57 protein-coding genes and 1 pseudogene (1 of these 58 cut by a window edge) are annotated in these 57,671 nt (G+C 42.3%); 35 read left to right on the forward strand and 23 right to left on the reverse strand.

What is annotated here, in order from left to right:
• Positions 1 to 156: 156 nt before the first annotated feature.
• Positions 157 to 1,230, forward strand: coding sequence for a PD-(D/E)XK nuclease family transposase (locus OCV82_RS01220; RefSeq protein ID WP_154042718.1), 1,074 nt, complete (start codon positions 157 to 159; stop codon positions 1,228 to 1,230).
• Positions 1,231 to 1,251: 21 nt separating this feature from the next.
• On the opposite strand, the gene OCV82_RS01225 is transcribed toward OCV82_RS01220, so the two are convergent.
• Entirely contained in the window at positions 1,252 to 1,635 is a 384-nt protein-coding gene (locus tag OCV82_RS01225) for a 2-amino-4-hydroxy-6-hydroxymethyldihydropteridine diphosphokinase (RefSeq protein WP_154042719.1), read from the reverse strand.
• Between the two features lie 126 nt (positions 1,636 to 1,761).
• Between OCV82_RS01225 and OCV82_RS01230 the strand changes: the two genes are divergently transcribed.
• From OCV82_RS01230 to proS, 5 genes are all read left to right on the forward strand, one after another.
• Positions 1,762 to 3,027 (forward strand): M16 family metallopeptidase, encoded by a 1,266-nt coding sequence (locus OCV82_RS01230; protein ID WP_154043067.1) that lies wholly within the window; start codon positions 1,762 to 1,764, stop codon positions 3,025 to 3,027.
• Between the two features lie 22 nt (positions 3,028 to 3,049).
• Positions 3,050 to 4,174 (forward strand): MORN repeat-containing protein, encoded by a 1,125-nt coding sequence (locus OCV82_RS01235; protein ID WP_154042720.1) that lies wholly within the window; start codon positions 3,050 to 3,052, stop codon positions 4,172 to 4,174.
• Positions 4,175 to 4,317: 143 nt separating this feature from the next.
• On the forward strand, positions 4,318 to 6,342 hold the full coding sequence (locus OCV82_RS01240) for an alpha amylase C-terminal domain-containing protein (protein ID WP_154042721.1): 2,025 nt from the start codon (positions 4,318 to 4,320) through the stop codon (positions 6,340 to 6,342).
• Positions 6,343 to 6,344: 2 nt separating this feature from the next.
• On the forward strand, positions 6,345 to 7,517 hold the full coding sequence (locus OCV82_RS01245; RefSeq protein WP_154042722.1) for a DUF6057 family protein: 1,173 nt from the start codon (positions 6,345 to 6,347) through the stop codon (positions 7,515 to 7,517).
• A 79-nt stretch (positions 7,518 to 7,596) separates the two neighbouring features.
• Positions 7,597 to 9,087: a proline--tRNA ligase gene (gene proS, locus OCV82_RS01250; protein WP_154042723.1), complete on the forward strand. Its 1,491-nt coding sequence runs from the start codon at positions 7,597 to 7,599 to the stop codon at positions 9,085 to 9,087.
• 64 nt (positions 9,088 to 9,151) lie between these two features.
• Here proS and OCV82_RS01255 read toward each other — a convergent pair whose 3' ends face one another.
• Entirely contained in the window at positions 9,152 to 10,471 is a 1,320-nt protein-coding gene (locus OCV82_RS01255) for an ATP-binding protein (RefSeq protein ID WP_154042724.1), read from the reverse strand.
• A gap of 183 nt (positions 10,472 to 10,654) precedes the next feature.
• On the opposite strand from OCV82_RS01255, the gene OCV82_RS01260 reads away from it, so the two are divergent.
• Together OCV82_RS01260 and OCV82_RS01265 are read left to right on the forward strand one after the other, a co-directional pair.
• The gene (locus OCV82_RS01260; protein ID WP_154042725.1) at positions 10,655 to 11,491 is read left to right on the forward strand and encodes a Nif3-like dinuclear metal center hexameric protein; all 837 of its coding nucleotides are present in this window, start codon (positions 10,655 to 10,657) and stop codon (positions 11,489 to 11,491) included.
• 4 nt (positions 11,492 to 11,495) lie between these two features.
• Positions 11,496 to 12,326, forward strand: a complete 831-nt coding sequence (locus tag OCV82_RS01265; RefSeq protein ID WP_154042726.1) for a zinc ribbon domain-containing protein — start codon at positions 11,496 to 11,498, stop codon at positions 12,324 to 12,326.
• Positions 12,327 to 12,411: 85 nt separating this feature from the next.
• Here the strand turns inward: OCV82_RS01265 and OCV82_RS01270 are convergent, their stop codons facing one another.
• Complete coding sequence (locus tag OCV82_RS01270) at positions 12,412 to 12,861, reverse strand: type I restriction enzyme HsdR N-terminal domain-containing protein (protein WP_154042727.1); 450 nt, start codon at positions 12,859 to 12,861, stop codon at positions 12,412 to 12,414.
• A 120-nt stretch (positions 12,862 to 12,981) separates the two neighbouring features.
• Here OCV82_RS01270 and holA point away from each other — a divergent pair, with 120 nt between their 5' ends.
• The 4 genes from holA (at position 12,982) to OCV82_RS01290 (ending at position 17,051) form a co-directional block, all read left to right on the forward strand.
• Positions 12,982 to 13,986 carry a DNA polymerase III subunit delta gene (gene holA, locus OCV82_RS01275; RefSeq protein ID WP_154042728.1) on the forward strand — a complete coding sequence of 335 codons (1,005 nt, stop codon included), beginning with the start codon at positions 12,982 to 12,984 and terminating at the stop codon, positions 13,984 to 13,986.
• A gap of 726 nt (positions 13,987 to 14,712) precedes the next feature.
• On the forward strand, positions 14,713 to 15,216 hold the full coding sequence (locus OCV82_RS01280) for a helix-turn-helix domain-containing protein (protein WP_154042729.1): 504 nt from the start codon (positions 14,713 to 14,715) through the stop codon (positions 15,214 to 15,216).
• Between the two features lie 159 nt (positions 15,217 to 15,375).
• A complete protein-coding gene (locus OCV82_RS01285) occupies positions 15,376 to 16,152 on the forward strand; it encodes a dihydroorotate dehydrogenase electron transfer subunit (RefSeq protein WP_154042730.1) in 777 nt (258 codons plus the stop codon).
• Positions 16,140 to 17,051, forward strand: coding sequence for a dihydroorotate dehydrogenase (locus OCV82_RS01290; protein WP_154042731.1), 912 nt, complete (start codon positions 16,140 to 16,142; stop codon positions 17,049 to 17,051). The genes OCV82_RS01285 and OCV82_RS01290 overlap by 13 nt, the downstream gene beginning before the upstream one ends.
• Before the next feature lie 107 nt (positions 17,052 to 17,158).
• Here the strand turns inward: OCV82_RS01290 and trmD are convergent, their stop codons facing one another.
• Positions 17,159 to 17,836 carry a tRNA (guanosine(37)-N1)-methyltransferase TrmD gene (trmD, locus tag OCV82_RS01295; protein ID WP_154042732.1) on the reverse strand — a complete coding sequence of 226 codons (678 nt, stop codon included), beginning with the start codon at positions 17,834 to 17,836 and terminating at the stop codon, positions 17,159 to 17,161.
• Positions 17,837 to 17,951: 115 nt separating this feature from the next.
• On the opposite strand from trmD, the gene ligA reads away from it, so the two are divergent.
• Both ligA and dapA read left to right on the forward strand, forming a co-directional pair.
• Complete coding sequence (gene ligA / locus OCV82_RS01300; protein WP_154042733.1) at positions 17,952 to 20,066, forward strand: NAD-dependent DNA ligase LigA; 2,115 nt, start codon at positions 17,952 to 17,954, stop codon at positions 20,064 to 20,066.
• A 101-nt stretch (positions 20,067 to 20,167) separates the two neighbouring features.
• Positions 20,168 to 21,061, forward strand: a complete 894-nt coding sequence (gene dapA, locus OCV82_RS01305; RefSeq protein ID WP_154042734.1) for a 4-hydroxy-tetrahydrodipicolinate synthase — start codon at positions 20,168 to 20,170, stop codon at positions 21,059 to 21,061.
• Between the two features lie 444 nt (positions 21,062 to 21,505).
• Here the strand turns inward: dapA and OCV82_RS01310 are convergent, their stop codons facing one another.
• Positions 21,506 to 22,180, reverse strand: coding sequence for an MgtC/SapB family protein (locus tag OCV82_RS01310; RefSeq protein ID WP_154042735.1), 675 nt, complete (start codon positions 22,178 to 22,180; stop codon positions 21,506 to 21,508).
• A 70-nt stretch (positions 22,181 to 22,250) separates the two neighbouring features.
• A complete protein-coding gene (locus OCV82_RS01315; protein WP_154042736.1) occupies positions 22,251 to 24,242 on the reverse strand; it encodes a DUF4954 family protein in 1,992 nt (663 codons plus the stop codon).
• A gap of 175 nt (positions 24,243 to 24,417) precedes the next feature.
• On the opposite strand from OCV82_RS01315, the gene OCV82_RS01320 reads away from it, so the two are divergent.
• Both OCV82_RS01320 and OCV82_RS01325 read left to right on the forward strand, forming a co-directional pair.
• A complete protein-coding gene (locus tag OCV82_RS01320; RefSeq protein WP_262542738.1) occupies positions 24,418 to 25,119 on the forward strand; it encodes an immunoglobulin-like domain-containing protein in 702 nt (233 codons plus the stop codon).
• Between the two features lie 17 nt (positions 25,120 to 25,136).
• Positions 25,137 to 25,631: an immunoglobulin-like domain-containing protein gene (locus tag OCV82_RS01325; RefSeq protein ID WP_154042737.1), complete on the forward strand. Its 495-nt coding sequence runs from the start codon at positions 25,137 to 25,139 to the stop codon at positions 25,629 to 25,631.
• Between the two features lie 79 nt (positions 25,632 to 25,710).
• Here OCV82_RS01325 and OCV82_RS01330 read toward each other — a convergent pair whose 3' ends face one another.
• From OCV82_RS01330 to OCV82_RS01375, 10 genes are all read right to left on the reverse strand, one after another.
• Positions 25,711 to 26,154, reverse strand: coding sequence for an arsenate reductase ArsC (locus OCV82_RS01330; RefSeq protein WP_154042738.1), 444 nt, complete (start codon positions 26,152 to 26,154; stop codon positions 25,711 to 25,713).
• Between the two features lie 8 nt (positions 26,155 to 26,162).
• Positions 26,163 to 27,131, reverse strand: coding sequence for a permease (locus OCV82_RS01335; RefSeq protein WP_154042739.1), 969 nt, complete (start codon positions 27,129 to 27,131; stop codon positions 26,163 to 26,165).
• A 99-nt stretch (positions 27,132 to 27,230) separates the two neighbouring features.
• On the reverse strand, positions 27,231 to 27,464 hold the full coding sequence (locus OCV82_RS01340) for a thioredoxin family protein (RefSeq protein ID WP_154042740.1): 234 nt from the start codon (positions 27,462 to 27,464) through the stop codon (positions 27,231 to 27,233).
• A gap of 12 nt (positions 27,465 to 27,476) precedes the next feature.
• Positions 27,477 to 28,190: an aromatic aminobenezylarsenical efflux permease ArsG family transporter gene (locus tag OCV82_RS01345; protein WP_154042741.1), complete on the reverse strand. Its 714-nt coding sequence runs from the start codon at positions 28,188 to 28,190 to the stop codon at positions 27,477 to 27,479.
• A 9-nt stretch (positions 28,191 to 28,199) separates the two neighbouring features.
• The gene (locus OCV82_RS01350; RefSeq protein ID WP_154042742.1) at positions 28,200 to 28,643 is read right to left on the reverse strand and encodes a nitrophenyl compound nitroreductase subunit ArsF family protein; all 444 of its coding nucleotides are present in this window, start codon (positions 28,641 to 28,643) and stop codon (positions 28,200 to 28,202) included.
• Positions 28,644 to 28,715: 72 nt separating this feature from the next.
• Positions 28,716 to 29,042 (reverse strand): ArsR/SmtB family transcription factor, encoded by a 327-nt coding sequence (locus tag OCV82_RS01355; RefSeq protein ID WP_154042743.1) that lies wholly within the window; start codon positions 29,040 to 29,042, stop codon positions 28,716 to 28,718.
• Positions 29,043 to 29,151: 109 nt separating this feature from the next.
• A complete protein-coding gene (locus OCV82_RS01360) occupies positions 29,152 to 30,618 on the reverse strand; it encodes a PepSY-associated TM helix domain-containing protein (protein ID WP_154042744.1) in 1,467 nt (488 codons plus the stop codon).
• A 138-nt stretch (positions 30,619 to 30,756) separates the two neighbouring features.
• Positions 30,757 to 32,313 (reverse strand): sulfatase-like hydrolase/transferase, encoded by a 1,557-nt coding sequence (locus OCV82_RS01365; protein ID WP_154042745.1) that lies wholly within the window; start codon positions 32,311 to 32,313, stop codon positions 30,757 to 30,759.
• Positions 32,314 to 32,472: 159 nt separating this feature from the next.
• Positions 32,473 to 33,252: a Cof-type HAD-IIB family hydrolase gene (locus OCV82_RS01370; protein ID WP_154042746.1), complete on the reverse strand. Its 780-nt coding sequence runs from the start codon at positions 33,250 to 33,252 to the stop codon at positions 32,473 to 32,475.
• A 14-nt stretch (positions 33,253 to 33,266) separates the two neighbouring features.
• A complete protein-coding gene (locus OCV82_RS01375; protein WP_394802636.1) occupies positions 33,267 to 35,201 on the reverse strand; it encodes a heavy metal translocating P-type ATPase in 1,935 nt (644 codons plus the stop codon).
• 174 nt (positions 35,202 to 35,375) lie between these two features.
• On the opposite strand from OCV82_RS01375, the gene OCV82_RS01380 reads away from it, so the two are divergent.
• The 5 genes from OCV82_RS01380 to OCV82_RS01400 all read left to right on the forward strand — a co-directional run bounded on the left by OCV82_RS01380 (position 35,376) and on the right by OCV82_RS01400 (position 38,544).
• A complete protein-coding gene (locus tag OCV82_RS01380; RefSeq protein WP_154042747.1) occupies positions 35,376 to 35,807 on the forward strand; it encodes a Fur family transcriptional regulator in 432 nt (143 codons plus the stop codon).
• Position 35,808: 1 nt separating this feature from the next.
• Positions 35,809 to 36,645 (forward strand): AraC family transcriptional regulator, encoded by an 837-nt coding sequence (locus OCV82_RS01385; protein ID WP_154042748.1) that lies wholly within the window; start codon positions 35,809 to 35,811, stop codon positions 36,643 to 36,645.
• A 68-nt stretch (positions 36,646 to 36,713) separates the two neighbouring features.
• Positions 36,714 to 37,382 (forward strand): cation diffusion facilitator family transporter, encoded by a 669-nt coding sequence (locus tag OCV82_RS01390; RefSeq protein WP_154042749.1) that lies wholly within the window; start codon positions 36,714 to 36,716, stop codon positions 37,380 to 37,382.
• Positions 37,379 to 37,606, forward strand: a complete 228-nt coding sequence (locus OCV82_RS01395; RefSeq protein WP_154042750.1) for a FeoA family protein — start codon at positions 37,379 to 37,381, stop codon at positions 37,604 to 37,606. Before OCV82_RS01390 ends, OCV82_RS01395 begins: the two co-directional genes overlap by 4 nt.
• A gap of 23 nt (positions 37,607 to 37,629) precedes the next feature.
• Positions 37,630 to 38,544, forward strand: a complete 915-nt coding sequence (locus OCV82_RS01400) for a helix-turn-helix domain-containing protein (RefSeq protein ID WP_154042751.1) — start codon at positions 37,630 to 37,632, stop codon at positions 38,542 to 38,544.
• 6 nt (positions 38,545 to 38,550) lie between these two features.
• Here the strand turns inward: OCV82_RS01400 and OCV82_RS01405 are convergent, their stop codons facing one another.
• Together OCV82_RS01405 and OCV82_RS01410 are read right to left on the reverse strand one after the other, a co-directional pair.
• On the reverse strand, positions 38,551 to 39,426 hold the full coding sequence (locus tag OCV82_RS01405; protein ID WP_154042752.1) for a radical SAM mobile pair protein B: 876 nt from the start codon (positions 39,424 to 39,426) through the stop codon (positions 38,551 to 38,553).
• On the reverse strand, positions 39,399 to 40,088 hold the full coding sequence (locus OCV82_RS01410; protein WP_154042753.1) for a radical SAM mobile pair protein A: 690 nt from the start codon (positions 40,086 to 40,088) through the stop codon (positions 39,399 to 39,401). The genes OCV82_RS01405 and OCV82_RS01410 overlap by 28 nt, the downstream gene beginning before the upstream one ends.
• A gap of 62 nt (positions 40,089 to 40,150) precedes the next feature.
• Here OCV82_RS01410 and OCV82_RS01415 point away from each other — a divergent pair, with 62 nt between their 5' ends.
• Positions 40,151 to 40,321, forward strand: coding sequence for a hypothetical protein (locus OCV82_RS01415; RefSeq protein ID WP_258323334.1), 171 nt, complete (start codon positions 40,151 to 40,153; stop codon positions 40,319 to 40,321).
• Here OCV82_RS01415 and OCV82_RS01420 read toward each other — a convergent pair.
• The gene (locus OCV82_RS01420; RefSeq protein ID WP_154042754.1) at positions 40,308 to 40,751 is read right to left on the reverse strand and encodes a YhcH/YjgK/YiaL family protein; all 444 of its coding nucleotides are present in this window, start codon (positions 40,749 to 40,751) and stop codon (positions 40,308 to 40,310) included. The genes OCV82_RS01415 and OCV82_RS01420 overlap by 14 nt on opposite strands.
• Before the next feature lie 428 nt (positions 40,752 to 41,179).
• Here OCV82_RS01420 and OCV82_RS01425 point away from each other — a divergent pair, with 428 nt between their 5' ends.
• From OCV82_RS01425 to OCV82_RS01480, 12 genes and pseudogenes are all read left to right on the forward strand, one after another.
• Positions 41,180 to 41,344, forward strand: a complete 165-nt coding sequence (locus OCV82_RS01425) for a hypothetical protein (protein WP_204393751.1) — start codon at positions 41,180 to 41,182, stop codon at positions 41,342 to 41,344.
• A gap of 4 nt (positions 41,345 to 41,348) precedes the next feature.
• A complete protein-coding gene (locus tag OCV82_RS01430) occupies positions 41,349 to 42,089 on the forward strand; it encodes an HNH endonuclease (RefSeq protein ID WP_154042755.1) in 741 nt (246 codons plus the stop codon).
• A gap of 200 nt (positions 42,090 to 42,289) precedes the next feature.
• The gene (locus OCV82_RS01435) at positions 42,290 to 43,276 is read left to right on the forward strand and encodes a PGN_0703 family putative restriction endonuclease (protein ID WP_154042756.1); all 987 of its coding nucleotides are present in this window, start codon (positions 42,290 to 42,292) and stop codon (positions 43,274 to 43,276) included.
• A gap of 95 nt (positions 43,277 to 43,371) precedes the next feature.
• Complete coding sequence (locus tag OCV82_RS01440; protein ID WP_154042757.1) at positions 43,372 to 43,584, forward strand: DUF3791 domain-containing protein; 213 nt, start codon at positions 43,372 to 43,374, stop codon at positions 43,582 to 43,584.
• 2 nt (positions 43,585 to 43,586) lie between these two features.
• Positions 43,587 to 44,057 carry a DUF3990 domain-containing protein gene (locus OCV82_RS01445; RefSeq protein WP_154042758.1) on the forward strand — a complete coding sequence of 157 codons (471 nt, stop codon included), beginning with the start codon at positions 43,587 to 43,589 and terminating at the stop codon, positions 44,055 to 44,057.
• Positions 44,054 to 44,278, forward strand: coding sequence for a DUF3791 domain-containing protein (locus tag OCV82_RS01450; RefSeq protein WP_154042759.1), 225 nt, complete (start codon positions 44,054 to 44,056; stop codon positions 44,276 to 44,278). The genes OCV82_RS01445 and OCV82_RS01450 overlap by 4 nt, the downstream gene beginning before the upstream one ends.
• A gap of 79 nt (positions 44,279 to 44,357) precedes the next feature.
• Complete coding sequence (locus tag OCV82_RS01455) at positions 44,358 to 44,792, forward strand: NfeD family protein (RefSeq protein WP_154042760.1); 435 nt, start codon at positions 44,358 to 44,360, stop codon at positions 44,790 to 44,792.
• A gap of 35 nt (positions 44,793 to 44,827) precedes the next feature.
• The gene (locus OCV82_RS01460; protein ID WP_154042761.1) at positions 44,828 to 45,805 is read left to right on the forward strand and encodes an SPFH domain-containing protein; all 978 of its coding nucleotides are present in this window, start codon (positions 44,828 to 44,830) and stop codon (positions 45,803 to 45,805) included.
• A 224-nt stretch (positions 45,806 to 46,029) separates the two neighbouring features.
• Positions 46,030 to 50,367 (forward strand): annotated as a pseudogene (locus OCV82_RS01465) (CusA/CzcA family heavy metal efflux RND transporter).
• 9 nt (positions 50,368 to 50,376) lie between these two features.
• The gene (locus OCV82_RS01470) at positions 50,377 to 51,288 is read left to right on the forward strand and encodes an efflux RND transporter periplasmic adaptor subunit (protein WP_154042762.1); all 912 of its coding nucleotides are present in this window, start codon (positions 50,377 to 50,379) and stop codon (positions 51,286 to 51,288) included.
• Between the two features lie 9 nt (positions 51,289 to 51,297).
• Complete coding sequence (locus OCV82_RS01475; RefSeq protein WP_154042763.1) at positions 51,298 to 52,341, forward strand: sensor histidine kinase; 1,044 nt, start codon at positions 51,298 to 51,300, stop codon at positions 52,339 to 52,341.
• Between the two features lie 12 nt (positions 52,342 to 52,353).
• Positions 52,354 to 53,136 (forward strand): LytR/AlgR family response regulator transcription factor, encoded by a 783-nt coding sequence (locus OCV82_RS01480; protein WP_154042764.1) that lies wholly within the window; start codon positions 52,354 to 52,356, stop codon positions 53,134 to 53,136.
• 9 nt (positions 53,137 to 53,145) lie between these two features.
• Here OCV82_RS01480 and OCV82_RS01485 read toward each other — a convergent pair whose 3' ends face one another.
• The gene (locus OCV82_RS01485; RefSeq protein ID WP_154042765.1) at positions 53,146 to 54,486 is read right to left on the reverse strand and encodes a cobyrinate a,c-diamide synthase; all 1,341 of its coding nucleotides are present in this window, start codon (positions 54,484 to 54,486) and stop codon (positions 53,146 to 53,148) included.
• Between the two features lie 184 nt (positions 54,487 to 54,670).
• Here OCV82_RS01485 and OCV82_RS01490 point away from each other — a divergent pair, with 184 nt between their 5' ends.
• Positions 54,671 to 55,474 carry an MBL fold metallo-hydrolase gene (locus OCV82_RS01490; RefSeq protein WP_154042766.1) on the forward strand — a complete coding sequence of 268 codons (804 nt, stop codon included), beginning with the start codon at positions 54,671 to 54,673 and terminating at the stop codon, positions 55,472 to 55,474.
• A 5-nt stretch (positions 55,475 to 55,479) separates the two neighbouring features.
• Here OCV82_RS01490 and OCV82_RS01495 read toward each other — a convergent pair whose 3' ends face one another.
• The 3 genes in view from OCV82_RS01495 to OCV82_RS01505 are tightly spaced (at most 20 nt apart) and all read right to left on the reverse strand, a layout consistent with a single transcriptional unit that may run on beyond the window.
• Complete coding sequence (locus OCV82_RS01495; RefSeq protein WP_154043070.1) at positions 55,480 to 55,893, reverse strand: DUF1893 domain-containing protein; 414 nt, start codon at positions 55,891 to 55,893, stop codon at positions 55,480 to 55,482.
• Between the two features lie 20 nt (positions 55,894 to 55,913).
• A complete protein-coding gene (locus tag OCV82_RS01500; RefSeq protein WP_154042767.1) occupies positions 55,914 to 57,290 on the reverse strand; it encodes an aldo/keto reductase in 1,377 nt (458 codons plus the stop codon).
• Between the two features lie 16 nt (positions 57,291 to 57,306).
• A protein-coding gene (locus OCV82_RS01505) for a 4Fe-4S binding protein (RefSeq protein WP_154042768.1) crosses the window boundary here: on the reverse strand, positions 57,307 to 57,671 show its 3' end. 1,135 nt of this gene lie beyond the right edge of the window; the window shows 365 of its 1,500 coding nt (coding positions 1,136–1,500); the start codon falls outside the window, past its right edge; its stop codon occupies positions 57,307 to 57,309.

Here is a 57,671-nt window from a genome sequence, read left to right on the forward strand (position 1 = left end):
GTGGATTGTTAAATAAGAGTTGTCAGTTTTTAGTTGTTTGGACAGGGTGACCAGTTACAATTTGACTAATTTTCCTTCATTGTGCGACGAATTTGGTTAGATTGCAAAATAACATTATATTTGCGGGTACAGCATCAAATAGAAATGTATTAGAATATGAGTTACAGGAACATCGGTTTGGGACATTTTGTGAATCCTTTTACGGATCTGGGATTCAAAATCATTTTTGGGCAACCGGCCAGCAAGGAACTTCTCATCACATTGCTGAACGAACTGCTAAAGGGAGAACATCATATAGAAAATCTGACTTTCCTGGACAAGGAAAACAATTCGGACAATATCGATGATGCCGGTATAATCTATGACCTATATTGCCTGACATCGACAGGAGAATATATCATAGTGGAAATGCAAAACAGATCGCACAGTAATTTCATAGACCGTACGCTGTTCTATATGTGCAGGGCTATAGGAAGGCAGGTGGAGAATGTCAGGGAAAAAAGGAAAAAGGAACGGGAACTGAAACCGGTAACAGGAGATGAAGGCATTGGAGTGAAGAATGATGACGAACTGTTCCTAGGTGAACCTAACGCAGAGAGTTATGGGGCCAGGTATAAATTATCGACTGTGTATGGCATTTTCCTGATGAATTTCAAAGAGCCGGGACTTGATGAAAAATTCCGCACGGATACAGTAATTGCTGACCGTGAAAACGGGAAGGTTATCAATACACACTTCAGACAGATTTATCTGCAGTTCCCGTATTTCACTAAGGAACTCGGAGAATGTGAAACTTTATATGACAAACTTATTTATACTCTTAAAAATATGCAACATTGGAACAGAATGCCTGACGCGCTGAAAGAACAGGTGTTTAACAGACTGAATGAACTTGCGGCAGTGGCAAATCTTTCGCTGGAAGACCGTATAGCGTATGACAAAGCTTTGGACAGATATAGAGTGAGCCGGATTGTGGAAGAAGATGCAAGGGAGGCCGGATGGAAAAAAGGAATTGAGGAAGGTAGAGCGAAAGGCATAGCCGAAGGTAGAGCTGAAGGTAGAGCTGAAGGTAGAGCGGAAGGCATAACAGAAGGCATAACAGAAGGCATAACTAGAGGTATAACAGAAGAAAGAATAAGAAATGCCCGCACTATGAAAGAAATAGGGATTCCTATGGAACAAATAGTAAAGGTGACCGGACTGACTGAAACTGAAATTGAAGAATTATAGATTTCAGTTTAACTTTATCAATCATTGGTTCGGTAATATTATATCTTCCAGCGCTTTCCTGACATACCCCATCTGCATATCACGGGGCTTGAGTATTTCTCCATCGTACTGGAGCAAATCTATATCTAAAGGTACAATGCCTGTGGACTTGGAGTCTGATCCGCGTCCGCAGGCTTTTTCTATTTCCTTGAAGCGGTGTTTCAACTCGGATATGCCCATGCTGGTGGTGAAGACGGCGGCGCGGTTGTGATAGTCGGGGACGGGGACGGAAACGCCTTCGGCTGGGGTGACAACGGTTTCGCCCCAGAGGATGTCGGGGAAAAGGGTTGACAGGGTTTCAACGGCCTTTGTGATATTGGAGGAGGGGTTGTGATTTGACCCGATACATATGATACAAGTTTTCATTTTTGACAGCGGTTTTGGAAAGGTATTGTATTCTTTTGCATTATTTTGCATACAAATTTATGAATTTCTTCGTAATTTTGCATATCAATGAATCAATTATAAATTTCGAAAGTGGACAGAAGAACTATGCCGGCTATCGACTGTATAGCCGATTTCAATATAAAAAGACCGGTAAAGAAAATCATGCCTAACGGTGTGGCTCTCAACATCATAGATACCGGAATGGAGAACGTGATAAGACTGGATCTGGTGATTGGCAGCGGACAGCTGGACCAGAGTTTCCCGCTACAGGCCATGATGACAAACAGGATGCTCAGGGAGGGTACAAGGAAGATGACTTCGGCTGAAATAGCCGAGAAACTGGACTTCTACGGGGCATGGCTGGACTTGTCGTCGTCGGTGAACAGCGGATTCATCACTCTTTACTCGCTGGGGAAATTCTTTGAGAAGACTATCGGGGTGCTGGCACAGATGGTGAAGGAGCCTGTGTTTCCTGAAAGGGAACTGAGGATTGTGACGGAAGCCAACAAGCAGATGTATCTGGTGAACGCACAAAGAGTGGAGGTGATGGCGAGAAAAAGGCTTAACAAGGAGCTGTTCGGACCGGAACATCCGCTGGGTAGATTTGCAGAGACGGAGGACTACGAGAGGCTGTCGGCGGAGATGCTGAAGGATTTCTACAGGGAGAACTACTACTCGGACAACTGTACGATGTTCGTGGCCGGAAGGGTTACGGACAGGGTGCTGAAGTGCATTGAGGAGCATTTCGGGGATACTCCATGGGGCGAGAACAGAAAGAAGACCAATCCTGTGATGCCGGAACCGAGGGGGGCTGTGCAGAAGAGGGTGACTGTGGAGAAAAAGGACGGAATGCAGAGCTCGGTGAAGATTGGCTGTTTCCTGCCGGACAGGATGCATGAGGATTTCCTCGACCTGAAGGTGCTGAACACTATTATGGGCGGATACTTCGGAAGCAGGCTGATGAAGAACATCAGGGAGGACAAGGGTTATACCTACGGCATAGGTTCGGGAATAGTGTCGTATCCGGGACTGAGCATGCTGGTGATAAGCACGGAGACGGGCAACGAGTATGTGGAGAGCGTTATAAAAGAGGTAAAGGCGGAGACGGACAGGCTGAAGAGCACGCTTGCCGACAGGGATGAACTGAACATGGTGAAGAACTATATGATGGGGGACATCTGCAGGGCTTACGAGAACGCGCTGTCGATAACGGAGGCGTGGATTTATGTGCATACTGCCGGTACGGACGAGAATTTCTTCGACAGATCAGTGGAGTCGATAAAGAATATAACGGAGAAAAGGATTATGGAGCTGGCGGAAAAGTATCTGGACTGGAACGGAATGGTCGAGATAGTGGCGGGCAATGTTTAATTTTCAAAAGAAAGGAAGGATTATGAATTTGAGAATATACGGGTTGGCTGTGTGTGTGATGATGGCGTGCGGAATGGCGGAAGCACAACTGGCCGTGGGATACTATAAGTTTAAGAACGGGGCGGAATATTCCGGACAGCTGAAAAGGAGAAAACCGAACGGCATGGGAAGGACGGTGTATCCGAACGGCGACATGTACGAGGGTGAATATACCAAAGGCAAAAGGAATGGTGAGGGCACGATGATGCTGAACATCGGCGAAAGGTATATAGGAGAATGGAGCGAGGACATGAAGCAGGGACAGGGCACTTACTACTTTGCGAACAACAACATGTACAAGGGTACGTGGATGGAGGACATGCAGGAGGGTGAAGGTGTGATGGACTACTTCAACGGAGACATATATACGGGAACGTGGAGCAGAAGCAAAAGGAACGGACTGGGGAAATATGTCTGGACAGGAGGAGCCGTGTATGAGGGGGAATGGAGAAACGACCTGAAGGATGGAAAAGGAAAAATGACCTGGGAAGACGGGTCGGAATACGAAGGTGAATGGAAAGACGGTTTCAGACACGGAAAAGGGACGTTCGTCTATACCAACGGAGACAGATATACCGGAGAATGGAAGGAGGACGTACAGGACGGATACGGAGTGTATTATTTCCACAACGGTGAGAGATATGAAGGGAAATACGCCAACGGGGAAAGAACCGGAAAGGGGGTATATACGTACCCGAACGGAAATACCTACGAGGGTGAGTTCAGAAACGGGAAGCAGGACGGCAAGGGGACGTTCAAATGGGCGAACGGGGCTGTCTATACCGGAGAATGGAAGAACAACGAAAGGAACGGACACGGAAGGTACGTCTGGGCGAACGGCGACATATACGAAGGCAGCTGGAAGAACAACATGGCCGAAGGAAAAGGCAAGCTGAAGATGACTGACGGCTCGGTATATACGGGTGACTTCGTGAGAGGAAAGGAACACGGAAAGGGCGTGCTGACTGAAAAGGACGGAACGGTGTTCGAAGGTGAATTCAAGAACGGCAAAAAAGACGGGGAATTCATAGAAAAGGATGCCGGAGGAAAAGTCATCAGAAAAGGAACTTTTAAGAATGGAAGGCTCCTGGATGACAAAAAAATGTAAAATCATAACAAAAAGGAGGGGTTTAGGGCTTTTTTTTTAGTTTTTTTTCCTTTCCTTGAAAAATTAATGTATTTTTGTAGGTAGGGAGGTCAGATTTCAACGGACTGACCTAAAAACTCACGAACTTAAAAACTTAAATAATTATGGACAAAGTCTTGAACATTATTAAAAATGACCCGTGGTTGGAACCATATGCAGACGCCATTAACGGAAGACACGAAATGGTGATAAGAAAAGAAAAGGAACTGACTAAAAGATGCTCTCTGGAAGAATTCGCATCAGGACATTTATATTTCGGCTTACATAAGATCAAAGAGGGGAAAGAGACTAAATGGGTACTGAGGGAATGGGCCCCGAATGCCACTGCCATATATCTGGTGGGTGACTTCAACGGATGGAAGGAGACACCGGAGTATAAACTGAACAAAATCAAGAAAACCGAAAACTGGGAAATAGAACTGCCGGGAAAGGCCATGAAACATGGCGACCTGTTCAAACTGAAAGTGTATTGGAGCAACGGATGCGGAGAACGTATCCCTGCATGGGCCACAAGAGTGGTGCAGGATGAAAATACAAAGATTTTCAGCGCTCAGGTGTGGGATCCGGCAAAACCATATAAATTCAAGAAGAAAGTATTCATCCCTAATGTGGGACCACTGATGATTTACGAATGCCATATAGGTATGGCTCAGGATGCGGAAAAGGTGGGTACGTACAACGAATTCAGAGAAAACATATTGCCTAGAATTGCGAAGGACGGATATAACTGCATACAGATTATGGCGATACAGGAACATCCGTACTACGGCAGCTTCGGATATCATGTGTCGAGCTTCTTCGCTCCGTCGTCAAGATTCGGTACACCGGACGAACTGAAACAGCTTATCGACACTGCCCACCAGATGGGCATCGCGGTGATTATGGATATTGTGCACTCGCATGCGGTGAAGAATGAGGTGGAAGGTCTGGGCAACTTTGCAGGTGATCCGAACCAGTATTTCTATCAGGGGGACAGAAGGGAACACCCGGCGTGGGACTCGCTGTGCTTCGACTACGGAAAGAACCAGGTGATGCACTTCCTGCTTTCAAACTGCAAGTACTGGATGGAGGAATTCAAGTTCGACGGCTTCAGATTCGACGGAGTGACTTCGATGCTGTACTACAGCCACGGACTGGGAGAGGCGTTCTGCAACTATGGTGACTACTACAACGGTCATCAGGATGACAATGCAATCTGCTATCTGACTCTGGCTAACAAGCTTATACATTCCATAAATCCCAGGGCTATCACTATAGCCGAGGAGGTTTCGGGTATGCCGGGACTGGCTGCTCCGTTTGAGGACGGCGGTTACGGATTCGACTACAGAATGGCGATGAACATTCCTGACTACTGGATAAAGATTATCAAGGAGAGAAGGGATGAGGACTGGAAACCGTCGAGCATGTTCTGGGAAGTGACAAACAGAAGAAAGGACGAGAAGACTATCTCGTACTGTGAAAGCCACGACCAGGCGCTGGTGGGCGACAAGACTATCATCTTCAGACTGTGTGACGCGGATATGTACTGGCACTTCAAGAAGGGTGACGAGAACGGCGTGATACAGAGGGGTATGGCTCTGCACAAGATGATAAGACTGCTGACGGCTTCGACTATCAACGGCGGTTACCTGAACTTCATGGGTAATGAATTCGGTCATCCGGAATGGATTGACTTCCCGAGAGACGGTAACGGATGGTCGTACAAATATGCAAGAAGACAGTGGAACCTGGTGGATAACAAGGAGCTGTGCTATCACTATCTGGGTGATTTCGACCAGAAGATGGTGGAAACTATCAGAAGCGTGAAGAACATACAGAAGACTGACGTGGTGGAAATATGGCACAACGACGGCGATCAGGTGCTGGCGTACAGAAGAAAGGATCTGATTTTCGTATTCAACTTCAGCCCGACAAGATCGTTCACCGACTACGGATTCCTGGTGCCTAAGGGCTCGTACAAGGTGGTGCTGAACACTGACAGCAAGGATTTCGGAGGATTCGGTTTCAACGATGACAGCATAACTCACTTTACATGCGCCGATCCGATGTATGCAAAGGAAAAGAAGGAATGGCTGAAACTTTATCTGCCTGCAAGAACTGCAGTGGTGCTGAAAAGAGTTAAGAATTGATTATGGGATACAACAGAAATTACGGTTACAGGAAATATAACAGAACTGCCGCACGCCTGACTAATCTGGTGTGCGGCGGGCTGTTCATTATATTTGCAACTGTTTATCTGGGGTATTTCCAAAAGGACTTGCTGGAGGCTATACATTATTCGATGTCGCACGGCTACAAGGAATTCAATATAGTGCCGGCAACAATAATCATCATTACCATCCTGCTGATAATGAGGTGGGGACTGAACCTGCTAATGAGGCTCAGGGGAAGAGTGAGCGCACTGGCTTATCTGCCGTCGTTTCTGGGACTGGTGACGATGACGGGATTCGGAAGAAATCTGTATATGGAGGGGTTCTCATATGCCTGGTGGTGGGTGATGCCTGTGGCTACGGTTCTGTTCGTGGTGGCGGTGGTGATGATAAGGAAGGTGCTGAGAATACCGAAAAGCCATGGCACTGACCTGCAGCAGTCGATGATATGGAACATCACGCTGATGCTGCTGATGTCGGTGGGAACATTGTGTCTGGGAAACACGGACAGGTTTCTGCACAACGAACTGAGAATGGAGAACCTGATGGCGAAGGACATGAACGAAAAGGCGCTGAAATGTGCCGCAAAGTCGCTGAGAACCACAAGGACGCTCACGGCTCTGAGGATGCTCGCCATGACTAAAGAGGGGAAAACGGGGGAACTGCTGTTCGAATATCCGCAATATTATAAATCTGACGGGATGTTCTTCGACAACGACTCGAGCAAGACCCTGAGATATACGAACGACTCGGTGTATGCTCTGATAGGCGAAAGGCCTGCTCCGGGGGAAAGGAGAATGGAGTATCTGAAAAGGATGGCATACAAGGGGGACAGCTGCTACAATGCGAGACTGTATTATCTGGCGGGGCTTATGCTGCAGAAGGATATGGACGGATTTGCAAAGGCTGTGGCGGACTTCAGGATTAAGGGGGACTCGCTGACAAGATATTTCAAGGAGGCGGCCATAATGTATAAGGAGAAAAATCCGCAGTGGAGCTTCGAAATTGAAGACAAGGACAGCACCTGCCACAAACTGATGGAGAGATACAGGTACAGGCAGATGGATACCTACAAATCGAAGGACGAGGAAAGAAACAGGATGAGAATGGAATTCGGAAATACATTCAGATGGTATTATGACTATCAGGAATAACTTTTTTGGCGTACTGTGGGATACTGTACGCTTTTTTTATTAATTTTGCACACTCATAAAACAAATTATAAAAATAGCTATGGCTAAAGAACTGAAAGAACTGACCAAAAGAAGTGAAAACTATTCACAATGGTATAATGACCTGGTGGTCAAGGCGGACCTGGCTGAACAGTCGCCTGTGAGAGGATGTATGGTGATAAAACCTTACGGATATGCCATCTGGGAAAAAATGCAGAGACAGCTGGATGACATGTTCAAGGCAACAGGACATGTGAACGCATATTTCCCGCTGCTCATCCCTAAATCATACCTGAGCAGGGAGGCTGAACACGTAGAAGGTTTTGCTAAGGAATGTGCTGTAGTGACACATTACAGACTGAAAAATGCCGAAGACGGATCGGGAGTGATTGTTGACCCGAACGCAAAACTGGAAGAGGAACTTATCATCAGACCGACTTCGGAAACTATCATATGGAGTACTTACAAGAACTGGATCAACTCGTACAGAGACCTGCCTATCCTGTGTAACCAGTGGGCGAACGTAATGAGATGGGAAATGCGTACACGTCTGTTCCTGCGTACTGCGGAATTCCTGTGGCAGGAAGGCCACACTGCTCACGCTACTAGAGAAGAGGCTGAAGCTGAAGCTCAGAAGATGCTGCACGTGTATGGCGACTTTGCCGAGAAATTCATGGCTGTGCCTGTTATCAAGGGTGTGAAATCGGCCAACGAACGTTTTGCGGGTGCTCTTGACACTTACACTATTGAAGGTCTGATGCAGGACGGTAAGGCACTGCAGTGCGGTACTTCTCACTTCCTGGGACAGAACTTCGCGAAGGCATTCAACGTGCAGTTTGTGGATAAGAACAACAAGCTGGATTATGTTTGGGCTACTTCATGGGGTGTATCTACACGTCTGATGGGTGCGCTTATCATGACTCACTCTGATGATAACGGTCTGGTACTTCCTCCGCATCTGGCTCCTATACAGGTGGTTATCGTTCCTATCTACAAGAACGAGGAACAGCTGAACCAGATAAACGAGAAAGTTGACGGCATAGTGAACAAGCTGAGAAGCATGGGCATCTCTGTGAAATATGACAACGCTGACAACAAGCGTCCGGGATTCAAATTCGCTGACTACGAGCTGAAGGGTGTACCTGTGAGACTGGTAATGGGCGGACGCGACCTGGAAAACAATACTATGGAGGTTATGCGTCGTGATACTCTGGAGAAAGAAACCCGTTCATGCGACGGCATAGAGGAATATGTAAAGAACCTGCTTGAGGATATACAGAACAATATCTACCAGAAGGCTCTGAAATTCAGAAACGAACATATCGTGAAGGTGGATACTTACGATGAGTTCAAGGAACAGATTGAAAAGGGTGGATTCATCCTGGCTCACTGGGACGGTACTACAGAAACTGAGGAACGCATCAAGGAAGAGACTAAGGCTACTATCAGATGTCTGCCTTTCGAAGCTGACGAGGAAAGCCTGACTCCGGGTGTGGATATGGTGACAGGAAAGCCTTCGGCAAGAAGAGTGTTGTTCGCGAGAGCGTATTGATTGGAGAAAATACTACAAATAACGGCGTGTGCACAAAATGGTGTTCACGCCGTTATTTGTAGTATTACATATCATCCATTGACAGTCCCTTATAAGATATGTCATATCCTTTGAGCTCGCCAGTGGCACGCAAGAAAGCTGATGCCTTCTGTTTCAGCACTTCAATGTCAATGTTTCCAGCCTTACGTTTTACTTCGAAGAAGGTAGCTTGATTGTCCAACTCGTTCTCTGCCACAATATCTATTTCATTCTCACCTTTGCGGTCCCACCATCCGCCGATTCGCGTATAGGCTTGACGGTTGATAAGCACGCGCCTGAAATAACGTTCCAGCATCAGACCGCTGAATGTTTCGTAGTCACGATTTATAATTGTCTTCAAACTCTCGTAGTTCTCTATTTCCAACATATAGCTATATTTATATATAAAACGGAACCAGAATGTGAAGAAATTGTCTTCTATAGTATATCGGACATTCTTCGTGGAGCTTTTTTCAAACAGGGGTTGCTTCTTGGCGATAATTTCGTACTCGTTTTCCAATTTTGTCAGATAGCCACCTATTTCCCTACCAACTACACTTTCTATTTCCGAACGGGAGGTTTTACCTCTTGCTATAGCTGAAAGAATAGAAAAATAAATCCCGTAGTCTTTGCCAAACTCCTCAATAAGTATGGATTTACCTTCTCCAAGAAAAATGGAATCGGCCTTTACGATTTGTTCCAACATTCTTTCCTTGCTCGTTGCTCCGGCATCGACAAGCAACTGTACATACTTTGCTACACCTCCGGTAAAAGAATATAGAGCCAAAAGATCTTCTGACGTGTGTCCAGGATGATATTCAGACAGAATTTCCTTTAAAACAGATGGCGTAAACGGACGTACAGTCATAAAACGTGTCTGTCTGTTATATAACGGTTCTTTTTTGTCCTTGAATATCTTCGTCATCATGGAATAAATTGAACCACAAACAATCAGGTTCATATGAGCTTTCGGACTGTATATGTCCCAAATGCGCTGCATGTCGCTGTACACAGACTTGTTCACACGAAAAAAATCCTGAAATTCATCAATAAACAGCGTGACCGGACGTTCTATTGAAAGTTTCATCAGAAACTCGAACATATCGGCAAAATGTTCGGCACGTCCTATAGTAGGGATTCCCAACTTGTTTTCAATTTCAAGCCGATAGTCTTCGCACAAATCACTTTCCGCTTTGCGAGCGACAAAGAAATATAGAATGGGAGCATCATCATATGCTTTCCATATCAGTGATGTTTTGCCGATACGTCGCCGTCCGGTAACTACCGTAAACTGTGCGTTATTTTTTGCCATCTCTCGAATTTCACGAAGAGACGCAATTTCTTCTGTTCTGTCAAAAAATTTCATAGACTTATTCCTTTTTATTCTGATTTCCGAAACAGCTGTTTCGGAAACAGCCGTTTCGCTACTGCAAATATAGTGTATTTTTCTGTGAAGAGAAATATTCTGCAAAAAAATCTTAATTTTTCCCGTCCCGTAATTTATTCAACGCACTTTGTTTGTATTTTTGCAGTGAATTTATTCGCAAATATGAAAATTAAGGAAATTATTGACGCCCTTGAGATATTCGCGCCTCTGCCCCTGCAAGACGGATTTGACAATGCCGGACTGCAAGTGGGATTGACAGACGTGGAAGCTACAGGGGCTTTATTGTGTCTGGACGTTACTGAAGAGGTGGTGGAAGAAGCTATAAATCAGGGAATTAACCTGATTATATCGCATCATCCGCTGATGTTCAGAGGATATAAGTCGATCACCGGAAAGGACTATACGGAAAGGTGCATCATGACGGCTATAAAAAACGAGATAGCAATCTACTCGATGCACACAAACCTGGATAATGCGCCTAACGGGGTGAACTATAAGATAGCTGAGAAAATAGGACTGAAGAACGTTACGGTGCTGGACCCTAAAGAGTATATGCAGCAGGAAGACGGCTGCAAGAACGATACGGGCGACAGGAAGATGCCGGAATGGCTGACTGCCGGAGCGGGTGCCATTGGCGAGCTGGAGGAACCGATGACGGAAACGGAATTCCTGAAACACGTGAAGAAGACGTTTGAAACGGGATGCGTGAAGCACACGAAACTGATGGGACGGCTGATAACGAAAGTGGCAATCTGCGGAGGTGCAGGTGCGTTCCTGATGGAAAAGGCGGTGAAACAGCATGCCGACGCGTTCGTGACAGGAGAAATAAAGTATCATGACTATTTCTACTACGAAGACAAGATTCTGGCAGCGGAAATAGGACACTACGAAAGCGAACAATATACGAAGGAAATAATTCAGGACTTGCTGAACAGAAAATTCCCGTCGCTGAGAACTGAACTGACAAGAATTAATACGAACCCTATTAAATATTTATAAGACTATGGCTAAAGAAGCAAAAAAAGACCTTTCGGAAGTAAGCGTAGAACAGAAACTTAAAGCTCTGTACAAACTGCAGACTATCCTTTCTGAAATGGATAAAATCAAGACACTGAGAGGAGAATTACCACTTGAGGTAAGAGACCTGGAAGACGAAATAACAGGCTTGAACACACGTATCGAAAAAATCAAGACTGAAATAGAGGAACTGAAGCAGAATGTGGCTACAAGAAAAATTGACATCGAATCTGCAAAGGCTTCTATTGAAAAATACAAGACTCAGCAGGACAACGTGAGAAACAACCGCGAATATGACGTGCTGACTAAGGAAATTGAATTCCAGTCGCTGGAAGTGGAACTGAACGAAAAGAGAATAAAAGAGGCTAACGCTTCAATCAAGGCTAAAGAAGAAGAGATAGTGAAAAGCCAGAACACTCTTGAAGAAAGAACAAAGGATCTGGAAGACAAGAAAAACGAACTGGACGAAATCATAGCCGAAACAAAACAGGAAGAGGAAAAACTGAGAGAAAACGCAAAGGCTATCGAAGCGGGTATCGAACCTAGACTTCTGCAGGCTTTCAAACGTATCAGAGGTAACTCAAGAAACGGACTTGGTATCACTTACGTGCAGAGAGGTGCTTGCGGCGGTTGCTTCAACAAGATTCCGGCTCAGAGACAGCTTGACATCAGAATGAGAAAGAAAATCATTGTATGCGAGTACTGCGGTAGAATCATGGTTGACCAGGAACTTGCAGGTGTGGCTCCGGTGGAAACTGAAATGAAGGAAACAAAACCGACAAGAAGAACCAGAACTTCGGCAAGCCAGGACGAATAAGAAAACAGGTGAATTTCTAATATAATAAAGGACAGGACCGGAAACGTGGAGGAACAATTTCCATGTGCGGTCCTGTCCGTTTTTTTTACAAATCGGTGTAAAGGGGAACGGATGGAAGGAATGTGCAGCGGCCGCTGTTATAATCGACCTTGCAGCAGTAATGGGTGATGCCATTGGTGACAATCAGATAATCGACCTTGAGAACTATGTTGTAACGGGTAATCTGATTGAAAACTTGTTGAGAAATATTTACATCGGGGGCCTTGTACTCGACTATCATGCGGGGAGAAAGCGAAGGGGAATAAAGCACGGTGTCGCAACGGCGCGATGTGGAGTTGAGCTTTATGCTGACTTCGTTGGCAAGGAGTCCGGACGGATAGCCGCGGTGAGTGATGAGGTAGTGGACAAAATGCTGGCGTACCCATTCTTCGGGAGTAAGGGCTACGTATTTCTTCCTCAAAATATCAAACACTTGTTTCTTGCCGCTGACGTCGGCAATTTTAAGAGGCGCGAATGGCAGGTTTAATGATAACATTTCGTATATTTGCATTAATTGTTTTGTCCGATACAATTTTTGTAACGGAAATTTATCAACGACAAAGTTAATAAAACGGGATGAAACCCTAAAACCAACACGGAATAATTTAAAGAAATCATGACTTACGAAGATATAGCCAAGGACATAAAGAACGGAAAGTTCGCACCGGTCTATCTGCTGATGGGTGAAGAGGACTACTACATAGACAGAATTTCGGACTACATAGTGGAAAAAGCGCTGGACGAAAACGAGAAGGAATTCAACCTGACAATTATGTATGGTCTGGATACTGACATGGCGAGCGTGGTGAACAACGCGAAACGGTATCCGATGATGTCGGAACATCAGGTGGTGGTGGTGAAGGAAGCGCAGAACCTGAGATCGTGGGAGGAGCTGTCGTTCTACATGCAGAAACCGCTTACATCGACTATCCTCGTGTTCTGCTACAAGCACGGCACTCTGGACAGAAGGAAGAAGATTGTGGCGGAGATAGAAAAGAACGGCGTGGTGTTCGAATCGAAGAAGCTGAAGGAAAATCTGCTGCCGGGATTCATCACGACGTACATGAAAAGGCGGAAGATGGAGATTGACGACACAGCGGCACAACTGATGGCGGAATTCGTGGGAAACGACCTGAACAGACTGGCGGGGGAACTGGACAAGCTTATCATCACGATGCCTAAGGACAGGAACAGGATCACTCCGGTGGAGATAGAAAGGAATATCGGTATAAGCAAGGACTATAACAACTTCGAGCTGAAAAACGCGCTTATAACGAAGGATACGCTGAAGGCGAACAAGATTGTGAAGTACTTCAGCGATAATCCGAAGAGTAATCCGCTGCAGCCTACACTGGCGCTGCTGTTCAACTACTTCTCGAACCTGATGGTGGCGTATTACGCGCCGGAACGCACTGAAAACGGTTTGGCGGCTTACCTGGGACTGAAGTCGCCATGGCTGGCAAAAGAGTATATCGCGGGCATGAAAGCTTATACGGGTGTGAAGGTGATGAACATCATAACGCAAATAAGGCTCTGTGACGCACGATCGAAAGGAATAGGTAATGTATCACTGTCGCCGGGAGAACTGCTCAGAGAACTCGTCTATTTCATTCTACACTGATGTTTACGGTCAAGAGACGGTAGAATATTACGGAATATAGCAAAAACAGCATAACAGAAGCTCTATCCTTACAGGGATGGGGCTTTTTTTGTGCCTATACACATACAAATGGCAAATGGCACGAGATTTTAAAATTTACGGGCAAATATACATCTGTACGGAAATTTTCAATTCTCAGCGATTTTGTAAATAAACGGTAGTGAGGTTTACATCTGTAATGAGTAAAGACGCTTATTATTGTAAAATTACATATGTAAATAGGTAACATTTGTATATACAAAAGTAAATTTCATGACAATTATAAGCGGATATACAATTGTAATAGGGTAGGGAATACAACTGTAACTAATTGACTACTAAACACTTCACATGTGTAAATGTATAAGTTTACATAGGATATACACAGATATAACACACTATATTTCAGATACTTAGACGAAATATGCAAGAATTGGCTTTAAGTGATATACAGAAAAAGGCCATATATGGGCAAATACGGTCTGAATGTACATTTATACATATATGTAACTGATATATAATCAAGATATTAGCTATAATATACAAAGTTAAGATTAAAGGAATATACACTTGTAAAGTTTTACTCTTGTATATGATTTACATTTGTATTTACATTTGTAATATTTACATTTATTGTTGTAAATTTTGTTTTGTAAAATCTTATGTTTACCTTTGTAACGAAATAAAAATTTATAATTCCATTTGTAAATGAAGGACAGGATCATCCAAATCATGCGTTCGGCAGGTTTAAGCAACGCCGACTTCGCAGATAAAATAGGAATTTCGACATCGTCGCTATCGCATATATTCAGCGGAAGGAACAATCCGAGTCTGGATGTGGTGAAGCGAATCCACAAATCATTCCCTTCGATAAGCCTTAACTGGATTTTGTACGGTGAAGGCAACATGTACACTTCGGACACGGAAAAAGACATGTCCGACAGGAACGACCATGCAACAGCAGACGATAGCCCGGAAAGAACAGGCGGCATGCCTCTGTTTGAAAACGCCGAGAATCCGGAAAACACGGGCAGCGGGCAGTTTTATTTCGATTTTCGCAAGGAGAAGCCATCGGAAACACCTGCTTATGCACCTAAAGAATCTGAAAAAGAGGTGGTTAGATATATAGAAAAGCCTGCTCCGAAAATCACTGAAATAAGAATTTTCTATGATAACGGCACTTTTGAGGTGTTCAAACCGGAAAACAAGTAAATACGGGACTGAACTTTAACAGATCTGCAGAGGAGTTACACCTTATATATAATAAGACAGGCAGCACCTCGGAATTAAAAGTTGAAAACGGAGTTTTCACTTTGTACTTCACTCGGTTTGCACTATCTTTGTATCCAAAATGATTTTATCCGGTTTTTTATGAAAAAATACATTTTAGATTTGACTGTAACAGAGAACATACGTCTGCACAACAACTATGTTCTCATAAAGCTGACACAGGACAAACCGCTTCCTGAAATGCTTCCCGGACAATTTGCGGAAATACGTATCGACGGTTCGAACACGACTTTCCTGCGACGTCCGATTTCAATAAACTATGTTGACCGCGCAAATAACGAAGTGTGGTTCCTTGTACAACTGGTAGGCGACGGAACAAGAAAACTTGCCACTGTGGAAAAAGGTGATACGGTGAACGTGGTTCTTCCGCTGGGCAACGGATTTACAATGCCTGAAAGTACAGAAAAGAAGCTTCTGCTTGTGGGCGGAGGTGTTGGTACCGCTCCTATGCTGTACATGGGCGAGGCTCTGAAGAAGATGGGTTGCAAGCCTGTATTCCTGTTGGGAGCACGTTCGGCAAACGACCTTCTGCAACTTGACGAGTTCAAGGCTTTGGGTGAGGTTTATACCACTACCGAAGACGGTTCGGCCGGCGAAAAGGGTTATGTGACTATGCACAGTGTATTGAAGAATGTGAAGTTCGACATGATTTATACATGCGGTCCGAAACCTATGATGATGGCTGTGGCTAAATATGCGAAGGAGAACGACATTGAATGTGAGGTGTCATTGGAGAATACAATGGCGTGCGGCGTAGGTGCATGTCTGTGCTGCGTGGAGAACACTCAGGAAGGTCACGTGTGTGTATGTAAAGAGGGTCCGGTATTTAATTATAAGAAATTATTATGGCAGATTTAAGCGTAAACATAGGAAAGCTGAACATGGCTAACCCGGTGATGACTGCATCGGGAACTTTCGGCTACGGTCTGGAATTCGAAGATTTCGTGGACCTGGAAAAGATTGGCGGTATCATAGTGAAAGGTACTACACTGCATCACCGCGAAGGTAACCCTTATCCGCGTATGGCAGAGACTCCGATGGGTATGCTGAACGCTGTGGGACTGCAGAACAAGGGTGTACATTATTTCGTGGAAAGCATCTATCCGAAGATCAAGGATATCAAGACTAACATGATAGTGAACGTGTCGGGTTCGCAGATTGAAGACTATGCGGAAACTGCACGTATCATCAACGAACTGGAGAACATTCCGGCTATCGAACTGAACATCTCTTGCCCTAACGTGAAACAGGGAGGTATGGCTTTCGGTGTGACTGCAAAGGGTGCCGAAGAGGTGGTAAAAGCAGTAAGAGATGTTTACAAGAAAACTCTTATCGTTAAGCTCTCGCCTAACGTGACTGACATCACTGAAATAGCCCGTGCGGCTGAAGGTGCAGGTGCGGACAGCGTGTCGCTTATCAATACTCTGCTGGGTATGGCTATCAATGCCGAAAAGCGCAAACCGGTGCTTTCGACTATCACCGGAGGTATGAGCGGTGCTGCAGTGAAACCTATCGCTCTGAGAATGGTCTGGCAGGTGGCTAAGGCTGTGAAGATTCCTGTAATCGGACTGGGCGGTATCATGAACTGGAGAGACGCTGTAGAGTTCATGCTTGCAGGTGCAACTGCCATCCAGATTGGTACTGCAAACTTTATCGATCCTGCCATTACAGTGAAAGTGGCTGAAGGTATCAACGACTATCTGGAACGCCACGGATATTCATCGGTACGCGATATTATCGGGGCACTGGAGGTGTGAGAAGGTAAAGTAATACTCTAGATAAATTAAAATCCCGTGAAGCAATCACTGAATGTTTCACGGGATTTCTGTTTTTACACCTTATATTATTACTATATCACTTTTTCTTAATCCTGAAGCAGGTCCGGACGAAGGCGTTTGGTACGTTCGAGCGACTGCTGGAATTCCCATTCGCGTATCTTCGCTTCATGACCTGAAAGAAGGATATCTGGTACTTTCCAACCTTTGTATTCGGCAGGACGGGTATATACAGGAGGAGCCAGAAGATTGTCCTGGAAAGAATCGGACAAGGCTGACTGCTCGTCGGAAATCACTCCCGGGATGATACGTACGATGGCGTCGGTGATGACAGCAGCTGCAAGCTCGCCACCGGTGAGGACATAGTCGCCTATGCTTATTTCCTTGGTGATGAAATGTTCACGGATACGGTAGTCGATTCCCTTGAAATGTCCGCAAAGAATCATGAGATTTTCCTTCAGGGAAAGAGTGTTGGCCATAGGCTGGTCGAACTTCTCGCCGTCGGGACTTGTAAAGATTATTTCATCGTAATGACGCTGTTCCTTAAGGGCTGTGATGCAACGGTCGATAGGCTCTATCTTCATCACCATACCGGCACAACCGCCGAAAGGATAATCGTCAACACGACGGTATTTGTCGAGAGTATAGTCGCGAAGATTGTGGATGTGAATCTCTGCAATACCTTTTTTCTGCGCACGGCTCATTATCGAGCAGTTGAAAAAGCCCTCAATCATCTCAGGCAATACTGTTATAATGTCTATTCTCATATGTAGTGGTTGGTTCTTTGTTGTTAGTAGTTGCAAAAATACACATTATCCTCCGTACTTATGGCGGCAGGATGAGTTTTTTTGCTAAATTTGCATTGCTAACATCGTAAATATTATGACAAATCCTGAAATTGAAAGAATATATCAGCTGCGTGAAGAGCTTCACACACATAATTATAATTACTATGTACTGAATTCGCCTGTGATAAGCGACATCGAGTTTGACCACATGATGCGCGAACTGCAGGATCTGGAAGCCAAATATCCGGAAACATATGACGAGAACTCACCTACAATGAGGGTGGGAAGCGATATCAACAAGGATTTCGTGCAGGTGGAACACAGGTATCCTATGCTTTCGCTGGGCAACACATACTCCGAGGAGGAGGTTACGGACTTCTATGAGAGGGTGAGAAAATCGCTTAACGAGGACTTCGAAATTTGCTGTGAAATGAAATTCGACGGCACTTCGATATCACTTACTTACGAGAACGGCAAGCTGGTGCGTGCAGTGACACGTGGAGACGGAGTGAAAGGTGACGATGTGACAAACAACGTGAAGACCATACGCACCATTCCTTTGGTTCTGAAAGGTGACAACTATCCGAAGGAATTCGAGATACGAGGTGAGATACTTATGCCGTGGGAGGTGTTCGAGAAGCTGAACAAGGAACGTGAGGCACGCGAGGAGCCTCTGTTTGCCAACCCGAGAAACGCGGCTTCGGGTACGCTGAAACTGCAAAACTCGTCTGTAGTGGCATCGAGAAAGCTTGACGCATATCTTTATTATCTTCTGGGGGACAACCTGCCATGTGACGGACATTACGAAAATCTGCAGGAAGCACGCAAATGGGGATTCAAGATTTCGGACACTACACGCAAGGTGAAGACTCTGCAGGAGGTGTTCGACTTCATAAAATACTGGGATACGGAAAGAAAGAACCTGCCTGTGGCTACCGACGGAATTGTACTGAAAGTGAACTCCATCAGACAGCAGAAGAACCTGGGATATACGGCGAAATCGCCTCGATGGGCCATAGCGTATAAGTTTCAGGCGGAAAAGGCTCTGACGAAGCTGCAGAAGGTGACATACCAGGTGGGACGTACGGGAGCCATAACACCGGTGGCAAACCTTGATCCGGTACAGCTGTCGGGTACGATAGTGAAAAGAGCATCGCTGCACAATGCGGACATTATAGAGAGTCTGGATCTGCACGAGGGTGACATGGTTTATGTGGAAAAGGGAGGCGAAATCATCCCGAAAATAACGGGGGTGGATATTGCTTCGAGAACTCCTGACAGCATGCCTGTGAAATTCATCACGCACTGTCCGGAATGTGGAGAACCGCTGACCAGATTTGATGACGAAGCGGCACATTATTGCACGAACGAGGATTCATGTCCTCCGCAAATCAAGGGCAAGATAGAGCATTTCATAAGCCGTAAGGCCATGAACATAGAAGGACTGGGACCTGAAACGGTTGACTTGTTCTATCAGGAAGGAATGATAGGCAATGCAGCCGACCTGTATAATCTGCGCGAGCAGGATATTGCACGCCTGGAGCGATTCGGAGAGAAATCGGCACAGAACATCATGGCAGGTCTGGAAGCTTCGAGACAGGTAAGTTTCGAAAGGGTATTGTTTGCTCTGGGTATAAGATTCGTGGGTGAGACAGTGGCGAAAAAGCTTGCACGCTCAATAAAAAATATTGACACTCTGATGTCGGCCACCAAGGAAGAACTTATGGCCATAGACGAAATAGGAGAGAAAATTGCGGAGAGTATAATACATTTCTTCAGCAGCGAAAAGAACCGTGAACTGGTGACCAGACTGAAAGCTGCGGGACTGAAAATGGAAATGGAAGCCGAAGAAACAGCAGCTGTATCGAACATCCTTGAGGGGCAGTCGATAGTGATAAGCGGAGTATTTGCCGTTCATTCAAGGGACGAATACAAGGACATCATAGAGAAGCACGGAGGAAAGAATGTGGGAAGTATCTCGAAGAAGACAAGTTTCATTCTGGCAGGTGAGAATATGGGGCCAAGCAAACTGGAAAAGGCACAGAAACTGGGAATAAAGATTATGGACGAAAAAGAATTCCTGGAGTTGATAGAAAATGCTGAAAAGACTACTGTGAAGGAAGACAAGCCTGCAGAAGCTGTGGTTCCTGAAACGGTGGAAGAAAAGCCGAAAAAAGCAAAAGGGAACATACAGTTGGAATTGTTTTAGTTCAAAATTTTATCAACTTAACCAAAAAAAGTGATAGAAATATAGTTTTAAATGAAAATATTAGTACTTTTGTAATTCACAAACGAGGAATTCATTAATTTATGATACGAAAAAGATTGAAAGGAATGGGAGTGGCACTAATCACACCATTCAAAGAAGACGGAAGCGTTGATTACGATTCACTGCTCAGACTGGTGGAATATCAGGTACAGAACGGTATAGATTTTCTCTGTGTACTGGGTACAACAGCAGAGACTCCTACATTGACTGCTGAAGAAAAAAGAAAGATTAAATCACTTGTAATAGAGAGAGTTAACGGACGTGTTCCTATACTTCTCGGTGTGGGCAGCAACTGCACCCAGACTGTAATCGACACTATCAAGAATGACGACATGACTGGTGTTGACGCATTGCTGATAGCTGTACCATATTACAACAAACCTTCGCAGGAAGGTATATACCAGCACTATAAGGCCATTGCACAGTCAACTAAGCTTCCTATAGTACTTTACAACGTTCCTGGACGTACGGGAGTAAACATGACAGCAGCCACAACATTAAGGCTTGCACATGATTTCGACAATATAGTAGCAATAAAAGAGGCGTCGGGCGATATCTCGCAGATGGATGAAATAATCAAGAAGAAACCTGAAAACTTTGATGTAATCTCCGGAGACGACGGAATAACATTCCCGCTGATAACTCTGGGGGCTGTAGGTGTAATCTCTGTAATAGGTAATGCGTTCCCAAGAGAATTCAGCCGCATGACAAGACTTGCATTGGCCGGTGACTACAGCAGCGCACTGACAATACATCATCAGTTTACGGAACTCTTCAAACTTCTGTTTGTGGACGGAAATCCTGCAGGAGTGAAAGCTATGCTCAGCATGATGGGCATGATAGAAAACAAACTGAGACTTCCATTGGTTCCTACAAGAATCACTACTTACGAGGAAATGCGTAAAGTGCTGGAAGGATTGAAAGTGAAATGCTAGAACAACAGATAAATTAAGTTATAACGAAAAATGCTTTATCGTATCTTCATAACCGAACGATAAAGCATTTTTCGTTTTCTATAAATTCAAAATTTGCGGATTGGTTATCATTTTCTCCAGAAAATCGAATTCTCAGCGATTTGAAGGAAAACAAATAAATTAAGATGTTGCTTGCAAAATAAAGGGAAAAGGGAATACCCTTTATAATTTCAGAATTTCTAATTAAACATAATACAGATTATATAAAAATCGGAGAAGGAAAAACAAAACCTTAAAGATAGTGATTTCTGATGATGTTTGCAATAAAAGCGATGAATGAATTTTGGGTGTAGAAACATACGTGAAAAAAGAAAAACCATTCCTTGAGTTTGTGGGCTCAAGGAATGGTTTACATTTCAAACAAACAATAAACAAGAAAAGTCCGGAATTACCGGACTTTTTCATTTATATAATCCTATGAACTGTAATTTCAGGAAAATCATGGAGCAGCATCAGCAATACGCCTTCCTCATTCATGTTTTTGGCTTTTACGACCATAGTAACATAATGTATGGGGGTACCACTACCGTCTGTCCGGTCTTCCATCTCATACGAACTGATAATGAAATTACGGGAGCTGAACAATGCGGAAATCTTTTTCAGAGAATCCTGATCGTGTGTAGAGAATTCCACAATCATGCTCCTCAGGCTTATACCTTTGAAGAAATAATTCAGAACTTCCACACCAATAAGGAAAAGTACAGTGGCGGTTATTCCTATAGTGTACATACCGGCACCGATGGCAAGCCCGATTCCAGATGTAGCCCATATTCCTGCGGCAGTAGTCAGACCACGTACAATCTGCTTCTGTAGCAGTATTATAGTACCTGCACCTATAAAACCTATTCCACTCACTACCTGAGCAGCAAGACGGCTCGGGTCGAGTCTCACAAGATCAGTCTCAAGCACATCAGAAAAACCATATTGAGAGACAATCATCAGCAGCGCACTTCCTAAGGCTACAAGAAAATGAGTTCTATATCCAGCCTCCTTTGAACGGTATTCCCTTTCCAGACCTATTATAACTCCCATAAGGCTGGCTACAACCAGCCTTATAATAAATTCTGTGTACATTTCCATTATCCAAAATGCTTATACACAAATATAAACATTGTTTATGAAAAAAACAAGGAACAGGTCAGTCAACTCTTCATTTCACCCTATCCATTCTGACTATCAGTTCATCTCCAAGCTCGCTCTTTATCTTTATATGCTCCAATACAGCTTTTACGAAAGGATTGCTTTCAAAATCGCCTCTCACCTGTTCGAAATCAAGCCTTTGTTCCTCTCTGGTTCCGTCGGCACCGAAGCCTGTCATGGCTGAAAGAGAGAACTCCTTCTTGGCATCTTCATAGACCATTCTGTCAAGACCTATTACTGCCTCTTTCCACTTTTCTACGATGCTTATAATATCTTCTTTTGTTATTTTATCGGCATCCAGACCAAAGAATTCAAGCATCTTTCCATATGCCCAAGTCCACTCGTATGTATAGTAGTTATTATGCATCTCTGTAAGGCGGGCATCAATCTTTTCTACAGAATCAAGCACTCCGTTTTCGATATCAGCCATCAGACGGTCTATTTCGCTACGAGGGGCGATAAGTCCGGAAACGTCAACCCATTCTCCTGTACCTATGGCAGTGTCCGGCTTGAGTCTTTCGCGGATTTCCTCGTCGGTCTTGAATTCGGTTATCTCTAGACGTTTTATCACTGAGTTTCCGAGGAACTTGGTTATACCTGTCTCATAGAACTTTATACCTTTATTTAGAGATGAATTTTTGATCTTGGCACTCTGATATGAATATGTCTCTGATGTCTCTCCCGATACCCTTGCAAGATCTTTCAGAATCTCACGTCCCTTGAACATCTTCTGTATGGTATATGGACTAAGAAGGTTATAGTTCACCTTATCCATGCGGCAAGGATCTTTTCGATTATCACGCTTAGGCCATTTCTGGGCATCGCGGATAGTACCCACACTGCGGAGGTTTACACCAGGCATGAGGTATGTGGTATTCTTCTCTTCTATAAGATATGAGAAAGGCAGATTGGTAGTGTCAGGATGAGCCACGTGACGTCCCATAACGAGAGAGAAGGCTCCGATACGTGCTGGCCATAGGATATATGAGTCGGAAGCAGTCTTGGCGCCTCTCTCCATAATGCCCTGGTGGATAGGTCCCAACTTATACATGTGGTTGCTCTGGTTTGAACCGGAACCGGCATTCATGAACGAGAACATTCCGGCTATAAGAAGTGTTGACTTATGATGGGTAACAGTGAAAGGACCAGCAAAGATGGCACAAGCCTCGCCGTTTTCTTCCTGACAATTACAGAAGAACAGAGAATCGGACGCAGAATAGTTATGTCCCATATGGCATGACTGACCTACAAAACATCTTGTCAGCATGGTACCGTCTTCGATATGCGAACCGCTGGAAATGATGAAATCATCACAGATTACTCCGAAACCGATATGGATAGGAGCACTCTCGTTACTGTTAAGGCTACCGTTCTTCAATCTTCCCGCACTCTCTATCTTGCAGAAACTTCCGATACGCACATTCTTGATATATCCGGTATCTACAATCATTGCGTCATTGCCTACATAGCCGTATTCCGAAGCTATCTCGTCAGCATATTTCATGACCAGTGACTTCATCTTTGCAGCCAGGTCAGGACGATGTCTGTACATGGCCGCTATATAAGCCTCGTGAGCTGATAATTTGTCATGGATTATAACCTCACGACCACCGGTTTCACTCAGCACGGATACTTCGGTACCGTTTCCGAAAGTGGAACGCTTGTCCACAATCATGCAATCAACATTCTCGATGAAGACTCTGTCCGAAATGACATAATTCGCGATATAGTTCTTTACATTCTCTATGCAACAGCCGTTGCCTATGGTTACATTATGCAGAGTAGCATTTCTTATTCCAGATGACTTCTTTACTCCACCGGCAAGGGTAAACTCGCCGTTCAACTCCCCTATCCTTATCTTGCCGGACATCCTTACATGCCAGACTTTTGAAGCGTCAAAGCCTTCGGCTACAGTTACATCCGACCAGTTTTCGGCACAACACCCTTGTGCAATGAGTGTATCAATCTCAGCCTCCGTGAGATTTCTAAAAGTATGTTCCATAATAATCATTTCACTTGTTTTTTATCATTCTAACGACAAAGATAGTAACATTTTGATATATATCTTGCTTTTATCATAAATTTCATCTATCTTAGAAGAGATAAAATCCGTTGCCAGATGAAAACTACAACCACATTACTCTTTGCTCTCATAATGCAACTGACAGGTTGCGACAATGCAGGGAAAAGATAAACAGAATCCTCCAATACAGATGCTGTCACACTGCGAGCAGATACCGTTATGCCGCAGAAATACGGAAGTAGCATTCGCAGAGTTTGAAATGGTTGACAACAAGGGTGTCCGCAAGCTGATGGACAGTATGTGGAAGAAAGTTACGAGCCTTCCACGCACAGATACCATACGTGAAAACATCTCAACCGCATGTCAGCTCCACGACGGCGATACGATATCGGTTGGTCTGATAAACAACGCCATGCCGTATCAGGAAATGTTCAGAAAAAGAATACTGAACTACTCCGCCCTTGATTTCGGAAAGATAACCCCAACCGAACCTCTCCCTTTCACTACTACATCGGACACTATGGACATCAGCATGAGAACGGAAAAGCCTGTTTACCCTGTTGGCACAGAAGAAATTCCGGTAAAAATATCCAACAATAACAACCGTATGCTGTTTTTTGGACTTGATTATGGAATTGCCCGAAAGGAAGGGGACAAATGGCTTGTTCTGAACACTTCCACCGTGTGGAATTCCGTTGGTATCCTTATAGAAAAAGGTCGTGAATACAATTTCAAAGCTCATATGTACAACTTGGTTAACGACAACAAGCCAGGGACATATAAGGTCTATAAGAGAATAGGTTTTGATGGCAGCCGTAAGGAATGGTATATGTCGGCAGAATTCAAGTTAGAATAATCAAATAATATTTTTATATGAGAAACTGTAATTTATTTATTCTGTTCATAATAACTTTGATTACCTTTTCATCCATTGGATGTAAAGATAACAAATACCAGGAAGCAACTGATTATCAGGGCACAACGGGCGACGCTACAATCCTGACAAGCGACAGCATAGGACAGGAAGTAAGAATGGAAACAATTCAAGGGAATTATTATTCATCGACTAAAGAGGTCTATGCCATAGTCTTTAACCCTCAAAAGCGGCAACTAAGTTTCGGACGCGACTGGGAGCTGGAGTATATGAAAGACAGCGTATGGATTAAAGCCAGAAATAAAAAACCTGTATTGAGATTCGACGATGAATTTCTGCCAATCAATATCCCTGAATATATGGTATTCAGCTTTCCAATACATATTTATGAGATTACTTCAGGTAGATATAGAATAAAAAAGACTTTCTATGATAATTATGGTAACGGTAATTATAAGGAGATAGAGCTATACTCTGAATTTTATGTGAAATAATACAACAGAAAAAGTGTTACGACACAAAAAGTAATACATCTGCATCGTAACACCATTTTATCTTTTATCAGCACTTACCTCAGCAAGAACATTTTGGAAGTTCCTGTTTCTTTATCTCTGTAATATAGAAACGGGCGAAACCGTTCTTTATCTCATCGCGTACTCTGCGGAATTCTGAGTTGATGAACTCCTCAGTGCCTGTGGCATGCGACGGATCATCGAAACCTATATGAAGGCGTTTTCCTACCTTTCCTGTAAATGCCGGACAACTCTCGTTTGCTCCTCCGCATACTGTTATCACATAGTCCCATTCACTGTCAAGATATGTATTTACATGGGTAGGAACATGATTACTTATGTCTATTCCTACTTCCTTCATCACCTCTACCGCCTTCGGATTAACCTGAGCGGCTGGTTCTGTTCCTCCTGAATAGACCTCCAAAGAATCATCGAACGACTGGAGGAAACCGTGAGCCATCTGGCTACGGCAGCTGTTTCCTGTACAAAGTATAAGTATTCTCATATTATATTCTATAGTAAATAGTTAAACAGATAGCCTGACAAAATTATAAAAAAGGCTACAGTTCCGAAAAATATACCTATCAATCGCCATGTCATAACTTTCTTTAGAAGTGTAGCTTCGGGCAATGACAGGCCAACAACGGCCATCATAAATGCAATTGCTGTACCCATAGGCACTCCCTTAGCAACAAACACTTCTATCACAGGAACTATACCTGCGGCATTGGCATACATAGGCACTGCAAGAATAACTGAAAGCGGAACGGCATACCAGTTGTCCTTAGACATGTACTGCTCGAAGAAACCTTCGGGTACGAAACCGTGCATGAAGGCTCCTATTCCGATACCTATGATGATATAGATTAGTACACCGCTAACTATTTTCCAGGCATCACGTACGATTGAAGGCAAGCGTTTGAGGAACGTAGTATGTTCTTTCTCCCACTCCTCAGCCTGTGCGGACGAGTTGGCCTGTATCTGCCTTACCCAATCACTGAGGTATGGAGAAAGGTTCATCTTTCCCAATGCGAAACCGCCTATCACACCCAGCAAGATACCGCTGATGACATAAATCAAAGTAACTTTCAGGCCGAATGAGCCTAAGAACATGGCAACTGCCACCTCATTTACCAACGGTGATGTTATCAGAAAGGCAAATGTCACTCCCAAAGGTATTCCTCCTTTGACGAAACCGATAAAAAGTGGTATCGACGAGCAGGAACAGAAAGGGGTTATGGCTCCGAATACTGAGGCTAGCAGATACTGAAATCCGTACATCTTGTGTGTGACAAGATAGTTTCTCAAACGTTCAATAGGGAAATAAGCGTTTATTATCCCCATCAACACACTGATGAAGAACAGCAGTATCAGAATCTTTATCGTATCGTAAAAGAAGAAGTTTACGGCAACCCCAAGAGATGTTCCGGCATCAAGACCGAATATGCCGTAAACCAGCCAGTCGGCAAAATCCTGTATCATATTTTTTAAGTTGACGAGTTGACAAGGTATCAGTTGACAAGGCTTCCATCCGAATGGAGAACCTTGTTAACTTGTAACTGAAACCTTGTATACTGATATTTAGATGCCTAAAATTTCTTTTACTTCACTTTCTGTAGGAACCTTACCCTTTATCTTTACTACTTCATCCACTACTATGGCAGGAGTGGTCATGATGTTGTAGTTCATCATTTCCATGATGTCATCCACCTTGGTAAGTTTCACATCCAGATTGTTTTCCTTGATTACTTTCTCTACTACCTGATAGGTTGTCTTACACTTGCTGCAACCCGGTCCTAATACTTTAATTTCCATAATTCTATAAATTTATTGATTAAAAAACATTACAAAACAATAATATATACCTATTACGATGAATAGTATCCCAACTATTAAGTTCAGCCATTTCTGCACTGTCTTTATACGGCCGTAGAAGCTGCTCATCTGCTGTACACTGAAGGCCAGTATCCATGCCACAATGAGTACAGGTATTGCTGTTGCTATAGCAAATACAGCTGGTAACAGATAGCCTGCGGTGGCTGTGGCAGACATAGGGATGAGCATCCCGAAATAGAACACACCGCTCGTAGGGCAAAAAGCCAGTGCAAACAGCACTCCAATGAGCAATGCCCCTGCTCCACCCTTCCTGGCAAGCCCTTCGGCATTACCGTTGAAACCGAACTTAGGCAGATTGAGTTTATCACCAAAAAGCATGAACATTCCTATGATGAGAAGCATCGGTCCGATAAGTAGCTCACCCCATGTACCGATAGTCTTCTGTATGCCGAACATGCTGGAACCTTCTTTGAGAATCATTATCAGTACAACTCCGAGGAGAGTATATGAAAGTACTCGCCCTAAGGTATATAGCAGTCCGTTGATGAATACCCGCCTCCTGTTTTCGATATTTCTGCCTATAAAACCAACAGCCGCTATGTTTGTAGCTAGCGGACAAGGTGAAATGGCAGTCAGCAGTCCGAGAAGGAAAGCTGTTAGAACGGGAGTGGAACTATTATCAAGCAAATTCTGTAGCCAATCCATAACGACAGATTATTTAAGCATTTCCCTTACTTTAGCTACAACTCCGCTCTTGAACTCTTCAGGCGACTGTCTGGCGTTCTTGAATGCGAAGTCTGTCATATTCTCCACATTTTCATTACCATTCTTATGTCCTACCACGAAAAGTGATGACCATGTCACCTCATACTTCTCGGCTATAGCCTCATTCTCTTCTTTTGTGATATCTATCACTCTGAATACCACATTTCCTTTCTTAATCTCTTCGGCAAACTCTTTTGATACTGCTTCTGAAGCATTCTTCTCTATCGCCATACATGTGGCACACCTCTGCTTACCATGAAAATACAACACTTCTACACAATCGCGGGCAGGAACTCCCATTTCCACTCCTTGTACAGACGACTCATTCTTTGTGCCTGTTCCGCACGATACCAACGCCAGACAGGCAACGGCCATTAATACAATTTTCTTCATATATCTTTTAGTTTATTGATATTATTAGTATTTCGTCAAACTACGAACAAAGAAATCAAAAAAAGATGCTGCTCATCCGCAGCAACTCTCTTTCTTACAAACAGACTGACCGAAGAACGCAGAAAACATCTTTCCGGCAAGTTCCCAGTTCTCTCTGTTTATGCAATATTTTACCTTCGGAGTTTCTATCTCTCCCTGTATCAGACCAGCCTCCTTAAGTTCTTTCAGATGCTGTGACACTGTAGCCTTGGCTATAGGCAGTTCTTCGTGGATATCGCCAAAGAAACATGTTTCCTGACGCAAAAGAAACTCCAGGATAGCCATACGTGCAGGATGCCCCATGGCCTTGGCAAAACGTGCCATTCTCTCCTGCTCTTCTGTATAGTTTTTGTTCGCCATTAATAATATGTTTGAATATTGTTCGCAAAATTACGAATAATATTCAAACATACAAATAAAATTGCTATTTTTCATTACAACACACTATATATGCTCCAGAAACCATTATTTATCCATGCTTTTTTCTCCTTATAACGAAGCCTGTATAAATACACCACAGTGCTGCCAGTCCTGCAAAGAAGATATAGATAAGAGTTCCTTTTCCGAGGATGGTGTATATACGTCCCGTATGTATCTCCTGCGCAAAGTTCCATAGCGACATAGGCAGAGAAGAAAGATTTTCGGGCATATGTAAAGCTGTCGTTCCCTTATAATACTCCACTACGAAAGGCTTCTCTCCTATATTATCGCAATAGCCCGATACGGCATATTTACCGAACGGAGGACCTGCAACATCTTCTGCCTTTTCTCCGGTGAAATCAGTAGAAATCTTTCTTCTTCTGTCCCACACATACATTCCACTGAAAGAACCCGTAAGCCAGTTGCCACAGGAGTCTTTCTGCCAAACATTAAGTCCCATAACACTGACAGGAGGTGTCTTCTCCAATTTCACAGGAACAGACCGGAGTGTTGCTAAAGAGAAAATACCTTCAGATGAAGACAGTAGCCAATCACCATATTCGGCATCATAGCGAAGCATACGCAGTCTATCGTTCCAGGCATTATCGCTGTCTGCAACGGTATATGGGATAGCCGGAGTACGGAAAGAAACAAGTGCTATAAGCACAGGCGGACGGAGACACCAACCTGTGAAAGCAACGAACATAAGTATTATGAAAGTATATCTGCCAAGTTTATCATGCCAGTTAAGCGACGACTTCATTAGCTGAGTACTCCCTTTGGCCGTTTTACCTCTCCTGCGGATTCTCTTTATATATTTGGGTAAAAGCCAGTATGTAATTCCGGTAAGACACAGCACGATCAATATAACTGCTACAGCATCCATAATCAGTTTCCCAACTGTGGCGAACATTTCTCCGCTATGCATAAGCCATACGGTTCGGAAGAGTGAAACCTTGCCGTCATAACCTTCAGAAGCTTTTAATTCTAATCTGCTGAATTCATTATAAGGACTGACAGAAGTATAGAGATACGAACGTCCCACTACTACCATGGTATCCCCTTTCAATACGAGGTCGGAGATACGTTCGTGAGACGAAAGTACAAGAGGTGTACTCTCCCATCCTTTTCCATCGTTCCTGTACAGGCCAAACTGTCCTGCAGCAAAAAGAGAGCCGCCCGGAGTCTGAGCCATAGCCTTGATGTTACGGAAATCAGCACCTTCCGGTAAACCTGCATTGAAATCAGACACATACAGTCCCGTTGAATCAGTCATCCAGATTCCACTGTTCCCATAGATAAATACTTTATCTTTATCCTTTATAGAACCTCGCAGAAGCCCCATATTCCATTTATTATATCTATAATCTGCCGGAAGAAAACTTCTGTCAATATTTATATCCGCCACCAGTTCACGATGATTTAGCACTATCCCGCTCAGGCAGAACATAAGCATAAAGAATGCGAATATTAGGCCAAACCATTTATGATGTTTTTTCCATGTGATGCGTTTCATTATACAATATCAATATTGAAATCCGGTGCAAAAATAAATATAATCACTATTCCATACAACAGGGGCATAAACAGAACGCCCGACAAACGTCAATACTACGTTCATCGGGCGCCGCTTATTCAGATATTAAAAGATTGTTTACATCTTAGTCTTTTCAAACTTGTTCTTTTCTGCCATCAGGATTTTTTCAAGTTCCTGTGTCTTTTCAGGATTTTCCTTAGCTACATTTTTCTTTTCAGAAGGATCGTCAACTACATTATAGAGTTGTACTTCCTTGCTGTTGCCAAGTTCTGTCTTGGTCCAGAATTCCAATGCAGGCTTGTCGCTAGTCTCAATATACTTCCAACCGTCTTTAACGATAGAAAGCGTGTTGTTCAGGTTCTGTTGGATTACATAATCGCATCCCTTAGTATCTGTTCCAATAAGAGTGTTCAGATAGTTACGGCTGTCAGGAGCCTGTCTTTGAGGAATTTCATAACCTAACAAACCTGCAAATGATGCAAAGAAATCGACAGTAGAATAAAGTCCTTCCTGTACGGCTGGTTTAATCTTCTCCGGCCATCTTACAAGCAATGGAGTACGTGTACCAGCCTCGTATGCACTGTATTTGCCACCGCGATAATTCAACATAGGAGTATGTCCGTTAAGCAATTCGCGAGCCTGATCCTGATAACCGTCGTCTATTACAGCACCATTGTCACTCAAGAATACAAAGATAGTATTGTCGGCAATATTCAGACTATCAAGAGTATTCATAATCTCGCCTACTGTCCAGTCTAACTGAAGGATAACATCTCCGCGAGTACCCAAACCACTCTTTCCTGCAAATCTTGGATGCGGTACACGAGGTACGTGAACATCCTGAGTTCCCATATAAAGGAAGAATGTAGTGTCCTTGTTGCTTACGATAAAGTCTTTTGCTTTCTGTGTAATGATATCAGCAATCTTTTCATCATCCCACAGTGCAGACTTACCGCCTGTCATCCATCCGATACGTGGAATTCCGTTGATAATAGTATTATTGTGTCCCTGACTAGGTTTCAGTTTTACAAGTTCAGGATTTTCCTTACCTGTAGGCCAGTCTCCCACCTTATGGTCATAGCTGACAGTTATCGGATCATTAGGATCAAGTCCATCTACACGACCATTTTCTACGAACACGCATGGCACACGGTCAACCGTAGCCGGAATAATGTATTCATAATCGAAACCTATATCCTGAGTATTAGGCTTGATAAGCCCGTTGAAATCAGTACCTCCCTTAGGGCCAAGTCCGAGATGCCATTTACCTACGGCTGCAGTAGCATAACCTTCTGCCTTGAACATGTCGGCCATAGTTGTACATTCTGTATTGATAATCAATTCAGAGTTACCCGGTGCGATACCTGTATTTTCCTGACGCCACGGATACATACCGGTAAGAATACCGAAACGAGTAGGTGTACTTGTAGAAGATGTTGTATAAGCATTTGCAAACTGAAGTCCCTGACTTGCCAGACGGTCGATGTTTGGAGTATGGATTTTTGTTGCACCGTAGCAACTCAAATCGCCTATACCGAGGTCGTCAGCTATAAGGAATACTACGTTAGGATTCTTCTGTTTGTTTTCCGATTGATTTTTAGAACCGCCACCTGAACATGCACTGAGCAATGCCGCAGCTGAAATCAATCCCAAGTGAAAAGTGGTTTTTTCCATAAGGTAAGATTTAGTTTAAAATGATATATGTGGACAAATATACGAAATATTATGAAAAATACATTAATCATACCAAGGAAAATAATATATTTTATTTATATACAGCTATTAAATAAGAATATTTCGATTAAAGCATACTCTATATACTTTCATTGTCTTTTAAAGTACAAACTTCTTCATGGCATTGTAAACCCCATCTTCATCTACAGATGACGTAACATAATCCGCCACTTCTTTGAGAGCCTGATTAGCATTTCCCATAGCAACGCCCAATCCTGCCTTTTCTATTATCGACAAGTCATTACCTCCATCTCCGAAGGCCATTGTTTCATCTATACTGATACCTTCGTGCGATATAATATCCAGAAGACCGTTACCCTTATTGGCATTTGTGGCAGTAATATCAGCGAAGTCCGGATACCAACGTGATGAAACACATCCGGAGAGGTACGGCATAATCTGCTTTTCCTCGGCTACAGAAATGACAGGCGTAAGCTGCAATATTCTTTGTTGCAGAATCTGTTCCACATTATTGTCTTCCCTCATATTGTGTACATTCAGCATCTGGCGGAATATCCGGTCTGTCCTCTCGTCGCTATTGTACATGGTAAGGTCCTTCTCGCCTACCACCATACACGGGAATTTCATATCGTCTGAAAACCTCAACACCGTCAATACATCTTCTTTCGGGATAGGTGTACATGATATTATCTTGCCGTCTGAAAAGCACAATGCTCCATTGGCTGTGATATATCCGTCTATCAGATGCTTTATTTCGTCAAGGTTGTTTATAAGAGATAAAGGACGTCCGGTGGAGATATAAATTCTGACACCTTTTGCCTTTGCCATTGAAATAGCATCTATGGCAGACTGTGGAATACGGTGGGTGTTAAAACTCACCAGTGTTCCGTCAATATCGAAGAATATAGCTTTTATCATATGTTATATCAAAATTAATTACGCAATGCACGCATGGCATTGAATACGGCAAGAACCGTAACACCAACATCAGCGAATACAGCCATCCACATTGTGCTGAGACCTACAGAGGCTAGTACCAGGACTGCTATCTTCACTCCTATCGCAAACCAGACATTCTCGCGGGCTATCCTTATCGTACGCCTTGAGATACTTATCGCCTCGGCTATTTTTGAAGGCTTGTCGTCCATCAGAACAACATCGGCCGCCTCTATGGCAGCATCGCTTCCCAGTCCGCCCATAGCTATACCCACATCGGCACGTTTAAGCACAGGAGCGTCGTTTATTCCGTCGCCCACGAAGGCCAGAGTCTTTCCTTTATCTACAGACGAGAGAAGAGCCTCCACATGCTCCACCTTGTCTGCCGGAAGGAGTTCCGCATGGCAGATATCTATTCCAAGCTTGCCAGCCACATCCATAGCCACTTCTTTACGGTCACCGGTAAGCATCACAGTTTTACTTATTCCCAGCCTTTTCAGTGAAGCTATCGCCTCAGGGCTATCTTCCTTTATACGGTCGTTTATTACGATATGGCCGGCATATTCTCCATCTACAGCCACATGTATTATAGTACCTATCCTATGACAATCATGCCATTTCACACCGATGCTGTCCATCATCTTCTGATTGCCCACACACACCGTACGTCCTGCCACATTTGCCTTTATTCCATGTCCGGCTATTTCTTCCACGTCAGTTACCGGGCAACCGTCGTGCGCCTCGTTTGGAAAAGCCGAACGAAGGGCTTCACCTATGGGATGTGTGGAAAAATGTTCCACATGTGCGGCAAGATGCAGCAACTCCTGTTCGTTGAACCTGTCCGAATGGACAGCCTCAACGGCAAATTCTCCTCGTGTGAGTGTTCCGGTCTTGTCGAATACAACAGTACCAATCTTTGAAAGTGTGTCCATATAATTGCTTCCTTTTATAAGGATACCACGGCGTGAAGCTCCGCCAAGTCCACCGAAAAATGTAAGAGGGACACTGATTACCAACGCACAAGGACAGGACACAACCAGAAATATCAGGGCACGATGGAGCCATAATGGGAACGATTCCATAAAGGCCGACGGTGAAAACAGCGGCGGAATAACGGCAAGAAACAGTGCGGCTATAACCACTATAGGAGTATATACACGTGCAAAACGTGTTATAAACGATTCGCTGCGCGACTTGCTGGCATCGGCATTTTCCATGAGACTGATGATTTTCGACACAGTGCTTTCTCCGAAACTCTTTGTGGTCTTAACACGGATAACTCCCGTAAGGTTTATGCAACCGGACATAACCTCATCGTTAACCGACAATTCGCGCGGCATACTCTCGCCTGTCAACGCTATGGTGTTAAGTGACGATGTACCCTCCACAACTACTCCGTCCAAAGGAACTTTCTCTCCTGGTCTGATAACAATTGTTTCGCCTACATTGACTTCCTGAGGAGAAACTGTAACGATTTTTCCATTTCTCTCCACATTTGCCACATCCGGACGTATGTCCATAAGATGCGAAATGCTGTCGCGGCTCTTTCCTTCGGCATAACTCTCAAACAACTCGCCTACCTGAAAGAAAAGCATAACGAATACAGCCTCCGGATACTCAGTCTCAGCACCGGGGAGGAAACCTATACATAAGGCTCCTATGGTAGCGACAGCCATAAGAAAATGTTCATTAAACACATCTCCTCCGGCTATGCCTTCGCATGCCTCTTTTAATGTCCCGTATCCGACAATAAGATAAGGCACTAGATAAACAAACAGTAACTGCAAGGTTGACAAGTTACCATGTTTCTCAATTATTGCCGCCACTATGAGCAACAACGAGGTGATTACGATAAGAGTAATCTTTCCTCTCAGACCACTATGCGCATGATTGTGCTTATGGTCGTGTACATGTTCATTATTCTCTGTCATAATTCAAATCTTTCTGTTTCGTGACGCAAATATAAAATGGATTTTATACAACCTGGTTGCATAAACACTTTGCGGGAGTATATGCAACCGGGTTGCATAAAAACGGACAGGCGTACAAATGTACTTATTTTTTTATATCTTTGCCGCGATGAAAACAAACAATCAGAAAAGACGATGGAAACTAATGATTTAGCTGACAGCCTGGAGCTTAAGGGAGTAAAACCGACAGCAAACAGAATACTTGTTCTGAAAGCCCTGAAAGAGCAGGCCTGCCCCGTGAGCCTTACCGACCTGGAGGACATACTTGCCAATATGGATAAATCGAGCATATTCCGTGTACTGACACTGTTTCTGGAACACGACATAGTACATTCGTTCGAGGACGGACGCGGAATACTAAACTATGAGCTGTGTACAAGTAAAACGGTTTGCAATCTGTCCGACGCTCATATACATTTCTACTGCGAGTCATGCAGAAAATCATTCTGCATGGATGATATTCCTTTACCCGAATTCGAGCTGAAACCTGGATTTACAATGCGCTCCGTATCGTTTGTAATCAAGGGCGAATGTCCTGAATGCGGCAGGAAGCACAAGAACATTTAGCATGAACAGGATAGACAGTCTGCAAATAGGACACTCTCATGTAAAAGTACACGATTTCAGCATAAAACGTGAGATAACAGACGATGTTAATGTGGAAGTAAATTTTTCACACAGGCACTTCTTTTATGCCATTTACTGGATACACGAAGGAAACGGAATTCACGTCATTGATTTTGAAGAATACAATATACAACCTGACAGGATTTTCTTCGTAAAACCTGAGCAGATACATTTTCTCTGTCCTGAGGGTAAAATCAGGTATTCCGCATTACAGTTTACTGATGATTTCATCATACCCTACTCTACTGACATTCAAGCCACAATGGCGGTTTATAAAGATTTGGATAAGTACGAGAAGAAACGTATAGAAACACTGTTCGACCAAATATATACAGAATCAAATGCCAATCTTGCAAATTCTACAGCTGTAATACAGTCTGAGATGCACACCCTACTGCTGGAGTTTAAAAGGATAGGCAAATGCGACTCCAGGATTTCTACCATACCGGAGGTACTGAACAGGTACAAGACACTTGTGGACAGTTATTTTGTGAAAGAACGTCAGGTACAAAGTTATGCATATAAATTAGGAGTAAGCCCAAATTACCTGAACATACTGGCAAAAAAGCATCTTGGCAAATCGGCATTAGAGATTATAAACGAGCGAGTGTTATTGGAGACAAAACGTTTGTTACTACGTACGGACTTTGAGATTTCTGAAATAGCATATAGGTTAGGTTTTAATGAATTGTCCTATTTCTCACGCTTCTTCAAACGCAATACAGGCATCACGCCCCATGAATTCAAAAACATGATGAATAAAATGTACCAAAAATGAGATATTTTGTGTAATTACAGAATCACTGAAGTTCCATAAATTTGTGCCATAATAAAAACGATAAAAATATGGGATATAGACATGAATCTGTAACACAGGAAAAATCTCAAGGTGAAAAGAGAACAGCTTTTGTAGTAGTATTCTCGGCTACAACAATGGTACTTGAAATAATATTCGGACTGTTCTCAAACTCAATGGCACTTCTTGCCGACGGTATTCACATGGGCTCGCACGTACTGGCGATAGGTCTCAGTTGGGGTGCATACGCATTAGTACGCAGATTACAGAAAAAACAGGTAAATAATATTGACAATAACAAGGTTCTGTCACTTTCGGCCTATACAAGCGGAATTCTTTTATTGATGTTTGCTATTTTTATCATCATAGAGGCGGCAGAACGTTTCTTCACTCCTGCCATTGAGATTAAATACACGGAAGCTATGATTGTAGCAGCCATAGGAATGGTGGTAAACATAATATGCGCATTTGTATTACACGACAACAACGGGCATAAGCATGAAGACTATAACCGCCATTCGGCATACCTGCACGTAGTGGCCGATGCCCTGACAAGCCTCGGAGCCATCTTCGGACTGATATGTGCAATGATATGGGATATTACATGGATTGACACACTCGTGGCTGTTGTATGTTCTGCCGTAATAATACGCTGGGCAAAGAACCTGCTTTTCGACACAGGAAAAATCCTCACATCAAGAAACGATAGAGAGCTATGAAACTTTCAGAGCTTAAGAAAGGAGAAAAAGGAATCATAACAAAAATCAATGGACAGGGACTGTTAAGAAAACGTTTATCGGGAATGGGGTTCATAAAAGGCAAAACAGTTGAAGCTATCAGATATGCACCTTTAGGTAGCCCTATAGTATATAAAATACTAAATTCAGAGATTGCTATAACACCGGATATTGCATCACAAATAGAAATAACAAAAAAAGACTAACTTTGTAGCAAAATACAAGTATCATGAAGCATAAAGAATCGTATGGCATTTATCCGGCAGAAACGGCTGAGCACATTTCTCTGCTGAAATACTCCAAAAGCTCATGTGGGGTAGATTTCCTTCTTAATACGGCCGAAAGTTCAGAAAAGCCGGGATGGTTCAATCTTGAAAAACGGTATAAAACTGATTTCTTTGAGTTTTATTTCTTTCGTAAAGCAGAAGGCTATATGCTTTTGTCGGGCAGAAAGATAGAGTTGCACCCTAATATGGTACTTGTAGTATCCCCTTTCCAGATTCAGGAATGGCATGTCAGCCTGGACAAGTTGGACTATACATTCTTAATATTTCAGGAGGAGTTCATCAACAATTTCCTGTCCGACAAATACTTCATGTACAGACTACTGTATTGCTACCAGCATGACTATCCAACTTTTTTCGATATGCCGAATAAAGAAATGGCGACATATCTCTCAATCTTGCAACAAATGAAAAGAGAACTGCATAATCCTGTAGCTGACGGTTATCATATGATTGTGGCCTGTCTGTATCAGTTTCTTCTATTACTGAACAGATTCTACGCCAAGCATTTCAACCTTCCTTTCGCACCTCCGCAGAACAATTACGCATACCAATACAAAGAACTGCTGGAAAAACATATTTCCGAGAAGACACGGGTCACGGACTATTCTGAAATGATGAACATAAGCAGGGTAACTCTAAATAAGGCTGTCATGCGTGAGTTCGGTCTGTCGGCCGTACACCTGCTGAAACAGCGGTTGCTACAGGAGGTGAAAAACGATATTCTTTTCTCCGATATGTCTGTAAAAGAGATAGCCTTCCGCCTGCATTTCTCTGAGCCGAACCATCTGATGCGTTTCTTCAAACAGATGACAGGACAGACCATCAGTGAATTTGTGACATCTGTCAAGCCAATATAACTAGTTTCACGGTTTCAACTTTATTCTCTCGTGATAAAAATAATTTACTATAACAGGCTTCCCTTTCTCCGAACGTCCATATGGGAGGTCATTAACCAAATAAGGGAAACCGTTTTGTTTTGCGAACATTGAAATCTCCTTTTCTAGTGACTCCCAATAGTCTAATCGTTTCTTGTTATATATTTCATCATACAAGACAAAAACATCCGGATGTTTTTCCTTGATATAATTCATGATAGTACCCTTGAATTGTCCCCTGAGGTTTAGATTTTCAAGCCATACCAAATCGGCAAAATCCTTTACACGCCCAATAATAGCTTTCGCATCGGTAATGCCAGGGAATATAGGCGACACGAAACACACCGTACGTATTCCTGATTCGTACACCTTCCTCATTGCCTCAATTCTCCGCTCTATACTTACAGCACGGTCCATATCTGTTCGGAATTGCTCATCCAAGGTGTTTATAGACCATGATACTGTAACCTTCGGGAACTTCTTCAGCAACTCGAGGTCACGCAAAACCAAATCGGACTTGGTACATATCATTATCTCGGCATTTGTACCTTCCAGCTCTTGCAGAAGTCTGCGAGTCATGCAAAACTCCTCTTCGTATGGATTATATCCGTCTGTAACGGAACCGATAACAATCCTCTGGCCATCGTATTTATGCGGATTGGCTATAGGTTTCCAGTGCTTCACATCAAGAAAGGTTCCCCACGGCTCCGTATGGCCGGTAAAACGCTTCATGAACGATGCATAACAATACTTACACGCGTGAGGACATCCCACGTACGGATTGACAGAGAATCCTCCAACCGGCAAAGACGATTTGGTCATCACGCTTTGCACCTCTATTTCACTGATGATTTCTTTTTCCATGCTTTTTTAATAAATTGTTCCGGTAATTCTTGAATCATGTTATCTTCACCCATAATAGGCAAAAGATCTTCTTTCATAAAAACAGGAATATTACATTTTTTTGCTTGTTCAGCTATATGTAATACCCACTCTGGCCTGGCATCAACTTTCCCTTTTCTTTTTCCGGTTTCTGTTCCTATAACGACCCAGTCAAACCCTCTAAAATCAATTTCGCCTATATCCTCAAAAAGAGGTTCAAATGTGGCATGATAATGTTTAGCCTTAACATGTTTCTTTAAATCTGTAAGACGTTTTTTCTCTGACGCCCTGGTTACAGTCACACCCATCCACACATTTTCATCGTCTGTTCTGAAATCAATAAGTTCAGGTCGCTTGGTCAATAATATGTAAGAATGCTGAGGATTAATAGATATACGATTGAATATTTCATTATTCCATTCTGTTTTCCAATCAGAGAAATCGCTCATTCCGGTGAGAAACCATACATGTGATTTCGGATTATCCATAAGATATAACTTCCTGCCCATATATTCCGGTTTTGAGAAATCATCAGTCATATGAAACCTGTTGCAGTTACACCTGGCATAACAGTAGTTACACCCTATAGTACAACCTATAACAATATTCATATTCTGAATCAGAGATTTAATACACACAGTCATATTACTTATATTTTCCTGCAAAATTAATCCATAATAAACACTGAAAATGTACCATAACAGCAATGAAATATACCAATTTGATAAGGACAGGCGGAAATATTGCAGATACGATGAAGAAACAGAGAAATCAATTAAAAACAAAAACGGAAGAACAGGCAGACAGCCTAATGCTTGCCTATTCTTCCGTTATCAAATGGTCCGTAAATGGAAACCGATATCTTATTTCACTCTAACCTTTACAATAACTTTCTTCAGTTCCACTTCAGTCACGCCAGGAGCATGAGCATCTTCAGGGAAGAAGATAGCGAACATACCTGGTTTAACAGTCAGATAGTCAGTAGCATGACAGGGATAGAAAGTTACATCCTTTTCAGTATTGTATTCAGCCTCAGCAAGGTCTGTTCTTGGCATATATCCCATAAGTTCAGTACCTGTGAGAGGAATCTGGATGTCGATGAAATTATTGTGTGTTTCGATTTTTGCATCATCCTTAGTCTTTGGTCTGGCAGCTGCAAAATTAACGAACAGTTCGCCTTCTTTCAGCACTACCTTACCAAGTTCGTGAGCATTAAGGTCTGTTGATTTCAAAAATTCAATAGCCTGAGCAAACAGCGGATTAACAGAGGCATACATTCCAATGTTTTCAAGTTTGTCGATAATCATAATCGTAATGTTTTTAATTCAGATAATGCAAAGGTATGAAAAATAGATAAAAAACGTCTATATTTAATATGGAAATTCCCAACTTCTCTAGAAAAAAGATTAAATCTAAAGGAACTCCACAAATTGTAATTTTTATATTTAAAATAATTAAATACAAACTCTATTTTTCGTAGTTTTATTAAATTTGTAATAATAATTTTTGTTTAGTGTAGTATTATTTCTGTGTAGCCGAAAAACGTAAAGGTTTTAATTCTAATAAAGATACCAATGTATTGGAAATACACCTTCTGAAAGAACAAGAGGGAAACTGTATTTCTGGACAAAAACAAGTTATAGATATAACAAAACCTAAAATTTTTATTACTGAATAGCAGAATATTATTTTTATAGGGAATAACTTAATAAATAGAATTTGCATAAAATAAGATATGGATACAAAATTGATTCGTAAAGCTTTAGCAGATGCCTATGATTTGCTTTACCAAGAAAGAGAAAGTGTTTGCTTAGATTGGTTGAGTGAAGAATACGATCAGGTATTAAATACTCTGATGCGTGCAATGGAAGAAGTAGATAATGAAGAAAATAAACAATAATTAGATGGACAAGAAGGAAAAACATTTTTTGAACATCCAATCGGATTTTTATCATTACATGGTTACGGAAGGAGGTTTAACTCCAAAAACTAGTAGTGATTATATTTCTAGATTAAAGTTTCTTTCAACGACTTACCGTATAGATAATACTCTAAATGAAGAAAGTGTTGAAGATATTTTACGAAAAGAGGAAATACGCTGCACTGAAAGGGAAAAATATTGTACTAGAAAATCTATCTCTGATTTTCGTTCCGGTTTACGTAAATTCTTAGATTTCCTAAAATCAGATTATCGTAAGCGATACGATAACAGTATTTTATCAGAGATTGAGAAAATTAAAGAGAATCAACATCTGTCTGTTACTGAAAAAGAATCTATTATCTTGTCTAGAAGAGGTCAAGGGGTATTTCGTAACAATTTGATTAAGTATTGGGATGGATGTGCTATAAGCAAATGTTCATTAACAGATATGCTAGTAGCTTCTCACATAAAACCTTGGAAAGATTCAACAAATGATGAACGGCTGGATGTATTCAACGGATTATTACTTTTACCAAATTATGATAAGTTATTTGATTTGGGTTACTTAACATTCACCTCTGAGGGGAAAGCAATTTACTCAAAATTGCTTTCCAAAAATGACAAGTATTTATTGGGATTGACTTCAACTTTATCTCTTTGTCGTATTGAAGAGGCACACAAGACTTATTTAAAATATCACAATAAATATTGTTTTATTGGATAAATGTTTTTTAAAAGATATATGCCCCACTACTTGTAGATATCACAAGTTCAGACTTCATAATCTTAAAACAACATCTCTTCCATGTCTACTACCTGATTAATTAGGTTACTTGCTTTAATTGTTATAGTCCACAAATTTAATTACGAAAACAGATTACAAATAATTACTCATCATATTCTTCAGTACATAGGTTTAAAAGTATGACAAACAAAATATATAAACTAGAAAAGCTTATATTATTAAAACAGAAAGCAGCATATCAAGAAATCCCACTTAGCGCCAGTGAACCAGCATTCAAAGCACATGCAAGGAAAAAGCAGTCACTTTTTCGTCAGATGGTGTTAGGAATTCCATACAATCCCAAACACAAGTTCGGTAAGTATGGGGCTTTCCTCATGGAGCCATTCGCTTCATTAGGATATAATTTCTGTGAGGTTTATCGAAACGATATACTTAATGGCATAAAGGAGCGATACGGGAAATTGAATACAGCTCTCCATGAGGGACTTATGGGCAATATGCTTAGGAGTGAACATATCCCATGGAATGTATTTTATCCAATGAAATCTGACCTGCAAGCCACAGCCGCTCTATTAAAAGAAATTCTGATAACCGACGAGATAGATAATGTAACAGATGTTCGTATAGAATGGGCTCCGCAAAAAGAAAGCGCACTTGATGACAACACTTCATTCGATACATATATTGAATATATGTACAATGGGAAAAAATGTGGTGTAGGTATTGAAGTGAAATATACTGAAGAAAGATATCCTTTTGGAAAATTAGAAAAAAAGAGAGTTATGGAGCAGGAAGATTCTCTATACGCTACCAAGACTCGACAATGCGGATTGTACACAAATGAGATATGCAACCACCACCTAAGTGAAACATTGCTTTGCAAAGATGACTACAGGCAGATATGGAGGAATCATTTATTAGGTGCTGCGATGGTTATGAACGAACAAATCGACAGATTCCATAGTATCACACTTTATCCCAATGGTAATATCCATTTCAAGAAAGTACTTCCTGAGTATGAAAAATTACTGTCGGAATATGGAAAAGCAACATTCGGCTATATTACCATCGAAAAACTCATCCTTCTTATATGTAAGCACTTTGAGATGAATGAAAAGAACAAGCAATGGGTAGACTATCTGAATACAAGATATCCTTTTATCTAAGAATGAATAAAAAAACATTACTCAATTATTTATAATAACCAAGTAATTTGTAATTTTGTTATAATTCATGCGAACTATTAAAATCTCAAATGATTATGGATAAAGAAGTTTTGGATTTTGTAACATTTTGCATCAGCTCATTGGCTGTACATCTTCATCTATCACAGAGAGAAGTTTATAAACGGCTTAAAGAATCAGGGATACTGTATGGATACATTGTCCCCTCATACGATGTACTGCATACATTTGGTTCGCGTTATCTGATGGAAGACCTGACAGATTATATGAAAGAGAAAGGAGTTCTATAATTATGAAAGTATATCATGCTTCAAGTGTTATAGTAGAAAATCCGGACACGATACATTCAAGGGAGTATCTTGATTTCGGACAGGGATTTTACATTACAACAATACGTGAACAGGCTGAAAAATACGCACTGCGTTTTCTGCGTAGAGGTAAACCTGCTTGGCTCAATATATATGAGTTAAGTTATAATATTGATAAATGGAACTTACTTCGTTTTGATTCATATAACAGCGAATGGTTGGATTATGTCGCAAATTGTCGTATAGGAAATCCTGTAGAACTTTATGATATGATTATTGGAGGTATTGCCAACGATCGTGTTATTTTAACATTAGACAGATATTTCGCAGGTGAATTATCCAAAGAGCAAGCGTTAGGTTTATTGAAATACGAAAAGCCAAATATCCAATTATGTATTCGGTCACAACAAATGATAGATGAATGTTTAACTTATATTGAAAGTATTAAATTATGACAGGAGTTTCAAAACAAATATATAAAGGAGTAAAATGCTCAAACATAATATCAAGCTTGAGTGAGATGTATCATATAACAATTGAAGAAGCTACAGATATATATTATAGTTCTGAAATAGCAGACCTTATAGACGAGGGTATTGCTGACCTACATTGCAGAAGTGACAAATATCTTGCTACAGAAATCTGGAATGATTATATCGCTCAAAATCATAATTAAGAATATCTCATATTCTCCTTTGAAAACCCGAAAACTTTTAATATCTTGACAACATAAATCTTTAAAAAACACTTATTTTATGGAAATCTGGCAAATATGGCTTGCCATAGCACTGGCACTTGTTATAATAGAAATAATCACCGTAGGTTTTGCAGCATTATGTCTGGCTATTGGAGCCGTTGGCGCAGCGGTGGCATCTTGTTTCACCGACTCTTTGGTATGGCAGATTACGGTATTCGCTGTTTTCACCTTAATATCATTTATCTATATACGCCCGTTCATGCTCAAATTTCTTTCAAGGAAGAAAGATTCGCCTAAAAGCGGAGTGGAAGCTCTTATCGGACGGACAGCCATCGTTGAGGAAGACATCATTCCGGAAACAAATAGCGGACGCGTAGCCATCGACGGGGACAGATGGAAAGCAGTATCAGAAAATGGCGATAGTATCACCGCAGGCGAGAAGGTAGAGGTCCTGAAAGTGGACAGCATAATCCTTACCGTCAGGAAAGTATGACTAACTGTATTATAAACTTATAAAAAACATTCATTATGGGAGCTTTGATTATTGTAGGGCTTGTGGCACTTGTTGTGATAGTTTTCGCAGTGCAAGGGCTTAAAATTATCCGACAGGGGGAAACAAAAGTGATTGAGAGATTGGGAAGATACCACAGCACGTTGTCTTCCGGTATAAACATAATATGGCCTATTCTTGACAGACCGAGAAAAGTTTATACACGGTATGTGGTGACCAGAATGAACGGCACTACACAGACACTGATAAGGATGTCGGACGTGATAGACCTTCGTGAACAGGTTTACGATTTCCCGGAACAGAGCGTGATTACCAAAGATAATGTGACTACCAGCATTAACGCATTGCTGTATTTCCAGATTACAGACCCGTTCAAGTCTGTATATGAGATAGAAAACCTGCCTAACGCAATAGAGAAACTTACGCAGACAACTCTACGTAACATTATCGGTGAGCTGGAACTGGACGAAACCTTGACATCGCGTGATACAATCAACTCTCGTCTTCGTGAGGTTCTTGACGAGGCAACAAACAAATGGGGAGTTAAAGTGAACCGTGTGGAACTGCAGGACATCACTCCTCCCGAAAGTGTACGCCGTGCCATGGAACAGCAGATGCAGGCAGAGCGCGAACGCCGTGCAAAGATCCTGAAGGCTGAAGGTGACAAGACATCGAAGATTCTTTATTCCGAAGGAGAAAAGGAAGCTCAGATAAACCAGGCCAAGGCACAGAAAGAATCGCAAATCCTTATGGCTCAGGGCGAGGCTGAAGCTAAAATACTTCAGGCTAAAGCGGAAGCCGAAGCCATTGAGAAAATTGCTGAAGCAATTAAAGGTTCCAGTTCAGACCCTGCTTCTTATCAGATTGCTCTGAAATACATTGAGACACTTAAGGAAATGACAAGCGGAAAGGATAACAAGACCGTTTATATCCCATACGAAGCGACCTCCCTATTAGGCTCTTTGGGAGGCATAAAAGAGATACTTAAAGGATAAACCCACGCTTAATTTAAACGTGCCCGTGTTTGACTTTAAACGTGCCCGCATTCGAAATCAAATGCGGGCACGTTTTTTTTCAGTGAAAACAGAATAAAATTTCACCTCCACAAACAGCCGTTTCACCTACGTTTTTATCAGCCTCGTAAAATACCGACACCGGAACAATGACATAATACATATTTTTGCACTATTATCAGAAATAACATAATCACGCAAAAACTATGTTTAAAAAAATCGTTCATTTCTCTATCAGAAAAAACTGTTCGTGGTTCTCACCACCTTTTTCCTGTTAGCGGGCGGAATCTATTCAATGCTTACGTTGCCAATAGATGCCGTGCCGGACATAACTAACAATCAGGTGCAGATAGTAACTGTATCGCCTACCCTTGCGCCACAGGAAGTGGAACAGCTCATCACATTCCCGATAGAAATCGCCATGAGCAACATCATGAATGTGGAAGAAATCAGATCTGTGTCAAGATTCGGACTTTCGCTCGTTACAGTGGTTTTCAAGGAAGACGTACCGACTCTGGATGCCAGGCAGTTGATTAACGAACAGATACAAACCGTGGCAGGTGAAATCCCGCCAGAATTGGGCACGCCGGAAATGATGCCTATCACTACCGGATTGGGAGAAATATACCAGTATGTACTTAAAGTAGCTCCCGGGTACGAGGACAAATATGATGCCATGGAGCTGCGGACCATCCAGGACTGGATAGTGAAAAGACAGCTCTCAGGAATACCCGGCATAGTGGAGATAAACAGTTTTGGCGGTTATCTGAAACAATACGAGGTGGCTGTTGACCCTGACGCTCTGTATTCACTGAATATCACTATAGGCGAAGTGTTCTCTGCACTCAGCAAGAACAACCAGAATACCGGAGGCAGCTATATAGAAAAGGTGAACCGTGCATACTATATCCGTTCGGAAGGTATGATTAATGACATCAAAGACATAGAACAGATTGTAGTGACCAACCGTGGCGGTATTCCTGTACACGTAGCAGATATAGGTAAAGTGAGATTTGGCGCTCCAAAACGTTTCGGAGCCATGACAAAGGATGGTGAGGGAGAATGTGTGGGCGGCATAGCGATGATGCTTAAAGGCGCAAACGCCAATGTCGTGACAGGGGAACTTGAGAAACGCATGGAGAAGGTCCAGAAGATGCTTCCCGAAGGTGTAAGCGTAGAGCCTTACCTGAACCGTTCTGAGCTTGTAAACAGAAATATATCCACAGTAATAAAGAATCTTATAGAAGGCGCCATAATAGTATTCCTTGTACTGATTATATTCCTCGGAAATGTCAGGGCAGGACTTATCGTGGCATCAATCATTCCTCTTGCCATGCTTTTCGGATTCATCATGATGAGGATATTCGGTGTGTCGGCCAATCTTATGAGTCTTGGGGCCATAGACTTCGGAATTGTGGTGGATGGTTCGATAGTGATACTTGAAGGAATCCTTGCGCATATCTACAGCAAAGGAATGATGGGCAGGACATTCACCCGCGAAGAAATGGATGAAGAGGTCGAGAAAGGTGCGGGCAACGTGGTGAGAAGTGCCACCTTTGCCGTACTTATCATCCTGATAGTGTTTTTCCCTATCCTCACTCTTACAGGAATAGAAGGAAAGTACTTCACCCCTATGGCAAAGACATTGGTGTTCTGTATCATAGGAGCATTACTATTGTCACTGACATACGTACCTATGATGGCATCGCTGTTCCTGAAAAGAACCGTTTCTGTGAAACCTACTCTTGCCAGACTAGTTTTTCTCACGTCTCGCCTATTATTACAAAAAAGCATTGGACTTTTGTCTGAAACACATCTGGGGCACTATCGCTACATCGTTTGTGGCTCTTATAGCATCGCTGTTTCTGTTTACCAAGCTTGGAGCAGAATTTATCCCTACCCTCGATGAAGGAGACTTTGCAATGCAGATGACACTGCCTGCCGGAAGTTCCCTGAGCAAAAGTATCAGTGTCTCGCTTGAAGCAGAGAAGATTCTGAAAGAGAAATTCCCCGAGATAAAGCATGTAGTGACAAAAATAGGTACAGCGGAAGTGCCGACAGACCCTATGGCTGTGGAAGACGCGGACATAATGATTGTGATGAAACCTTTCTCTGAATGGACATCGGCCAAGAGCAGGGACGAAATGGTGGAAAAGATGAAAGCTTCACTCGAAAGTATTGAAGACGTAGAATTCAACTTCAGCCAACCTATCCAGCTCCGTTTCAACGAGCTTATGACAGGCGCTAAAGCTGATATAGCGATAAAACTGTATGGCGAAGACATGGAAGAGCTGTATAGCAAGACCAAAGAGGCAGCTCGGTATGTCGAGCAGATTCCAGGGGCATCGGATGTACTTGTAGAACAGGCTATGGGACTACCACAGCTTTTGGTGAACTATGACAGAGCCAAAATTGCCCGTTATGGTATCGATATTGAGGAGTTGAACACCATAATCCGTACTGCATACGCAGGAGAAACTGCCGGAGTTGTATTCGAAAACGAAAGGCGCTTCGACCTCGTTGTACGTCTTGACAACGAGAAGGTAAAGGATCTGAACATAAACAGACTGTTTGTACGTACTGCCGAGGGTGTACGCATACCGCTGAGTGAAGTAGCCGAGATTTCTTTCCAGAACGGACCTCTTCAGATAAACCGTGACGCTACGAAACGACGTGTGGTAATTGGTGTAAACGTAAGAAATGCGGACATCAAACAAGTGGTATCAAAGATTCAGGAGTCACTGGACAAGAACATAAAGCTCAAACCGGGATATTACTTTGAATACGGAGGGCAGTTCGAAAATCTTCAGAATGCCATCAACACTCTTACTGTTGCGATACCTATAGCGTTGATGCTCATCCTGCTATTGCTGTTTTTCGCATTCAGAAGCGTAATTTATTCGCTTGTGGTATTCTCTACCGTACCATTGTCACTTATCGGTGGTATCGTGGCGTTATGGCTCAGAGGATTGCCGTTCAGTATATCAGCCGGAGTGGGGTTCATTGCCCTGTTCGGGGTGGCAGTATTAAACGGTATTCTTATGATTAACCATTTCAACGATTTAAGAAAGAAAAACGAATACACCATGTGTACGGGAAGTATAATAAGACACGGATGTCCGCATCTGCTGAGACCTGTATTCCTTACCGGACTTGTGGCTTCATTGGGATTTGTGCCTATGGCTATAGCTACATCAGCCGGTGCGGAAGTACAAAGGCCATTGGCTACAGTGGTGATAGGCGGACTGATTGTATCTACAGTTCTGACACTGATTATCATTCCTGTGTTCTATAAACTTGTAAATAATATTTCACACTCGATTATGAGAAAAAAGAATTGCAGAAAGATGAGCGGTACAGCACGAACCATAGCAATGACAGCGATTATCCTGTCATTTGCCGTAGGTGCCAATGCCCAGAGCAGTGAGGCTAAACGAGTAAGCATGGAGGAAGCTATAGAGATTGCACTACAGAACCACCCAAGACTGAAAGTCGCTACTGCCGAGATAGAAAAGTCGAGAGCAACAAGAGGAGAAATATGGGACGGAGGAAGCACTTCTTTCAGCTATGCCTGGGGACAGTTGAACGGTGAGTTCAATAAAGACAATGAAATGAGCATAGAGCAGTCGCTAGGTTCATTCCTGACACCATTCTATAAGAATTCTCTTGTAAAATCGCAGGTCAGTACAGGAGAATACTATCGTAATATGGTTAAAAAGGAAATCATAGCCGAAGTTAAGCGTGCATGGACATATTACCAGTATGCCAACAGCATATACAGTCTGTACAAGCATCAGGATGAGATAGCACAGAGTGGAGATTTGCGCTATTCTCAGGGAGATATCGACCTGACAGAGAAAAACATGATTTCTGCTATGGCTGCAAATATGCGTATCATGCTGCTCCACTGGCAGGAAGAAGTTTCATTGGCAAAGAAAAGGCTGACATGGGTATGCTATTCAGACATTCAGATATTGCCTTCTGACGATTCTCTTGCAATATTCCAGAGCAGTGATACTGATTTATTGCCATCGGCAGACCATCTGAACTATTTCTTGGGAAAAGTGGATGAGCAGAAGAAACTGCTACAGATAGAAAGAAGCAAGTTCTTCCCTGAATTTTCATTCGGATATACACGTCAGAAAATCGCTCCTCTGAAAAACCTTAATTCGTGGATGGTAGGAGTTTCATTCCCGATATTGTTCTTCCCTCAGAAAAGCAGAAGCAAGCAGGCTAAAATCAGTCTGAGAATAGCGGAATGGGAAGCTGACAACAACAGAACCATGCTCAACAATAAGGTGGAAGAGCTGAAAGGCAGACTGAGACAGCAGAAAGAGAGTCTCCAGTACTTCACCGAAGCGGCACTCAATGAGGCAGAGTCGTTACAAAACAGCGCAGTGTCACGTTACGGTGCAAACGAGATAGACATCACTGAATTTGTACAGAGCATCAATTCAGCAAGAGACATAAAGAAATCATATATTGAGACTGTATATAACTACAACGTATCAGTACTCGAACTTGAACTATACACAGATAAATAACATCAAGACATGAAAAAGATATTTTTACCGATTAGCATATTCTCAGCCTTTATCATAATGGGCTGTTCGGGAGAAAACAGTTCATCAAATGAAACAGTAAGTGAAAACATCACTATTGAAGACACTACAGCAAATAGCAATGCGGAATCAGAAGAAACAGACGCCAACACCGGAGCTACACAGGTAATGCCTCCTGTGTCATTCAACGGAGTAATAATAATGCCTCCTAAAATGAGTTCCACACTTACACTGACCATGGGCGGCTCAATACACGAAATATCCGTATTTGAAGGCGACTACGTGAAAAGCGGAGAGATAATAGCCTCGCTAAAAAATCCGGATTTCATTCTTCTGCAGCAGGAATTCCTGACTGCCAATGCACAGACAGAATTCCTGGAAAAAGAATTCAAAAGACAGGAAAAACTTGTCTCTGAAGAGGCTGCATCTGAAAAGAAATTCGAACAGAGCAAGGCAGAATATCTTTCCATGAAGAGCCAGCTGGAAGCATCGAAAGCCAAACTTACACTGCTGGATGTTGACACTGACAAACTTCTGAAGAACGGTATCAAAACGTATCTTGAGGTAAAGGCTCCGATAAGCGGATATGTCACAAATATGAATGTAAATCTTGGAACATATGTAGGTGAAGGAGAATCGGTATGTAAAATCATAAACAAATCGGAAATAATGCTTCTGCTTACAGCATACGAAAAAGATCTTGCACATCTGAACATCGGTGATAATCTGACATTTACTGTAAATGGCATAAAAGATACTACGTTTAATGCAGAAATTACATCTATCGACCAGACTGTAAACACAGAAAACCGATCTATAAACGTATATGCCAAGGTGAAGGAAACAAACAAATTATTCCGCCCGGGCATGTATGTAAATGCGCAACTGAATAAAAATATGTAACTTTGCGGAATGAAATATTTCAGCAGAAACAAATATCATTTACTGGTAAATGCCATTGGGATAACCGTGACATTTACCATGAATTTTCCGGAACTGATAGCGTTATTCAGCCCCGAAGAGGCCAACACTGTATATCCCGGATTAGACTGGACACAGGTTGGCAGCGAAGTTCTGTTCACCTATCTGTCCATTATCATACTGTTCTGGCTCAACAGAATAATTTTCAGGTTCAATGGCGAAAGCATAGAATTAAGTACAAAAAAAGTATTTATCATGTTTTTCCTGGATCTGTTGCTTAACGGAATAATGGGAAAGTGTTTCGTACTTCTTCACAGGGCATACGGCATACCCGCCATAGAAGCCAGTGTACACGTATATACACATCCACTGAGAGATTTCCTTCTGGCAGGAATAATCACCCTGAGCTGTTATCTGATGAACAGAAGCCTGAAAAGCAGAAAGGTGATGATGGAAATGCAACAACTGAAGATAGAGAACATAGCCAACCAGTTTGAAGCATTGAAAAACCAGTTAAACCCACACATGCTTTTCAATTCGCTTAATACACTATATTCACTGATAAGGGAATCACCTGAAAAAGCCCAGGAATATCTGAACGAACTGTCAAAAGTAATGAGATATACCTTGCAGAAAGACAGTGACTCACATTCCATATCAGTAAAAGAAGAAATGGAATTCGTGTATTCCTACATATATCTTCTGAAAATGAGATATGAGGACAATCTTACATTCAAATTCGAAATTGCCGAATCTGAAATGAACAAGAAGCTTCCAAAAATGTCTATACAGTTACTGATAGAGAACGCAGTTAAACACAACGAGATAAGCAACAGACATCCGTTAAGCATAGAAGTCAGAACAAAGAATGATTCCATTGAGGTTTCCAACAGACTACAGCTAAGGAGAGGCACTGTAAGCAGCACGGGCATAGGGCTTAGCAACCTGAGCAACAGATATAAACTGTTATATAAGAAAGATATTGAGATAATTGAAACAGATAACACATTTACTGTTGTTTTACCTCTTATATAAACCAAGACTGATATGAAGATATTTATCATTGAAGATGAAAAAGCAGCACTAAGAAATCTGAAAGCCATATTGGAGGATGTGTGCAGTGAAGCCGAAATAGTTGGCTGTGCTGACAGTATATGCGAAAGTCTGGAGTGGCTGGAAAACAATCCGATGCCCGACCTAATATTTATGGACATACATCTGGCCGACGGCTCTGCATTCGAAATTTTTGACAGTATAGATATAACCTGCCCTATTATTTTCACCACTGCATACGATGAGTATGCCCTGAAAGCTTTCAAGGTAAACAGTATAGACTATCTGCTGAAACCTATCAATGCTGAGGATCTGAAGAAAGCATTTGACAAACTAAAACTGCTTCACACAAATATGCCTTGCAAAGAACAGGAAGCAGCCCAACAGAACAACATGATAAATGAAATAATAAAAAGGCTGAATAAGGAAGAAAACTATAAATCGCATTTCCTTATTCCGGAAAAAGGCGACAGATTCATACCATTGGCTGTAGAATCTATTTTGTTCTTCTATATATCAGACGGACAGGTAAAGGCAGTCAATGCTGACGGAAAGCAATATCCTTCCACTCTTTCACTGGACGAACTTACGGAAATGCTGAATCCAAAACTTTTCTTCAGGGCAAACCGCCAGTTTCTCATTTCAAGAAAAGCAATAAAGGACATCAGCCTGTGGTTTAACGGACGTCTGGTAATAAACCTGAACATTCCAATGGACTTGAAGGATAAAATCATTATAAGCAAGGCTAAGGCCTCAGAATTTAAGGAATGGTTCTGATTTTGACTGTCATTTCCACAGCTTCATAATATCGGTTTCACCCCAATACCAATGGGTGAAGCCTGCTATCACATTCTTATATCTGTAAACCGGAGTACCGGCATCATTGCCACGTGTATTATTCACTGTCAGACACTTGATATCACGCAGTTCTGTTTTATCATCAATACCGAAAGAAGAATACCGGAATTCATGACCTTTAAGAGATATACCATTCAAATCTAAAGAACGGTATCCTGTATGCAGGCAGGAATCTTTCATTGTACAATGAAACGGAAACACGCCACTCATTTCGTATGCACTGCCACCATCGCGTACCGTCAGAGAGCTTGACAATAAAACCAAACCACCACACTCTGCCAATAAATGTCCACCGTTTTCAGCATATTCCTTCAATTGTTTCATAAAAGGTTTTCTTCTGTGTAATTGGCGTGCATAAAATTCGGGATAACCTCCTGGGATATACACAAGATCAGCTTCCGGAAGATTATTTCCGTACAGCGGACTGAAAAAAGTAATTGTACCTAAAGCCGATAGACAGTCAAGATTTTCCTTATATATCTGGTTAAATGCAGAATCGCGCGCAATCGCTATACGATATTTCCTTGGACTATAGAATTGGTATGCGGTTTCTTCTACATCGGAAGTATATGGTAACGTATATTCACATGGGAAAATACGTGTACACATTTTCAAAATACGGTCTATATCCATATTTTGCTCTATATAAACCGACACCTTTTCTGAAATCTCGTCTATTTCAGCCCTTACGGTCTGTGTATATGCTGAATGACGCGAAGGAAGTTTTAAGGTATCATCAAACGGAATATATCCCAGAGTGTGCAGCCCTGCATCGTTACAGGCATCCTTTAAATAAGAAAAATGCGTAGGAGATGACACTTGAGTGAAAACTACACCAACAATCCTTACCTGAGGACGGAAGAACTTATATCCATAAAGCATCGGAGCAATGGAATATGCAGCAGATCTGGCATTGACAACCAATATTACAGGAACTGAAAGAAGTTGCGAAATCTCCGCACTACTGCCTTGCATTCTCTTATATCCGTCAAACAATGCTGAATTACCTTCTATGACACTCACATCTGACTTCTCTCCATATTTGTTATACACATACTGGAGATGTGTCCGTCCTGCAAACCATGAGTCAAGATTTACAGAATCTGTTCCTGAAGAAATGGCATGCAATTGTGTATCCATAAAATCGGGACCACACTTGAACGGCTGCACCTTTATCCCCCTCTTTCTCAAGGCACGAAGAAGCCCTAAAGCGAAAACTGTCTTTCCGCTCCCGGATGTTGCTCCTCCTATGAGAAATTGTGGTTTCATTCAGTTACAGTCGATTAAAATTGCAGTTGCAAAAGTACAAAAAATATTCTTTCTGCATAGCATTGCCTGATGTCTATACCCATAAATTCAATGTTGCACTAGTTTTTTATGCCTATTTTTTGTAATTTCGCACAACTTTTTTCGACTTCAAAAGTCATAAGAACACAAAATACGAAATAACGATATGAATATAAAGTTTTTAAGCCTTGCCAGTGGAAGTAGCGGAAACTGCTATTATCTGAGCAATGGTAACACGTCCGTATTGATAGATGGTGGGTTGGGAATACGTTCAGTAAAAAAGATTTTTAAGGAACACTGCATAGATTTGAATGAGATTAAAGCCGTATTTGTTACACACGACCATGCTGACCACATCAAGGCTGTAGGCCATCTGGCAGGAAAGCACAACATACCTATATATGCAACACCGGAAGTGCACGAAGGTATGAAAAGAAGCTACTGTATGACTGAAAAGCTGGCCGAGAACATGAAAAGATATATCAGCAAAGGAGAGACTGTCCAGCTGAACGATCTTGAAATTACATGTTTTGAGGTCCCACACGACTCGACAGACAATGTCGGGTATAGCATAAAGATATGCGACAAGGTGTTTACGTTCATAACAGATATAGGACGCATCACTCCTACCGTAGCCCAGTTTGTAAGCATTTCCGACTATCTGGTGATGGAAGCGAACTACGATAAGACTATGCTTGACACAGGGCCTTATCCTACCCACCTGAAAGAAAGAATTGCAAGCGGCAACGGACATTTATGCAACAAGGAACTGGCAGAGTTTATTTCCTGTAATTTTCCTTCACAACTGAAATACCTGTGGCTATGCCATTTAAGCAAAGACAACAATCATCCCGAACTGGCTTTGAAGACAGTAGAAACCGCTTTAAAATCAAAGGATATAATTGTTGGCAGAGATCTGGAAGTTATTCCTTTGAGAAGAACGTCGCCTACAGGAATCTTTGAACTGTAAATATTTCAGGAACGTATTTTGGAAAGAAAATCCGATATAAAAGGCAGCATTTTTTCCGGTTCAGACAGTCCATCGCACAATGTCTCGACAGGGCAACGTCCTGTTCCGTCACGGTTTATAATATAATTTGTCTCTATATCAAAATCGGTAATTACTCCGGCACTGCGCAATAAGGCCAATGCCGGAGTACTTATTATATGTGTATGAAGTCTTGAAACTTTTCCTAAAATCATTAGTGCAGCTGCTCCCTTCCCTACTACCTTATCGGCTATTGAAGCTCCTCCAAGTAATTCAGGCTCAGTCATAAGTATATTATACAAATCTGCTACACCTCTGCGTGAGAATGTCCGCATTTCAGCACCATTGCCTATGACGCACGACCAGCCGCCTTTCTGCAACTCATCTTTCAATGACGACATCTCACCATTCCAAGATTGAATCATAACTTATTTTGCTTTAATGACTCTACAAAACTGTCTATACGATGCAATTCACGAGGAATATTTATATCCTGCGGACAATGCTCTATACATTGTTTGCAGCCAATGCAATGGCTTGCCTGTCTCAGTTTAGGGACACTTCTGTCGTAACCTACAAGATATGCCCTGCGTGCCTTGTCATAATTCTCGTCCTTACTTGACTTCGGTACATTACCTTCGTTGACACACTTGTTGTAGTGAACCAATATGGCAGGAATATCTATACCGTATGGACATGGCATACAGTATTTACAGTCATTGCAAGGCACTGTAGGATATTTCTTTATAAGCTGTGCTGTCTCTTCAAGGAATTCCTTGTCCTCATCTGTAAGATGGACTAATGGAGAGTATGTACGGATATTGTCCTGCAAATGTTCCATATATGTCATACCGCTCAGGACAGTAAGCACCTTATCCCAAGTTCCGGCAAATCGGAAAGCCCAAGACGCGACACTCTCAGTCGGTCTGTTCTGTTTAAACCTGTCAACTATATGTTGTGGGACATTCGACAAACGACCACCAAGCAACGGTTCCATTATTATTGCCTGAATATTACGTTTTTCCAACTCCGCATAAAGATATTCTGCATTTACATTATTTCCTGATGCATGACGCCAGTCAACATAGTTCAACTGTATTTGCACGAAATCCCAATGCACCTTTTCGTGCATGGCAAGTACCTCATCGAACACTTCTTTTGTACCATGGAACGAAAATCCGAGATTACGGATTCTCCCTGCTTTTCTTTCCTCAATGAGATAGTCAAGCATTCCGTTCTCAATATATCTGGCACGGAAAGTCTTTATGCCGCCATTGCCGATGGAATGAAGCAGATAATAGTCGATATAGTCCACCTGAAGTTCCTCGAACGACCTCTTGTACATCTTTATGGAATTCTCGCGCGTATAGTTAGAGAAATTCGACAGCTTTGTTGCTACATAGAACTTATCCCTCGGATGACGTTTAAGAGCTATACCTGTTGATTTTTCCGACCATCCCTGTACATAAACCGGAGACGTGTCGTAATAGTTCACTCCATGCGCCATGGCATAGTCAATAAGCTCATTTACTGCATCCTGATCTATCACATTACCGTCACCTGCCGGAGATTTAAGTGTAGGCCATCGCATACAGCCATATCCCAGCAATGAGACCTTGTCACCACAGCTGGAAGTACGATATGTCATCTTATCCACTGGAACCGGTGATGTAGGGTCTGAAGAGACATTTTCATCAGATTTACCTTTTCCACATCCATAAAACAGTCCGCTAACCGTAGCTGTACTTATCCCTACTATCTTTATAAAATCCCTTCGATTTATATTTTTCTTTTCCATACTACAATCTTTATTATTAAATCATTCTATGGCGTTCATGTCCCTCCACATATATTGCGCTGAAAGGACGTGACGGACAAAGGTTCTCGCATGCTCCACAGCCTATACATCTTTCCACATTGACAGAAGGTATTCTAGGCGAGTTCTTATCGTCTTTATCCCTGCGTATCATCTTTATGGCGGCAGCAGGACAATGACACGCACAGTTACCGCATTCCACTCCATCCTTAACTGCAACACAGTTCTCCATTATGAATACGGCATGTCCTATCTGGGTAGAAGCCTTGTCGGCCAGTGAGATAAGATTTATTGCACCTGTAGGACACACTTCGGAACACTTGGTACATTCCGGACGGCAATAGCCTTTTTCATACGACATTT

It is taken from the genome of Bacteroides cellulolyticus (assembly GCF_025567135.1).
Taxonomy (GTDB): domain Bacteria; phylum Bacteroidota; class Bacteroidia; order Bacteroidales; family Bacteroidaceae; genus Phocaeicola; species Phocaeicola cellulolyticus.

Bases quoted from the DNA above. Each gene is read 5' to 3' on its own strand.
- OCV82_RS01220 (WP_154042718.1), top strand. From the start codon at position 157: ATGAGTTACAGGAACATCGGTTTGGGACATTTTGTGAATCCTTTTACG.
- OCV82_RS01225 (WP_154042719.1), bottom strand. From the start codon at position 1,635: ATGAAAACTTGTATCATATGTATCGGGTCAAATCACAACCCCTCCTCC.
- OCV82_RS01230 (WP_154043067.1), top strand. From the start codon at position 1,762: ATGCCGGCTATCGACTGTATAGCCGATTTCAATATAAAAAGACCGGTA.
- OCV82_RS01235 (WP_154042720.1), top strand. From the start codon at position 3,050: ATGAATTTGAGAATATACGGGTTGGCTGTGTGTGTGATGATGGCGTGC.
- OCV82_RS01240 (WP_154042721.1), top strand. From the start codon at position 4,318: ATGGACAAAGTCTTGAACATTATTAAAAATGACCCGTGGTTGGAACCA.
- OCV82_RS01245 (WP_154042722.1), top strand. From the start codon at position 6,345: ATGGGATACAACAGAAATTACGGTTACAGGAAATATAACAGAACTGCC.
- proS (WP_154042723.1), top strand. From the start codon at position 7,597: ATGGCTAAAGAACTGAAAGAACTGACCAAAAGAAGTGAAAACTATTCA.
- OCV82_RS01255 (WP_154042724.1), bottom strand. From the start codon at position 10,471: ATGAAATTTTTTGACAGAACAGAAGAAATTGCGTCTCTTCGTGAAATT.
- OCV82_RS01260 (WP_154042725.1), top strand. From the start codon at position 10,655: ATGAAAATTAAGGAAATTATTGACGCCCTTGAGATATTCGCGCCTCTG.
- OCV82_RS01265 (WP_154042726.1), top strand. From the start codon at position 11,496: ATGGCTAAAGAAGCAAAAAAAGACCTTTCGGAAGTAAGCGTAGAACAG.
- OCV82_RS01270 (WP_154042727.1), bottom strand. From the start codon at position 12,861: ATGTTATCATTAAACCTGCCATTCGCGCCTCTTAAAATTGCCGACGTC.
- holA (WP_154042728.1), top strand. From the start codon at position 12,982: ATGACTTACGAAGATATAGCCAAGGACATAAAGAACGGAAAGTTCGCA.
- OCV82_RS01280 (WP_154042729.1), top strand. From the start codon at position 14,713: ATGAAGGACAGGATCATCCAAATCATGCGTTCGGCAGGTTTAAGCAAC.
- OCV82_RS01285 (WP_154042730.1), top strand. From the start codon at position 15,376: ATGAAAAAATACATTTTAGATTTGACTGTAACAGAGAACATACGTCTG.
- OCV82_RS01290 (WP_154042731.1), top strand. From the start codon at position 16,140: ATGGCAGATTTAAGCGTAAACATAGGAAAGCTGAACATGGCTAACCCG.
- trmD (WP_154042732.1), bottom strand. From the start codon at position 17,836: ATGAGAATAGACATTATAACAGTATTGCCTGAGATGATTGAGGGCTTT.
- ligA (WP_154042733.1), top strand. From the start codon at position 17,952: ATGACAAATCCTGAAATTGAAAGAATATATCAGCTGCGTGAAGAGCTT.
- dapA (WP_154042734.1), top strand. From the start codon at position 20,168: ATGATACGAAAAAGATTGAAAGGAATGGGAGTGGCACTAATCACACCA.
- OCV82_RS01310 (WP_154042735.1), bottom strand. From the start codon at position 22,180: ATGGAAATGTACACAGAATTTATTATAAGGCTGGTTGTAGCCAGCCTT.
- OCV82_RS01315 (WP_154042736.1), bottom strand. From the start codon at position 24,242: ATGGAACATACTTTTAGAAATCTCACGGAGGCTGAGATTGATACACTC.
- OCV82_RS01320 (WP_262542738.1), top strand. From the start codon at position 24,418: ATGCAGGGAAAAGATAAACAGAATCCTCCAATACAGATGCTGTCACAC.
- OCV82_RS01325 (WP_154042737.1), top strand. From the start codon at position 25,137: ATGAGAAACTGTAATTTATTTATTCTGTTCATAATAACTTTGATTACC.
- OCV82_RS01330 (WP_154042738.1), bottom strand. From the start codon at position 26,154: ATGAGAATACTTATACTTTGTACAGGAAACAGCTGCCGTAGCCAGATG.
- OCV82_RS01335 (WP_154042739.1), bottom strand. From the start codon at position 27,131: ATGATACAGGATTTTGCCGACTGGCTGGTTTACGGCATATTCGGTCTT.
- OCV82_RS01340 (WP_154042740.1), bottom strand. From the start codon at position 27,464: ATGGAAATTAAAGTATTAGGACCGGGTTGCAGCAAGTGTAAGACAACC.
- OCV82_RS01345 (WP_154042741.1), bottom strand. From the start codon at position 28,190: ATGGATTGGCTACAGAATTTGCTTGATAATAGTTCCACTCCCGTTCTA.
- OCV82_RS01350 (WP_154042742.1), bottom strand. From the start codon at position 28,643: ATGAAGAAAATTGTATTAATGGCCGTTGCCTGTCTGGCGTTGGTATCG.
- OCV82_RS01355 (WP_154042743.1), bottom strand. From the start codon at position 29,042: ATGGCGAACAAAAACTATACAGAAGAGCAGGAGAGAATGGCACGTTTT.
- OCV82_RS01360 (WP_154042744.1), bottom strand. From the start codon at position 30,618: ATGAAACGCATCACATGGAAAAAACATCATAAATGGTTTGGCCTAATA.
- OCV82_RS01365 (WP_154042745.1), bottom strand. From the start codon at position 32,313: ATGGAAAAAACCACTTTTCACTTGGGATTGATTTCAGCTGCGGCATTG.
- OCV82_RS01370 (WP_154042746.1), bottom strand. From the start codon at position 33,252: ATGATAAAAGCTATATTCTTCGATATTGACGGAACACTGGTGAGTTTT.
- OCV82_RS01375 (WP_394802636.1), bottom strand. From the start codon at position 35,201: ATGACAGAGAATAATGAACATGTACACGACCATAAGCACAATCATGCG.
- OCV82_RS01380 (WP_154042747.1), top strand. From the start codon at position 35,376: ATGGAAACTAATGATTTAGCTGACAGCCTGGAGCTTAAGGGAGTAAAA.
- OCV82_RS01385 (WP_154042748.1), top strand. From the start codon at position 35,809: ATGAACAGGATAGACAGTCTGCAAATAGGACACTCTCATGTAAAAGTA.
- OCV82_RS01390 (WP_154042749.1), top strand. From the start codon at position 36,714: ATGGGATATAGACATGAATCTGTAACACAGGAAAAATCTCAAGGTGAA.
- OCV82_RS01395 (WP_154042750.1), top strand. From the start codon at position 37,379: ATGAAACTTTCAGAGCTTAAGAAAGGAGAAAAAGGAATCATAACAAAA.
- OCV82_RS01400 (WP_154042751.1), top strand. From the start codon at position 37,630: ATGAAGCATAAAGAATCGTATGGCATTTATCCGGCAGAAACGGCTGAG.
- OCV82_RS01405 (WP_154042752.1), bottom strand. From the start codon at position 39,426: ATGGAAAAAGAAATCATCAGTGAAATAGAGGTGCAAAGCGTGATGACC.
- OCV82_RS01410 (WP_154042753.1), bottom strand. From the start codon at position 40,088: ATGACTGTGTGTATTAAATCTCTGATTCAGAATATGAATATTGTTATA.
- OCV82_RS01415 (WP_258323334.1), top strand. From the start codon at position 40,151: ATGAAATATACCAATTTGATAAGGACAGGCGGAAATATTGCAGATACG.
- OCV82_RS01420 (WP_154042754.1), bottom strand. From the start codon at position 40,751: ATGATTATCGACAAACTTGAAAACATTGGAATGTATGCCTCTGTTAAT.
- OCV82_RS01425 (WP_204393751.1), top strand. From the start codon at position 41,180: ATGGATACAAAATTGATTCGTAAAGCTTTAGCAGATGCCTATGATTTG.
- OCV82_RS01430 (WP_154042755.1), top strand. From the start codon at position 41,349: ATGGACAAGAAGGAAAAACATTTTTTGAACATCCAATCGGATTTTTAT.
- OCV82_RS01435 (WP_154042756.1), top strand. From the start codon at position 42,290: ATGACAAACAAAATATATAAACTAGAAAAGCTTATATTATTAAAACAG.
- OCV82_RS01440 (WP_154042757.1), top strand. From the start codon at position 43,372: ATGGATAAAGAAGTTTTGGATTTTGTAACATTTTGCATCAGCTCATTG.
- OCV82_RS01445 (WP_154042758.1), top strand. From the start codon at position 43,587: ATGAAAGTATATCATGCTTCAAGTGTTATAGTAGAAAATCCGGACACG.
- OCV82_RS01450 (WP_154042759.1), top strand. From the start codon at position 44,054: ATGACAGGAGTTTCAAAACAAATATATAAAGGAGTAAAATGCTCAAAC.
- OCV82_RS01455 (WP_154042760.1), top strand. From the start codon at position 44,358: ATGGAAATCTGGCAAATATGGCTTGCCATAGCACTGGCACTTGTTATA.
- OCV82_RS01460 (WP_154042761.1), top strand. From the start codon at position 44,828: ATGGGAGCTTTGATTATTGTAGGGCTTGTGGCACTTGTTGTGATAGTT.
- OCV82_RS01470 (WP_154042762.1), top strand. From the start codon at position 50,377: ATGAAAAAGATATTTTTACCGATTAGCATATTCTCAGCCTTTATCATA.
- OCV82_RS01475 (WP_154042763.1), top strand. From the start codon at position 51,298: ATGAAATATTTCAGCAGAAACAAATATCATTTACTGGTAAATGCCATT.
- OCV82_RS01480 (WP_154042764.1), top strand. From the start codon at position 52,354: ATGAAGATATTTATCATTGAAGATGAAAAAGCAGCACTAAGAAATCTG.
- OCV82_RS01485 (WP_154042765.1), bottom strand. From the start codon at position 54,486: ATGAAACCACAATTTCTCATAGGAGGAGCAACATCCGGGAGCGGAAAG.
- OCV82_RS01490 (WP_154042766.1), top strand. From the start codon at position 54,671: ATGAATATAAAGTTTTTAAGCCTTGCCAGTGGAAGTAGCGGAAACTGC.
- OCV82_RS01495 (WP_154043070.1), bottom strand. From the start codon at position 55,893: ATGTCGTCATTGAAAGATGAGTTGCAGAAAGGCGGCTGGTCGTGCGTC.
- OCV82_RS01500 (WP_154042767.1), bottom strand. From the start codon at position 57,290: ATGGAAAAGAAAAATATAAATCGAAGGGATTTTATAAAGATAGTAGGG.